This is a genomic window from Anaeromyxobacter oryzisoli (assembly GCF_022690765.1).
GTDB lineage: Bacteria > Myxococcota > Myxococcia > Myxococcales > Anaeromyxobacteraceae > Anaeromyxobacter > Anaeromyxobacter oryzisoli.
In genome coordinates, this window is record NZ_JALCZA010000037.1 from 1 (window position 1) to 46,748 (window position 46,748).

Annotated in this window: 35 protein-coding genes; 22 read left to right on the forward strand and 13 right to left on the reverse strand. The window is 74.2% G+C overall.

Translation table 11 applies throughout. The features are described 5' to 3' along the window. From MNZ27_RS12965 to gspN, 11 genes are all read left to right on the forward strand, one after another. The coding region (locus MNZ27_RS12965; RefSeq protein WP_277957902.1) for a secretin N-terminal domain-containing protein at nt 1-1,534 on the forward strand (1,534 nt) is incomplete at its 5' end. Between the two features lie 39 nt (nt 1,535-1,573). After that, a complete protein-coding gene (gspE, locus tag MNZ27_RS12970) occupies nt 1,574-3,373 on the forward strand; it encodes a type II secretion system ATPase GspE (RefSeq protein ID WP_242394499.1) in 1,800 nt (599 codons plus the stop codon). Between the two features lie 209 nt (nt 3,374-3,582). Continuing rightward, nucleotides 3,583-4,812 carry a type II secretion system inner membrane protein GspF gene (gene gspF, locus MNZ27_RS12975; RefSeq protein WP_242394500.1) on the forward strand — a complete coding sequence of 410 codons (1,230 nt, stop codon included), beginning with the start codon at nt 3,583-3,585 and terminating at the stop codon, nt 4,810-4,812. A gap of 2 nt (nt 4,813-4,814) precedes the next feature. Continuing rightward, nucleotides 4,815-5,240 (forward strand): type II secretion system major pseudopilin GspG, encoded by a 426-nt coding sequence (gspG, locus tag MNZ27_RS12980; protein ID WP_242394501.1) that lies wholly within the window; start codon nt 4,815-4,817, stop codon nt 5,238-5,240. 11 nt (nt 5,241-5,251) lie between these two features. Beyond that, the gene (locus MNZ27_RS12985; RefSeq protein ID WP_242394532.1) at nt 5,252-5,872 is read left to right on the forward strand and encodes a prepilin-type N-terminal cleavage/methylation domain-containing protein; all 621 of its coding nucleotides are present in this window, start codon (nt 5,252-5,254) and stop codon (nt 5,870-5,872) included. Further along, nucleotides 5,869-6,498, forward strand: coding sequence for a type IV pilus modification PilV family protein (locus tag MNZ27_RS12990; protein ID WP_242394502.1), 630 nt, complete (start codon nt 5,869-5,871; stop codon nt 6,496-6,498). The genes MNZ27_RS12985 and MNZ27_RS12990 overlap by 4 nt, the downstream gene beginning before the upstream one ends. Next, on the forward strand, nt 6,495-7,160 hold the full coding sequence (locus tag MNZ27_RS12995) for a type II secretion system protein GspJ (RefSeq protein WP_242394503.1): 666 nt from the start codon (nt 6,495-6,497) through the stop codon (nt 7,158-7,160). The genes MNZ27_RS12990 and MNZ27_RS12995 overlap by 4 nt, the downstream gene beginning before the upstream one ends. Beyond that, a complete protein-coding gene (locus MNZ27_RS13000) occupies nt 7,160-8,557 on the forward strand; it encodes a type II secretion system protein GspK (RefSeq protein ID WP_242394504.1) in 1,398 nt (465 codons plus the stop codon). Before MNZ27_RS12995 ends, MNZ27_RS13000 begins: the two co-directional genes overlap by 1 nt. 3 nt (nt 8,558-8,560) lie before the next feature. Continuing rightward, the gene (pilM, locus tag MNZ27_RS13005; RefSeq protein WP_242394505.1) at nt 8,561-10,201 is read left to right on the forward strand and encodes a pilus assembly protein PilM; all 1,641 of its coding nucleotides are present in this window, start codon (nt 8,561-8,563) and stop codon (nt 10,199-10,201) included. Further along, nucleotides 10,201-10,779 (forward strand): type II secretion system protein GspM, encoded by a 579-nt coding sequence (gspM, locus tag MNZ27_RS13010; RefSeq protein ID WP_242394506.1) that lies wholly within the window; start codon nt 10,201-10,203, stop codon nt 10,777-10,779. The genes pilM and gspM overlap by 1 nt, the downstream gene beginning before the upstream one ends. 3 nt (nt 10,780-10,782) lie before the next feature. Next, nucleotides 10,783-11,709, forward strand: a complete 927-nt coding sequence (gene gspN, locus MNZ27_RS13015; RefSeq protein WP_242394508.1) for a type II secretion system protein GspN — start codon at nt 10,783-10,785, stop codon at nt 11,707-11,709. A gap of 495 nt (nt 11,710-12,204) precedes the next feature. Here the strand turns inward: gspN and MNZ27_RS13020 are convergent, their stop codons facing one another. Together MNZ27_RS13020 and MNZ27_RS13025 are read right to left on the reverse strand one after the other, a co-directional pair. Then, nucleotides 12,205-13,383, reverse strand: coding sequence for an HNH endonuclease (locus MNZ27_RS13020; RefSeq protein ID WP_242394509.1), 1,179 nt, complete (start codon nt 13,381-13,383; stop codon nt 12,205-12,207). Between the two features lie 605 nt (nt 13,384-13,988). Further along, a complete protein-coding gene (locus MNZ27_RS13025) occupies nt 13,989-16,460 on the reverse strand; it encodes a methyl-accepting chemotaxis protein (protein ID WP_242394510.1) in 2,472 nt (823 codons plus the stop codon). A 197-nt stretch (nt 16,461-16,657) separates the two neighbouring features. Between MNZ27_RS13025 and smc the strand changes: the two genes are divergently transcribed. From smc to MNZ27_RS13045, 4 genes are all read left to right on the forward strand, one after another. After that, complete coding sequence (gene smc / locus MNZ27_RS13030) at nt 16,658-20,284, forward strand: chromosome segregation protein SMC (protein ID WP_242394511.1); 3,627 nt, start codon at nt 16,658-16,660, stop codon at nt 20,282-20,284. Between the two features lie 99 nt (nt 20,285-20,383). Then, the gene (gene ftsY / locus MNZ27_RS13035; protein ID WP_242394512.1) at nt 20,384-21,889 is read left to right on the forward strand and encodes a signal recognition particle-docking protein FtsY; all 1,506 of its coding nucleotides are present in this window, start codon (nt 20,384-20,386) and stop codon (nt 21,887-21,889) included. Continuing rightward, nucleotides 21,886-22,590: an HAD family hydrolase gene (locus MNZ27_RS13040; RefSeq protein WP_242394513.1), complete on the forward strand. Its 705-nt coding sequence runs from the start codon at nt 21,886-21,888 to the stop codon at nt 22,588-22,590. The genes ftsY and MNZ27_RS13040 overlap by 4 nt, the downstream gene beginning before the upstream one ends. A gap of 348 nt (nt 22,591-22,938) precedes the next feature. Continuing rightward, the gene (locus tag MNZ27_RS13045; protein WP_242394514.1) at nt 22,939-23,472 is read left to right on the forward strand and encodes a GNAT family N-acetyltransferase; all 534 of its coding nucleotides are present in this window, start codon (nt 22,939-22,941) and stop codon (nt 23,470-23,472) included. 103 nt (nt 23,473-23,575) lie between these two features. Here MNZ27_RS13045 and MNZ27_RS13050 read toward each other — a convergent pair whose 3' ends face one another. The 8 genes from MNZ27_RS13050 to MNZ27_RS13085 form a co-directional block, all read right to left on the reverse strand. Next, nucleotides 23,576-25,084, reverse strand: a complete 1,509-nt coding sequence (locus MNZ27_RS13050; RefSeq protein WP_242394515.1) for a cellulose synthase family protein — start codon at nt 25,082-25,084, stop codon at nt 23,576-23,578. A gap of 347 nt (nt 25,085-25,431) precedes the next feature. Then, nucleotides 25,432-26,736, reverse strand: coding sequence for a S41 family peptidase (locus MNZ27_RS13055; RefSeq protein ID WP_242394516.1), 1,305 nt, complete (start codon nt 26,734-26,736; stop codon nt 25,432-25,434). A 123-nt stretch (nt 26,737-26,859) separates the two neighbouring features. Next, nucleotides 26,860-27,963, reverse strand: coding sequence for a murein hydrolase activator EnvC family protein (locus tag MNZ27_RS13060; protein WP_242394517.1), 1,104 nt, complete (start codon nt 27,961-27,963; stop codon nt 26,860-26,862). 9 nt (nt 27,964-27,972) lie between these two features. Next, nucleotides 27,973-28,863: a cell division protein FtsX gene (locus tag MNZ27_RS13065; RefSeq protein WP_242394518.1), complete on the reverse strand. Its 891-nt coding sequence runs from the start codon at nt 28,861-28,863 to the stop codon at nt 27,973-27,975. Further along, entirely contained in the window at nt 28,860-29,552 is a 693-nt protein-coding gene (gene ftsE / locus MNZ27_RS13070; RefSeq protein WP_242394519.1) for a cell division ATP-binding protein FtsE, read from the reverse strand. The genes MNZ27_RS13065 and ftsE overlap by 4 nt, the downstream gene beginning before the upstream one ends. Nucleotides 29,553-29,856: 304 nt before the next feature. Next, nucleotides 29,857-30,408 carry a hypothetical protein gene (locus MNZ27_RS13075; RefSeq protein WP_242394520.1) on the reverse strand — a complete coding sequence of 184 codons (552 nt, stop codon included), beginning with the start codon at nt 30,406-30,408 and terminating at the stop codon, nt 29,857-29,859. Between the two features lie 176 nt (nt 30,409-30,584). Continuing rightward, nucleotides 30,585-31,364 carry a glutamate racemase gene (gene murI / locus MNZ27_RS13080; protein WP_242394521.1) on the reverse strand — a complete coding sequence of 260 codons (780 nt, stop codon included), beginning with the start codon at nt 31,362-31,364 and terminating at the stop codon, nt 30,585-30,587. Between the two features lie 113 nt (nt 31,365-31,477). Next, the gene (locus tag MNZ27_RS13085; RefSeq protein WP_242394522.1) at nt 31,478-32,209 is read right to left on the reverse strand and encodes a hypothetical protein; all 732 of its coding nucleotides are present in this window, start codon (nt 32,207-32,209) and stop codon (nt 31,478-31,480) included. 319 nt (nt 32,210-32,528) lie between these two features. On the opposite strand from MNZ27_RS13085, the gene MNZ27_RS13090 reads away from it, so the two are divergent. Genes MNZ27_RS13090 through MNZ27_RS13120 form a run of 7 tightly spaced genes read left to right on the forward strand, consistent with a single transcriptional unit; the run spans nt 32,529 to nt 38,199 of the window. After that, a complete protein-coding gene (locus tag MNZ27_RS13090; RefSeq protein ID WP_242394523.1) occupies nt 32,529-33,281 on the forward strand; it encodes a MotA/TolQ/ExbB proton channel family protein in 753 nt (250 codons plus the stop codon). Between the two features lie 17 nt (nt 33,282-33,298). After that, entirely contained in the window at nt 33,299-33,757 is a 459-nt protein-coding gene (gene tolR, locus MNZ27_RS13095; RefSeq protein ID WP_242394533.1) for a protein TolR, read from the forward strand. Continuing rightward, complete coding sequence (locus MNZ27_RS13100; RefSeq protein WP_242394524.1) at nt 33,754-34,590, forward strand: energy transducer TonB; 837 nt, start codon at nt 33,754-33,756, stop codon at nt 34,588-34,590. The genes tolR and MNZ27_RS13100 overlap by 4 nt, the downstream gene beginning before the upstream one ends. Before the next feature lie 18 nt (nt 34,591-34,608). Continuing rightward, nucleotides 34,609-35,907 carry a protein TolB gene (locus MNZ27_RS13105; RefSeq protein WP_242394525.1) on the forward strand — a complete coding sequence of 433 codons (1,299 nt, stop codon included), beginning with the start codon at nt 34,609-34,611 and terminating at the stop codon, nt 35,905-35,907. A 49-nt stretch (nt 35,908-35,956) separates the two neighbouring features. Further along, on the forward strand, nt 35,957-36,877 hold the full coding sequence (locus MNZ27_RS13110) for a Ppx/GppA phosphatase family protein (protein ID WP_242394526.1): 921 nt from the start codon (nt 35,957-35,959) through the stop codon (nt 36,875-36,877). Further along, the gene (locus MNZ27_RS13115; RefSeq protein WP_242394527.1) at nt 36,877-37,524 is read left to right on the forward strand and encodes a class I SAM-dependent methyltransferase; all 648 of its coding nucleotides are present in this window, start codon (nt 36,877-36,879) and stop codon (nt 37,522-37,524) included. The genes MNZ27_RS13110 and MNZ27_RS13115 overlap by 1 nt, the downstream gene beginning before the upstream one ends. A gap of 15 nt (nt 37,525-37,539) precedes the next feature. Then, the gene (locus MNZ27_RS13120; protein WP_242394528.1) at nt 37,540-38,199 is read left to right on the forward strand and encodes an MtnX-like HAD-IB family phosphatase; all 660 of its coding nucleotides are present in this window, start codon (nt 37,540-37,542) and stop codon (nt 38,197-38,199) included. A 365-nt stretch (nt 38,200-38,564) separates the two neighbouring features. Here MNZ27_RS13120 and MNZ27_RS13125 read toward each other — a convergent pair whose 3' ends face one another. The 3 genes from MNZ27_RS13125 to MNZ27_RS13135 all read right to left on the reverse strand — a co-directional run bounded on the left by MNZ27_RS13125 (nt 38,565) and on the right by MNZ27_RS13135 (nt 46,574). Further along, nucleotides 38,565-41,612, reverse strand: a complete 3,048-nt coding sequence (locus MNZ27_RS13125) for an outer membrane protein assembly factor (protein ID WP_242394529.1) — start codon at nt 41,610-41,612, stop codon at nt 38,565-38,567. Nucleotides 41,613-41,629: 17 nt separating this feature from the next. Further along, nucleotides 41,630-45,541 carry a translocation/assembly module TamB domain-containing protein gene (locus MNZ27_RS13130; RefSeq protein ID WP_242394530.1) on the reverse strand — a complete coding sequence of 1,304 codons (3,912 nt, stop codon included), beginning with the start codon at nt 45,539-45,541 and terminating at the stop codon, nt 41,630-41,632. Between the two features lie 112 nt (nt 45,542-45,653). Beyond that, the gene (locus tag MNZ27_RS13135; RefSeq protein ID WP_242394531.1) at nt 45,654-46,574 is read right to left on the reverse strand and encodes an ExeA family protein; all 921 of its coding nucleotides are present in this window, start codon (nt 46,572-46,574) and stop codon (nt 45,654-45,656) included. Nucleotides 46,575-46,748 lie beyond the last annotated feature (174 nt).

Below are 46,748 nucleotides of genomic sequence, written 5' to 3' on the forward strand. Positions count from 1 at the left end.
CCCCGGCGCCCCCGGGGTCCCCGCCGGGGTGACGCCGGCCACCCTGCGGGCGCCGGCCGCGCCCGGCGCCGCGGCGCCGGCGGCCCCGGGCGCCGAGGGCGCGACGGCGGAGCTCTTCGCCGGCGAGGTGAAGATCACCGCCGACAAGACCCAGAACGCGCTGCTCATCCAGGCGAGCGGGTCGGACTTCGCCGCGATCCAGCGGCTCATCGAGAAGCTCGATCGCCCGAGGCGGCAGGTCTTCGTCGAGGCGGTCATCATGGAGGTCAACCTCAAGGACGACACGCACATCGGCGTGGGCGCCCACACCGCGGTCACCGCCAAGTACAAGGGGGACACCGGCGTCGTCCCGATCGCCTCCGAGCCGGGCACCGTCTCGTCCCTGAACTTGCAGAACGCGGTGGCCCTCGGCGGGTTCCTCACCGGGTTCGAGGGGCCGGTCTCGGCGGAGCTCAAGGACCTCGGCCTGAACATCCCGTCCATCGGCGTGCTCGTCCAGGCGCTCCAGACCAACTCGGACGTGAACGTCCTCTCGACGCCGCACATCGTCGCCACCGACAACGAGGACTCCGAGATCAGCGTCGGCCAGAACGTGCCGTTCCAGTCCGGCTACTTCCCGCAGGGGCTCTCGAACCTGCTCTCCGGCACGACCGGCGCCACGACGGCGGGCCTGCTCGGCACGACCACGGGCATCTCCTCGCTCGCCGCGAGCATCCAGCGGCAGAACGTGGAGCTGAAGCTCAAGATCAAGCCGCAGATCAACGAGGGCGGAAACGTCCGCCTCACCATCGAGGAGCAGACCGAGGAGATCGCGTCGCAGGACCCGACCCTCGGCCCGACGACCTCGAAGCGCAGCATCAAGACGCAGATCGTGGCGAAGGACCAGAGCACGATCGTGCTCGGCGGCATGTACCAGGAGCGGAACGTCAAGACCGTCAAGAAGATCCCGTTCCTGGGGAGCCTGCCGCTGATCGGCTGGCTCTTCCGCGACACCACGGACAGCAAGCAGAAGACCAACATCCTGCTCTTCCTCACCCCGTACATCATCCGCGACCAGTCGGACTACCGGCGCATCTACGAGAAGAAGCGCAAGGAGCACCAGCAGTTCCTGGAGCAGTTCTACGGCCGGAAGGCGGGGTTCGAGGTGGAGGTGGACTTCACCCGCAAGGCGGGCCCGATCTCGCTCCTGCACCGCGGGGTGCTCGAGGAGTCGAGCAGGCTCGAGAACGGCGGGGCCGGCCTGCCCGAGGAGCACCTGGCCACGCCCCCGGCCGCGCCGGCTCCCGGCGAGGCGCCGCCGCCGACCCCGGCACCGCCCCCGACGCAGCCCCCTCAGGGCGCCGCGCCGCCGACGGAGGAGGGGACCCCCGTGGATCGGCTCGAGGTCCAGCCGGAGCTGCCCGAGCCGGGCGCGCCGCCCCCCGCGCCGGAGTCTGCCACGCCGCCGGGCCGGCCCGCGCCCGCGCAGCCGGCGCCCGCCCAGCCGGGCCAGGCGCCTGCTGCGCCCGTCCAGCCGGGGCCGTCACAGCCGTAAGGGATGACCCGGCGCGTCCGGACCGTTCCTGGAGATCCCATGTCGACGAACGAGGCACCCGAGATCCTCTCCCTCACCACCGCGGCGGCGCCCGAGCGCTCGAGCGCGCCCGCCGCCCTGTGCGGCCGCCGGCTCGGCGAGATCCTCGTCGAGACCGCAGGCCTCGCGCCGGAGAAGCTCGAGGAGGCGCTCGCGCTCCAGCAGGGCGAGCAGGCGGGGGTCCGGATCGGCGAGATCCTCGTGCGGATCAAGGCCGCGTCGGAGGAGGACGTCCTCCGCGCCCTCGCGCTCCAGCTCGACCTCCCGTTCGTGGAGCGGATCGACCTCGACTCCGTGCCGGCGGAGCTGGCGGCGAAGGTGCCGATCCACTTCGCGCGCCAGGCCCGGGTCCTGCCGCTGGGCGCGCAGGGGGACCTCGTCCGCGTCGCCGTGGTGGATCCCCTCGACACCGCCGCCCAGGACTCGCTCTCGATGCTCCTCGGCGCGCCGGTCGCGCCGGAGGTGACGCCCACCGAGGTGGTCGTCGACGCGATCAACGCCGTGTACGACCGCGCCGCCGACGAGCACGAGAAGCTCATGGAGGACCTCGAGACCGAGGACCTCGAGAGCGTCGCCCACGAGCTGCAGGAGCCGGCCGATCTCCTCGACGCCGACGACGAGGCGCCGATCATCCGGTTGGTGAACTCGCTCATGTTCCGCGCCGTGAAGGAGCGGGCGAGCGACATCCACATCAACCCGGAGGAGAAGGACATCTCGGTCCGCTACCGGATCGACGGCGTGCTCCGGGAGATCATCCGCCCCCCGAAGCGGTTCCAGGCCTCCATCGCGAGCCGCATCAAGATCATGGGCGGCCTCAACATCGCCGAGAAGCGCCTCCCGCAGGACGGGCGCATCCGCATCAAGATCGCCGGCAAGGACGTGGACATCCGCCTCTCGACCGTGCCCACCGCCCACGGCGAGCGGATCGTGATGCGCCTGCTCGACAAGTCCAGCGTGGTGCTCGACCTCGGCCAGCTCGGCTTCGAGACGTGGCAGCGGAAGATCATGGACGGGCTCATCACCCGGTCCCACGGCATCGTCCTCGTCAGCGGCCCGACCGGCTCCGGCAAGACCACCACGCTCTACGGCGCCCTCGCCCAGATCAACTCCCCGGACCTGAACATCCTCACCATCGAGGATCCGGTGGAGATCCCGCTCAAGGGCGTGGGCCAGGTCCAGGTGAACCCGAAGATCGAACTCACCTTCGCGAACGGCCTCCGGTCGTTCCTCCGCCAGGACCCGGACGTCATCATGGTCGGCGAGATCCGCGACCTCGAGACCGCGGACATCGCGATCCAGGCCTCGCTCACCGGCCACCTGGTGCTCTCCACCGTCCACACCAACGACGCGGCCGGCGCCATCACCCGCCTCGTGGACATGGGCGTGCAGCCGTTCCTCGTCGCGTCCTCGCTCGTCGGCGTCCTCGCGCAGCGGCTCGTGCGCGTGCTCTGCCCGGAGTGCAAGCGCCCCTACGTCCCGACCGCCGAGGAGCGCGCGACGATCGGGCTCACCGACGCGATCCTCGCGAAGGCGGGGAGCCCGGAGCACCTCTACAAGGCGGTGGGGTGCGCGGCGTGCAACCACACCGGCTACCAGGGCCGGACCGGCATCTACGAGCTCATGCTCGTGGACGACGACGTCCGCCCGCTCATCCTCAAGTCGGTGGACGCCACCACCATCAAGCGCGCCGCGGTGGACCGCGGGATGGTCACGCTCATGGAGCATGGTGCGTACAAGGTCGCGCGCGGGCTCACCACCGCGCCCGAGGTCCTGTCCGTGACGGCAGAGGATATAAGATGATGCGGGGGCTGCCCCCCCGCCCCGCCGACCCTGAGCTGGTCGAAGGGTCGTCGGGGCCCCACCCCTGCTGCGCGGGGCCCGTGACCGCTCGCGCCCCGCTTCGCGGGGTCCGCTCGCGGTCCCCGCGCGGAGGGGCTACGCCCCTCCCCCCGCCTGCGGCGGGGTCCCTCCACCCTGCGTGCGGGATTCTCTCCGCACTGGATCGGTAATTGCCCGTCTTCGAGTACAAGGCGCTCGCCGAGAGCGGGAAGGCGGTCACCGGGCTCCGCGAGGCGGACTCCCCGAAGACCCTGCGCGCCACGCTGCGCCGCGAGGGCATCTACCTCACCGAGGTCCTCGGCGAGAAGGAGCAGCGCGCCCAGGCGTCGCGCGACGTGAACGTGAAGCGCCTGCTCCTCGGCCGCGTCTCGGCCCAGGAGCTCGCGATCGCGACCCGCCAGCTCGCCGTGCTCGTCGGGGCCGGGATCCCGCTCGTGGAGGCGCTCACCGCGCTCGTCGATCAGGTCGAGCACGAGCGGCTGAAGCGGGTCCTCGGGGACGTGAAGCAGCGGGTCAACGAGGGCTCGACGCTCGCCGACGCGCTCGGCGTGCACCCGAAGATCTTCGGCGACCTGTACGTCAACATGATCCGCGCCGGCGAGACCTCCGGCGCCCTCGAGATCGTGCTGGTGCGCCTCGCCGAGTTCACCGAGAGCCAGGCGCGCCTCCGCTCGAAGATCGCCGGGACCATGGCCTACCCGATCGCGATGATGGTGATCGGGACCGTGATCATGGGGATCCTCTTCACGGTGGTGGTCCCGAAGATCACCCGCATCTTCGAGACCTCCAACATCGCGCTGCCCTGGTACACGCGGGTCCTCATCGCGCTGTCGGGCTTCGCCGCGAGCTACTGGTGGGCGATCCTCCTCCTCCTCGGCGGGGCGGTGTACGGCTTCGTCCGCTGGAAGCGGTCGCCCGACGGGCGCGCGCGCTGGGACCGGATCGTCCTGAAGGCGCCGGTGTTCGGGCGGCTCGTGCGCCAGGTCGCCATCGGCCGCTTCGCGCGGACGCTCTCGACGCTGCTCAAGAGCGGCGTCCCGCTCCTCACCGCGATGGACATCGTGAAGAACATCCTCGGGAACTCGCGCCTCGCCGAGGTGATCGAGCAGGCGCGCGCCGCCATCCGCGAGGGCGAGTCGATCGCCGCGCCGCTCAAGCGCTCGGGCGAGTTCCCGCCGCTCGTGCACCACATGATCGCCGTGGGCGAGCGCTCCGGCGCGCTCGAGGAGATGCTCTCGAACGTCGCCAACGCCTACGAGGGCCAGGTGGAGACCACCATCGGCGCCCTCACGTCCCTCCTCGAGCCGCTCATGATCGTGATGATGGGCGGCGTGGTGGGCTTCATCGTCTTCTCCGTCCTGATGCCGATCCTCCAGATCAACAACCTCGCAGGAGGCTAACCGTGAGCAACCACCGCACTCTGCGCCGCGCCGCCGCGCGCGGCATGACCCTCATCGAGATCATGGTCGTGCTCGTGATCATCGGCCTCGTCATGGCCGTGGTCGCCGTCAACGTCGTCGAGCGCCAGAAGAAGGCCGAGATCATGAAGGCCAAGGCCGACGTCCAGAACATCGCGAGCCAGGGCGTGGACGCCTACCGCTCGATGAAGGGGCGCTACCCGACCACCGAGGAGGGCCTCCGGATCCTCGTCCAGGAGGGCTTCCTCAAGCCGAACCAGGCCGACGGCACGCTGAAGGACCCGTGGGGCAAGGAGTACATCTACCTGTACCCCGGCGCGGTCCACTCGGACTCCTACGACGTGAAGAGCTTCGGCCCCGACGGCCAGGCCGGCGGCGACGGCGACAACGCCGACATCGTGAACTACTAGAGAGGCCTCGTCTGCAGCCCGTCGCCAGCCAGCGCGCCGCGGGGTTCACCCTCGTCGAGCTCCTCATCGTGATGTCGATCGTCGCGCTGCTCGCGGCGCTCGCCGTCCCGGCGGTGGAGAGCATCACCGGCGCGAACGCGCGGAAGGCGGCGGGCGAGCTCGCGGGCTCCATGCGCGCCCTCTTCGACACCGCCGCCCTGCGGCACGCGACGTGCCGGATGGCGCTCGACCTCGAGAAGCGCGCGTACTGGGCGGAGTGCGCGCCGGGGCGAGCCGGCGTCTCCGCCCGCCCGGACCGCGAGGCCGACGACCGGACGCTCCAGGAGCGCTTCCCCGACGAGAAGGACGCGGACGTGCGCCGGCTCCTCGCGAAGACGGCGTTCGGCCAGTTCAAGGACCGGCTGGTCCAGCGGCGCGAGCTGCCCGGGAGCGCCGGCTTCGGCCCGGTGCACGTCGAGGGCCGCCGCGACGCCGTCGAGCAGGGCACCGCCTACGTGTACTTCTTCGCCGGCGGGCAGGCCCAGCGCGCGTACGTGCCGATCGTGGACGGGAGGCACCTCTACACCATCGTGCTCGAGCCGTTCACCGGGCGCGCGCGCGTGGTCGCCGGGAAGGTGGAGGTGCGGGATTGACGACGATCCGCGGTACCTCGGCCTCGGCCGCCGGGCGCCCCGCGCGCCGCGGGCGCGCGGGGTTCACGCTGCTCGAGGTGATGGTCGCGCTCGCGATCCTCTCCATGGGCCTCCTCGCCGTCTCGGACCTGGTCTCCGGCGCGCTGCGCAACCAGACGCGGGCGGCCCGCCTCGACACCGCGACCCTCCTCGCGCGCTCGAAGCTCGCCGAGGCGGAGGAGGAGTTCGAGCGGAAAGGCTTCAGCGACTTCGACCAGGAGGACGAGGGCACGTTCGAGCGGGAGGGCCACCCCGAGGTGCGCTGGAAGCTGCGCGCGGTGAAGCCGCAAGTGGAGCTCGGCCCGGAGAAGATCCTCCAGATCCTCGGCGGCGGGACGGACCTCGCCACGCTGCTCGGGCACCGGGGCGGGGGCGACGGGGCGGGGGGCTCGCAGCCCGAGACGTTCGATCCGCGCGCGGCTGGGATGACCGCGGCGCTGAACCAGCAGCTCACCGTCCTCGGCGAGCAGATCAAGAAGGGCGTGCGCGAGGTGCGGCTCACGGTGTCCTGGCCGGACGGCAAGAAGGACGGTTCGTTCACGGTGGTGACCCACCTCGTGGTCCTGACCCCGACGGAGGGCACGTGACCGCGCGCCGCCCCGCCGCCGCGCGCGGCTTCTCGCTCGTCGAGGTGATGGTCGCCGTGGCGATCACGGCCTTCATCGGCGGGCTCACCGCGGGCACCTTCCGCCAGGTGGACCGGGCGGGGGAGATCTCCCGCGAGCAGGGAGATCGCTACGCCGCGGCGCGGCTCGCGCTCTCGCGCCTCGCGCGCGAGACGGAGATGGCGATCCTCTCGGATCACTACGACCACGACCGCCTGCGCGAGCGCCCGACCTTCTTCAAGGGGCGGGAGGACGCGCTCCTCTTCACCTCGATGGCGCACCAGCGGCTCGTGCGCGACGCGAAGGAGTCCGACCAGTCGGTGATCGAGTACACGGTGGAGCCGGACCCGGACCACGCCGGCGAGCAGGCCCTCTTCCGCCGCGAGAAGGTGCACGTGGACGAGGAGCCGGACCGCGGCGGACGCAAGGACCTGGTCGCCGACCACGTCCAGGCGTTCGGGATCCAGTACTGGGACGAGAAGCGGAAGGACTGGTCGCGGGAGTGGTCCACGCGCTCGGTGGACCACGCCAACGACCTCCCCTCGCGCGTCCGGTTCGAGCTCGAGCTGAAGCTCGCCGACGGGCGGACGGAGCGGTTCGTCACGGAGGCGCGGATCGCGATCACGCGACCGCTGGACTTCTGATGCGCGCGACGGAGCGGACGTCCACGGGGAGGCGGGGCTCGCGCCGGAGCGCGCGCGGCGCGGCCCTGCTCCTCGTGATGGTCGCCATCGCGATCCTCACCGCGCTCGCCGCCGACGTCGCCTACGACAACCAGGTCCGGCTCCGGATCGCCGCGAACGGCCGCGACGCCCTCCGCGCGGAGGCCCTCGCCCGCAGCGCGGTGAACCTCTCGCGCCTCGTCCTCGCGTTCCAGGCGCAGATCGATCAGTCCGCCCAGGCGATGTGCAGCGCGACCGCCAGCCTGACGGCCACCGGCCAGACCGCCACCGCCGCCGGACAGACCGCCACCGGACAGACCGCGACGGGCCAGACCGCCACCGACCAGGCCGCGACGTCCCAGGCCGCCGCCTGCCCGCGCGTGCAGATCTGGAGCGTCATCCCGGTGAGCTCCGGGCTCGTCCAGGCGCTCTTCGGAGGCGGCGCGAGCCCGGGCCACGCGGCGGCGCCGGAGGGCGGGGCGCGCGCGGCGGCCGCGTTCGGCGACTTCCAGGGCGCCTTCGAGGCCCGGATCGAGGACGAGGGCGCGAAGGTGAACCTCCAGTTCGACTCGATGCTCGCCCAGACCGGCACCCTCCCGCTCCAGGTCGAGTCGTACCTGCGGCTCGTCTGCGATCCGCGCTGGGACCCCCTGTTCGAGCGGGAGGACGCGAACGGGCAGCGCACCACGCGCCAGGAGCTCGCGGCGTACCTGCGCGACTGGGCGGACGAGGACAAGACCTCCTCGGCGCTCGCGGCGAGCTTCCCCGGGGGAGGCGCCTGCAACTTCGTCCTGGCGGCGAACCCGTTCGAGCAGGGCTTCGGGGACGAGGGCGCCGCGTACGACCGGGGCTCCGACCCCTACCGCCCGAAGAACGCCCGCCTCGACTCGGTGGACGAGCTGTACCTCGTGGCGGGCGTCTCCGACGCGTTCATGGCCGCCTTCGGCGACGCCGTGACCGTGTACCAGCCCGCCGACGCGGGGCTCAACGTGAACTCGTCGCGGCCGGAGGACGAGCTCCGGATCGCCCGGCTCATGGCCGACCCGGCCGCGGCCGCGCTCGTGTCGGATCCCGCCTTCCCCGACCGGCTGCACAAGGCCCTCATGGACGTGCGGATGGGTGGGTTCCTCACCCTCTCCCCGAGCCAGTTCGCCGCCGTCGTGACGGGGCTCGGGGTGCCGGTCCGGGCGGAGTACGCGACCGGCTCGACGAAGAACCTCACCGACCGCTCCTTCGCCTACCGGATCCGGGCGACGGGTGCGGTCGGCGACGTGGAGGAGAAGATCGACGCCGTGGTGACCTTCGATCCCCAGAAGAACGCCGACCCGCAGGCCGGGAAGCCGCTCCCCGGTCGGCTCATCCACTGGCGCGAGGAGTAGGCGATGGCCCAGCACATCCTCGGCGTCGATCTCGGCGCCCGCGCGGTGAAGGCCGTGCTCGTCGAGGGCACCTACCACGGCTTCGTGGTGCTCGACGCCGCGAGCGCGGAGGTCCCCCCCGCTCCACCCGACGGCGAGGGCGCGGGGCTCCTCGCCCGCCAGGGGGCCGCCCTCGAGGGGCTCCTCGCGGCGCGCGGGTGGCGCGTGGACGCCGCGTACGCGTCGCTCCCCGGCGCGAGCGCCGCGTTCCACGTGGTCACCCTCCCCTTCACCGACCCGCACCGCCTCGAGCAGACCGTGGGGTTCGAGGTGGAGGGGCAGATCCCCTTCGAGCTCGACGCGGTCGCGTGGGACTGGCAGCCGCTCCGCGTGCAGGAGGGGAAGACCGAGCTCCTCGTCGGCGTCGTCCGCAAGGAGGAGCTCGCGGCGCTGCTCGGCGCGCTCGCGCCCGCCGGCCTCGACCCGCGCGCCGTCGTCCCGGCCGGCGTCGCCTACTCGGCCCTGCTCGCGCCCGGCGTGACGGCCGACGCGCCGGGGTCCACCCCGGACGGCGCGGTCGCGCCGGCGGAGATCGTGGTGGACGTCGGCGCGGAGCGGAGCAGCGTCTGCGTCGCGCGGGCAGGCGTCTGCGAGGCGGCGCGCACGTTCGCGCCCGGCGCGGGGCACCTCGTGCGCACCCTCGCCGGCGAGCTCGGCGTCCCCGAGGACGCCGCCGCCTCGATCGTCGTCGCCCGCGCGACGGGCGCCGATCTCGCCGAGGGGCCGCTCGAGGAGACGGGCCGCGCCGACGACGCGCTCCGGCGCGCCCTCGCCCCGCTCGTCCGGGAGGTCCGCGCGACCCTCCGCGCCTGGCGCGCGCGCGTCGGCCCGCGGCCGGCGGTCCGGCTCGTCCTCGCGGGCGAGGTGGCGCGCCTGCCGCTCCTCGCCGAGGCGCTCGCCGCCGAGGTGGACGGCCCGGTGGTGCCGCTCGCGCTCGCCGGCGCCGCCGGCGCGCGGCTCGGCCCCGCCGACGCGCCCCGCTACGGCCTCGCCCTCGCGCTCGCCCTGCGCGGTCACCAAGGGCCGCGCGCGGCCCGCATGAACCTGCGCCGGGGCGCGCTCGCGTACACCCGCGACTTCGAGCACCTGAAGGGGAAGGTCGCGCGCCTCGGGGCCTACGCGGCGCTGGTGATGGTCCTCGCCGTGGCGAGCGCCGGCGTGAAGGGGTTCGCGCTGTCGCGGCAGGAGGCGGCCCTCGATCGCGCGCTGTGCGACGCCGAGCAGCAGATCATCGGCCGCTGCTACGAGGACTTCGCGCAGGCGCAGTCGGTCCTCCGGGGCCGGAGCGGCGCCGGCGGGGCGCTGCCCAAGGTCTCGGCGGTCGAGCTCTTCGGCGAGCTCTCCGAGCGCGTCCCGCTCGCCATCCCGCTCCGGCTCGACCGGATCGAGATCACCCGGGACAAGCTCCACGTCGAGGGCACCACCGACGCCGCCGAGAACGTGGACCGGATCGTGGGCGCGCTCAAGGGCTCGCGCTGCTTCGGCGACGCGCGCTCCGGCAGCGCGCGCAAGCGGGCGACCGACGGGAAGTTCGAGTTCTCCGTGGACGCGGGGCTCACCTGCCTCGAGTCCGGGGCGCGGGACGCCGCGGGAGGGAGGGGCTGATGGAGGCGCTCCGGAAGCTGCGCGCCGCGCTCGCGGCGTGGGTCGCGAAGCTCGAGGTCTGGATCACGGCGCTCGCGCCGCGCGAGCGCGTGCTCGTCACGGTCGCGGGGCTCGCCGTCGTCCTCTTCGCGATCTGGCTCGTGTCGTTCCGCATCGCCGACGGGATCTCCGCGCGCGAGGCGCGGATCGAGGAGAAGACCCGGGTGATCGCCCAGGTCGGCAAGCTCGCCGAGGGCTATCGGCGCCGCCAGGCGGAGCGCCAGGCGATCGAGGCGCGCCTCAAGGGACCGCCGGTGCAGCTCCTGAGCCACATCTCGCAGACGGGCGCGTCCCTCGGCGTCGAGATCACCGATCTCCGGCCGTCGAGCGCGTCGGGCGAGCTCGAGGGGCTGCACGAGGAGGCGGTGGAGGTGAACGTGGCCCGGATCGACCTCGGGCGGCTCGCCCGCCTCATGCAGGCGCTGGAGCGCGGCCCGGGCGTCGTGAAGATCCGGCGCCTCCGGGTCACCACCCGCTCCGACGACCCGGCGCTCGTGGACGCGACCCTCTTCGTCTCCACCTACCAGCTCAAGGCGTGACTCGTGATCCTCGCGAGATTGAAGAAGCTCGACTGGACCGTCTGGAAGCCGCGCCTGCTGTACGGGGGGTTCGCGGTGGTCGCGTTCGCGCTGTCCCTCCGCTGGACCTTCCCGGGCGAGGCCGTGAAGGAGCGGATCATCATGGAGGCGGGCGCGCGCGGCTGGCAGGTGGACATGGGCGACGTCGGCTCGGGCGGGCTGCTCGGCGTCCGCGCCGAGGACGTCCGCCTCGAGGACGGCTCCGGCCTGAAGATCCACCTCGACGCGCTCTCCGCCCGGCTCGAGCTCCTCCCGCTCCTCGTCGGCAAGCAGGTCCTCGCCTTCGACGCCCGGCTGTTCCAGGGGTCGATCGTGGGCACGGCGGACCTCTCCGGCGACGCGCGCGCGCTCGTCGCGACGGTGGACGGCATCGACCTCGCCCAGGCGCCGCCCCTCAAGGCGGCGACCGGCGTCGACCTCGCCGGCAAGCTCGGCGGCACCGTGGACCTCGTCGTCCCCCCCGGCCCGCCCCCGGCGTCCGGCCGGATCGACCTCGCCGTCGCCAGCGCCGGCCTCGCCGGCGGCAAGCTCCCCCTGCCCGGCATGACCACCGGCATCCCCCTGCAGAAGGTCGGGCTCGGCACGATCACGATCCGGGTGAAGATCGACGGCGGCAAGGCGACGGCCGAGAAGCTCGAGGCGAAGGGGGGCGACGCCGAGCTCTCCGCCGACGGCCTCGGCCTCCAGCTCGCGGGCCAGCCGCGGCTCGAGTTCGCGCCCCTCTTCGGCAGGGCGAAGATCCGGCTCCAGCCGGCGTTCTGGTCGCGGAGCGGGATGGCCCAGTACAAGACCCTCGCCGAGATGGCGAAGGGCCCGGACGGCGCCTACGCGCTGCAGGTCTTCGGCAGCCTCGGCCACCCGCGGATCACCGTCACCCCGACGGTGCGCTAAACGAGGGTTCGCGATTCGCGAACACCTTCGGTGTCGCGCCTCGCGCCCTCGTTTAGCCAGGTTATACGGGGGCTGCGCCGACCGCAGGTGGGGAGGGGCAGCGCGCGCCAGCGCGCGTGGGCCCCGCGTAGCCAGGGGTGGGGCCCCGGCGAGCTTCGCTCGACGGGGCGGGGGCGCAGCCCTGATCATTCATCACATCGTCCCCAGCCCCGCGTCCGCTTCGCGAGGCGTTTCGTGCTAGGGGCCGCAAGTACGAGCGTGCCTGCACGGCAAGCGTGCGCTGGCTCGGGAAGGAGGTGGAGGCCGGGGCGCCATCCACGGGCGGGGACCGGAGTGACGAGATCGGCCCCGAAGAAGCCCGTGCTTCACCGGCATGCTGAGGCGCTCGCCGCGGCTCTCGGCCGCCCGGCGCCGGGCGGCGGGAGCGCTGGTGCAGGTCCGGTGGCCGCTCGTCGGCCCCGTCGGCGTCGCCCGAGAGCCGGGCCGGCCATCCGCTCACCCCGAGCGCTTCTTCTTCGCTGCGCACCGCGGCGCCGTTCCCGTTCGTGCGACAGGTGCGGAGTCGAAGAGCTCACCGTTCGACCGTCGCTTGAACCGGTCCATCAAGGCGTCCCCGAAGATGTGCCGAGCTGCGAGCTGGTTATGAAAGAAACAGAGAAGGTGAATGTTCTCGACCGTGGGCGGGCCGCCCAGGGCCTCGGCTTCGCGGTGATCGAACTCGAGCAAGTAGGTCGAGCCGCAGATGCCGCCAGAATCGAGAGGGTACTGGCAGCGTCCGCCGTCGCGGAGCCAGACCTGGCGCTTCACCTCGGCGGAGAGGTGCTCCGGCTTCGAGGGGCGGCGCTCCGCGAGCGGCTTCTGCACGAGCCCCTTCCGCTTGGCGCTTCGGGCGAGGAGGAGGTCGAGGCCGACCTCGAGGATCTCCTCGGTGCTGGCGCCGAAATGCGAATGGGAGAGCGCATCCCGCGCGGCGTCGAGCTTCGCGATGAAGCGGCGGGAGACGTTGAAGTGAAGTCGCCGGAGGTCGGCGCTGAGCGGCTCGATCGATTCGTGGCGAGCTTGGCGGGAAGATGGGGCGTGCGCCGCAGTGCGCGGAGAGTTGGCATCGACAGGGTTTTCTGGAAAACCTCGCGCCTCGCTCGACTCGAAGGGCGCCGCCGTGATGATGTGCGGAGCCGCGACCGAGAGCGCCGCGCCCGGGCTCGCCGCCGCCGCGATCTCGAGGAGCGGAACGGCCTCCTCCGTGGCCGGGGCGCGCACCGCCGTCACGACCTCGCGACGCGGCGCCTTCTCGACCGGCTTGATCTCGGCCGCAACCTCCGCCGCCTCGTGCTTCGAGCGGTGGAAGAACCGCGGCAGCACCTCCGCCCGGTTCTCGGGCGAGATCACCTTCGCGAGCTCCGCGATGCTCGAGATGCAAAGTCTCCCGTCGCGCAACGGCTCGATGACTTCGGGGAACCGCTGCACCAGCTCGGCCGCGGTCTTCCGGTAGAACGCGGCCCCCTTCGAGAGCCCGAGCTCGCGATGGAGGAACCAGAACAGGCTCGAGTAGCCGAGCTCGACCCAGAGCCGTCGGCGATCGAAGTCGGCGAGCGCGACCAGAAAATCGGCCATGCAGTCGTGCTCGCGGCGGAGGAGCTCGGAGAGGCGGGCGGAGAGATCGCGTGCGTGCATGAACGGATGGTCTCACGCGATCTCGTGCCCTCCCCAGACGCACGCATTCGGCGCCAGGCGCGAACAACGAAAGCCCGCCCTCGCGCCTCGGCTTCGCGCGGACTCCCGGCGCATGGGGCTCGTGCGGCGCTGCGAGAGAGGCCTTCTCGGACGAGCCGGGCACGCGAAGCCTCACCCACCGGAAAACGCGTCAACTGCCGAATGGTGAAATCGGGGTTCCCGCGAAAGGGCTGCGGCCCAACGCTCAACGTGAAGCCATCGGCCGCCTCGCGAACCGGCGGTAGCGCGACAGCCGACTCGGGCCATGGTGCCGGCAGAAGATAGTAGCGCTATCGGTGAAACGCGGGCTTCTTCGGGGCCGATCTTGCGCAGACGATTCCCACGCACTGCGGCGCTCCGGCCTTTTCATCTTCCCGAGCCCAGACCGCTCGTCATTCAGGGCCGTTCGCCTGCAAGGTCCCTCCTCGACCGGGCCTGCTCTCCGCACGAGATGTGTTGAATCCTGGGACCTGCGGTGGGGCCCCTCCCCGTGCTCGTCCTCGAATCATCATCGGCCGTTTGGCCGCCGGCCCTGCGCTCCGTCTTCGGCGCGCGGCTCGTCGCCATCACACCGTGAAGCGCCCGACGCGCTCCGCGAGGGCCTTCGCGCGCGCGCCGAGCCGGTCGGCCACCCCCGAGAGCCCCTCGACCGCCGCGTCGTGGTCGCCCGCGGCCTCGGAGAGCGCGTGGAGGGCGTCGCGGACCCGCCGCGTCGCCGCGTTGTAGCTCTCCACCGCCCGGTTGATCTCGGCGACCATCCCCTCGAGGCGCGAGAGGCTCTCGAGCTGACGCCTGCCGATCCCGGACTGCTCCTCGAGGGCGCGCGTCACGTGGTCCGCCATCGCGCCGACGCTCCGGGACATCGCGTTCACCCCGGCGACGCTCCGCCCGACGAGCGCCACCGCCTGGGCGGCCACGCGGGCGCCGCCGGTGACCGACTCGACGAGCTGCGAGATCTCGCTGGACGACTGGGCGTGCGCGTCCACCGCGGCGCGGATCGACGCCGCCGTCTCCCGCGCCCGCGTGGTGGAGCGCTGGATCCCGGCGAGGGCCTCCAGGGAGTTCCGGGCCAGGCGCACGCCCTCGACCGCGAGCGCGTCGCCGCGATCGATGAGCGCCGCGGACCCCTCGACGTCCTCGCGCACGGCGCGGATGATGTCGCCGATCGAGGTGGTCGAGCGCGCGATCTGGGCGGCGAGCTCGTGGATCTGATCGGCGACGACCGCGAAGGCCTTCCCGCGCTCGCCCGCCTGGGCCGCGATGATCGAGGCGTTCAGGGAGAGCAGGTTCGTCCGGCCCGCCACCTCGGAGATGAAGTCCACCACCTGGTCGATGTCGTCGGACCGGCGGCCGAGCGCGGCGATGCGTCGGTGCGCGTCCGCCACCGCCCCGCGCAGCGCCTCGATGCCGTGCACCGTCTCCTCCACGACCCCGCCCGCGCCCTCGGCGAGCTCCGCGACGCTCGCGGCGGTCGCCTCGCTCTCCCCCGCCGCCCGCTCCAGGGCGGTCACCGACGACCGCACCGCCGCGAGGCTCCCGCCGGCGTGGCCGGCGAGCCCCTCGAGCTCGGCGAGGGTCTTCGCCGCCTCGTGCCCGGCGAGCCCGAGCTGCTCGACGTCGCCGCCGGCGGAGGACACCGCCCGCTCGAGCTCGGCGCCCTTGCGGCGCGCCTCCTCCAGCGCGCTCGCGAGCTCGGTCACCGCGGCGCCGGTGTCGGACACGTACTCGGAGAGGCCGCCGACCCGGCGCGAGACGAGCGCGACGACGCCGTCCATCGCCTCGACCGCCGCCTGGACCGCGACCACGCCCGAGTGCTGCTCGAGCGCGCCGCGCCGCACGCGATCGCCGATCGCCGACGTCTCGCGGGCGCCGAGCGAGACGCCCTCGCTCGCGCCCTTCACGTCGATGACGAGCCCCTGCAGCCCGTCGGCCATGCGGCGGAAGTCGGCGGCGAGCTGGCCCATCTCGTCCCGCGACAGCGTGGGCGGGCTGGCGGTGAGATCGCCCGAGGCGATCCGGTCGGCGGCGCGGCCGAGCGTCCGGAACGGGAGCGTGATGGCGCGGGCGGCCACCCAGGCGAGCAGCGCGGCGGCGGCGTACACGACCACGACGGTCCCGAGGAGCCCGCCCCAGAACGCGCGGCGCCGCGACCAGAGCGGCGCCTCCGCGAGCCAGGACACCACCAGCCCGCCGGCCTGCGTCCGCCGTGACACGAGCCACCCGCCGTCGACGCGGCGCTCGCCCTCGCCCGCCGCCCGGTCGAACGGGAACTGGCCGGGACCGAACCGCGTCACGACGGCGCCCGAGCGGCCGAGGAGCGCCGTCGGCGCAGAGGTGACGAGCCAGACGTGCTCGGCGATCTCGGGGTCGGCGCGGGTCCCCAGGGCCGCGACGGCGCTCGCCTGCGCGCGCTGCGCGTTGAGGACGTACTCCTCGTCCATGTCGGCGCGGAATCGGACGTAGCCGGTCGCGGCGAAGAGCAGGACGCCGATGGTGTTGAGGCCGAAGCCGAGGACGAGGATCTTGCCCCGGACCGTCCCCTGGAAGGCGACGTCGGCCTCGCCGCCGACGCGCTCGCAGGCGCTGGCCGCCGCGGCGGCGGCGCGGGAGTAGGCGAGCATGGCGGCGAGCAGCGTGCTCGCGACGCCGACCGCCGCGCCCGACGCGACGAGATCCACCGACAGGCCGTCGGCGCGCAGCACGGCGACCGCCGCGATCGTCGTGGCCCCGCCGACGGCGAACAGCGCCGCGGCCGTGACGGGCGCGAGCCGGTGCCCGGCCGCCGCGGCGCGCGCGGCCTCGCCGGGCTCGAGGGCGGCGACGCTCGCGAGCGCCCGCCGGAGCGGCCGCGAGGCGACCCAGATGGCGCCCGCCACGGCGAGGACCTCGACCAGGGTCGCGAGCGGGAGCGCGAGCGCCAGGGCCTGGGCCTGCTCCGGCGAGAGCGGGAAGACCGCCACGGCCGCGTACCAGACGATCGAGGAACCGGCCACGACCGTGAGCGCGACGTCGCGGAGCAGCGACCAGATGAGGCGCATGGAGATCCGAGTGTAGCGCGCCGCCCTCTCCGGGGCGCCTCCCAGGGAGGCGGTACGCCGGCCTGTCGCAATGTCGCGAATCCCCATGGGAAATCGTGGAGATCGGCGCCAGGCGACGTGTCAAGAAACCGGAAAATGCCCCATTGATCAAGGGGTTCGCCTTGAACTCGCCCATGGGGTCGTGATATCGCGTCGGGATGCGCATCCGCCGCCTCGACATCGTCGGGTTCAAGTCCTTCATGGACAAGACGGTCATCGCCTTCGACGAGGGCGTGACGGGCGTGGTCGGCCCGAACGGCTGCGGCAAGTCCAACGTCGCCGACTCGATCCGCTGGGTCCTCGGCGAGCAGTCCGCGCGCCACCTGCGCGGCCGCTCGATGGAGGACGTGATCTTCAACGGGTCGGAGTCGAAGCCGCCGCTCTCGATGGCGGAGGTGATGCTCACCTTCACCAACGACCGCCCGAGCGAGCTACCGCCCGCCTACCAGGGCTTCGGCGAGATCACCGTGGGCCGCCGGCTCTTCCGCTCGGGAGAGTCCGAGTACCTCGTGAACGGGGTGCAGGCGCGGCTCATGGACGTGAACGACATCTTCTTCGGCTCGGGCGTGGGCCGGACCGCCTACTCGATCATCGAGCAGGGCCGCATCGGCCAGATCGTCTCCGCGCGCCCCGAGGACCGCCGCGCGATCATCGAGGAGGCGGCCGGGATCACCAAGTACAAGCGGCGCCGGGAGGCCGCCGAGCGGAAGCTCGAGGCGACCCAGGCGAACCTCCTGCGCGTCGCCGACATCGTGCAGGAGCTCGGCAAGCAGCTCGAGTCGCTGAACCGCCAGGCCCGCAAGGCCGAGAAGTACAAGGCGCTCCGCGGGAAGATCCGGGAGCTCGAGCTCCGGACCGCCGCCGCCCGCTACCTCGAGCTGACCGCCCTGCGGCGGGCCGCCGAGGAGCGGCACGCCGCGCTCAAGGCGGAGGACACGGAGCTGTCCGCCCGCCTCGCCGAGCTCGACGCCCGGCTCGAGGCCGACCGCGCCCGCGCCGAGGAGAGCGAGCAGCGGCTCGGCGAGCTCGGGGAGAAGGAGCACGGGCTCGAGAGCCAGGCGCGGGTCTCCGAGGTGTCGGTGGACGCGGCGGCGCGCGAGCTCGAGCAGATCGCCGAGCGGACCAAGGCGCAGGCCGCGGAGGTCGAGGGGCTGAAGGGCCAGGCCGAGGCCCTCGCCCGGGAGCGCGAGACGCTGCTCAAGCAGCGCGACGACCTCCAGTCGCTGGTCTCGACGGACGAGGGCCGGCTCGGGGAGGCGGAGACCGCGCTCCGCGACGCCGGGCGCGAGCAGGGCGAGCTCCAGGCCGAGGCCGACCGCGCCCGCGCGGCCGCCGCGGCCGCCGCCTCGGAGGCGACCTCGCACAAGAGCCAGCTCGCCCACGTCGAGCGGCAGCGGCAGGATCTCAAGACCCGGATCGAGCGCAACCGCGCCGAGGCCGACGAGCTGGCCCGGCGCGCCGGCGAGCTCGACAGCGCGCGCGCGCGCCACGTGGAGTCCCTCGGCCAGACGCGGCAGCTCAAGCTCCACCTCGACGAGCAGCGCGGCGCCCAGGAGGAGCTGCTCGAGCGGACCCGCGCCGAGTTCATCCAGAACGAGGCGAAGCTCATCACGCTCCGCGAGGAGCTCGCCGAGAAGCGCTCGCGCCTCCAGAGCCTCCTCGAGATCGTCCGGAACTACGAGGGCTACGGCCGCGGCGTGCGCAGCCTCATGACGCGCGCCGGCCAGGGCGAGGGGCACGACCACGGCATCTTCGGCCTGGTCGCCGACGTGGTCTCCGCGCCGGCGGACTACGAGAACGCCGTCGAGGCGGTCCTCGGCGAGCGGCTCCAGTACGTCATCGTCGAGAGCCACTCGCAAGGGGTCGAGGCGATCGACTACCTCAAGACCGCCGCCGAGGGGCGCGCCTCGCTCATCCCGATGGGCCGCCTGCGGGACGCCAACGGCGCCGAGATCGGCCCCGACGGCGGCGTCTCGGCCGGCACCGAGCCGGAGCGCGCCCACCCCGGCATCGTCGCGCGCTGCCTCGACGTGGTCCAGGTGGACCCGTCGTACGAGAAGGTGGCCCGCTTCCTCCTCGGCGACGCGCTCATCGTCCGGGACCTCCCCTCCGCCCTGGAGATCTGGCAGCAGAGCGGCCACCCGCGGACCTACGTCACGCTCGACGGCGAGGTGCTCGACCCCTACGGCGTCGTCACCGGCGGCCCCCTCGAGGGCGAGGGGCACGGCGCCCTGCAGCGGCGGCGCGAGGTCCAGGAGCTCGAGGAGACCGTCCGCGGGTTCGAGGCCGAGTTCTCCCTCGCCCAGGAGCGGCACCGCACCCTCCAGGCGCGCCTGCTCCAGCTCGAGGCGGCGCTCAAGAACCTCGACAAGGACGGCCGCGAGAAGGAGCTCGCGCTCCTCGACCAGGAGAAGGACCTCGCCCGCGTCGGCGAGGAGCTCGTGCGCGTCGCCGATCGCACCGCCGCCCTCGAGGTGGAGCGCACGAACCTCGAGGGGAGCGTCGCCGCCCTCGGGCGCGAGGAGGAGGAGCACCGGGTCGCCGGGGCGACGGCGGAGGCGGAGCAGGCGAGGTGCGAGGAGCGCGCCCGCGACGCGGTGGCCCGCCTCGAGCTCACGAAGGTGCGGGGCGACGTCCTCACCGCCGAGCTCATGAACCTCAAGGTGAAGGTGGCGGCGGACGCGGAGCGGCGCGAGGGCATCGGCGCGGCGCTCAAGCGGATCGACGACGCGCGCCGCGAGGTGGACGAGCGCCGCGGCCGGCTGTTCGCGGCGCTGTCCGAGGCGAACGCGCGGGCCGCCGAGCTGCGCGGCCGGGTCGAGGGGACCCGGATCGACCTGGGCCGGCTCAACGAGGACCTCGCCGCGGTCCGCGCCGAGCTCTCGAGCGCGCGGGAGGCGCACGAGAAGCTCGTCGAGGGCACCCGGGCGCGCGAGGCGGAGGTCCGCGACCTGCGGGCGCGCGGCGAGGGCGTCCGCGAGACCTCGAGCGAGGCCGCCCTGACCGCCCGCGAGCAAGCGCTCGAGCTCGCCCACCTCGAGGACCAGACGCGCGAGCGGTGCCAGGCGGAGCTCCGCTGGGAGGTGTCGCGGTTCCACCTCGAGCGGCCGCCGGGCGAAGAGGAGCGGCAGGAGCTCGAGGAGCTGAAGGCGCAGGCGGAGCGGATGGGCGCCATCAACCTCACCGCGATCGAGGAGTACGACGACCTCAAGCAGCGCCACGAGTTCCTCGGCGCGCAGCGGGGCGACCTCGAGCGCTCGGTCGCCGATCTCCAGAGCGCGATCGTGAAGATCAACCGCGCCAGCCGGGACCGGTTCCAGGAGACCTTCGACCGCGTGAACGAGAAGTTCCAGGCGGTGTTCCCGCGCCTCTTCAACGGCGGCCGCGCCGGCCTCGTCCTCACCACCCCCGAGGGCGGGGGCGAGCACGGCGTCGAGATCTTCGCGCAGCCGCCCGGCAAGAAGCTGCAGAGCGTGAACCTGCTCTCCGGCGGCGAGAAGGCGCTCACCGCGGTGTCGCTCATCTTCGCCATCTTCCTCATCAAGCCCACGCCGTTCTGCCTGCTCGACGAGGTGGACGCCCCGCTCGACGACGCGAACGTCGGCCGCTACAACGACATGGTGAAGGAGATGAGCAAGAACTCCCAGTTCATCGTCATCACCCACAACAAGCGGACGATGGAGATGGTGGACACGCTGTACGGGGTGACGATGCAGGAGCCGGGCGTCTCGCGGCTCGTCTCCGTCCGCCTCTCCGAGCGGACGCGCGAGGTCGCCGCGGCGTAGCGTCCCGGCGGCGTCGCCGCCCGCCTTCCGTTGACTTGCCCGCGCCGGGAGCCCTATATCCTCGGGCTCCCAGCGCTTTTTCGTGCTCCGGAGCGTCCCGTGATCCCGCTCGCCCTCACCGCGAACGACGCCGTCGCCCTGGGCGTCGTCCTCGTCCTCCTGCTGCTCGTCGTCGCCGCCGCCATCCGGCTCGCGCGCAAGCGGCGCGCCCCGCCGGCCCCGCCCGTCCCCCGCGCGCGGGAGGAGGGGCTGCCGGCGGCGCCCCCGGCGCAGGACCTCGCCCGAGGGGCCACCGAGGAGGACGCGGCCGAGGCCCTCCGCGAGCAGCGGCGGCGCCGGCCGCCCGTCGCGGGCGCCGCGCCGGGGCCCCCCCCCCCCCCCCCCCCCCCCCCCCGCCCGGGGGGGGCCCCCCCCCCGGCGGGGGAGGGGGGGGGGGCGGGGGGGGCCCCCGCCCCCGTCCCCCCCGTCTCCCCCGAGGAGGCCCGCGCCGCGCGCGAGGCGGAGGAGGCGCGCCGGAAGGAGGAGTACCGCCGGAAGAAGGAGGCGGACCGGCTCGAGCGGGAGCGGCGCGCCCGCGAGCGCGCGGAGGCCGAGGAGCGCGCCCGCGAGGAGGCCGCGCGCGCGGCCCGCGAGGCGGAGGAGGCCCGGCGCCGCGCCGAGGAGGAGGAGCGGCGGAAGGCGCAGGCCGAGGCGGGCCGGACGCTCGCCGCCGGCCTCGAGAAGACCCGCGGCGGCTTCATGGCGCGGATCAACGCGCTCTTCTCCGGCGGGAAGGTGGTGGACGACGCGGTCCTCGCCGACCTCGAGGAGGTGCTCTTCACCGCCGACATCGGCGTGAAGACCGCCACGCGGCTCATCGACTCGGCGCGGGAGAAGGTCCGCAGGAAGGAGCTCTCCGACCCCGAGAAGCTCCGGCGGGCGCTGCGCGAGGAGATCGCGCGCATCCTCGCCCTCGAGGGCGGCGCCGGCGCGCCGCCGACGGTGGGTGACGCCCGGCCCTGGGTGATCATGGTCGTCGGCGTGAACGGCTCCGGGAAGACCACCACCGTCGGGAAGCTCGCCTCGAAGCTCCAGGCGGCCGGCCACCGGGTGCTGCTCGGCGCCGGCGACACCTTCCGCGCCGCGGCCGGCGAGCAGCTCGAGGTCTGGGCCGAGCGCGTCGGCGCCCCCATCGTCCGCGGCAAGGAGGGGGGCGATCCCGCGGCCGTCTGCTTCGAGGCCGTCCAGAAGGGCGCGCAGGACGGCGTGGACGTCGTGCTGTGCGACACCGCCGGCCGCCTGCACACGAAGACGCCGCTCATGGAGGAGCTCAAGAAGGTGAAGCGGGTGATCGGGAAGGCCGTCGCCGGCGCGCCGCACGAGGTCCTCCTCGTGCTCGACGCCACCAACGGCCAGAACGCCATCGCCCAGGCCCGGCAGTTCAACGAGGCGCTCGGCGTGACGAGCATCGCCCTCACCAAGCTCGACGGCACCGCGAAGGGCGGCGTCGTCATCGGGATCTGCGACGAGCTGCGGATCCCGGTGCGCTACGTGGGCGTGGGCGAGAGCGTCGCCGACCTGAAGCCGTTCGACCCCCACGAGTTCGTCGAGGCGCTCTTCGAGTGACCCCTCCTCCCTTCCAGGCGTACCTGCTCGACGTGGACGGGACGCTCGTCTCCTGCGGCGGCGCGGGCCGCCGCTCGCTCGAGCGCTCCCTCGCCCACCACTGCGGCCCGATCGACGGCGCCCTCGCGCCCCTGCGGCTCGACGGGATGACCGATCGGCGCATCGTGCGCGAGGCGCTCGGCCTCCTCCGGCAGCCGTTCAGCGAGGAGCGCTGCGACGCGGTCCTCGCCCGCTACCTGCTGCACCTCGAGGAGGAGATCGCCGCGCCCGGGTACGAGGTCCTCCCGGGCGTCGTGGACGCGCTCGAGAAGCTGCGCGCCCGCGGCGCGCTCTACGGGCTCTGCACCGGGAACGTGGTGGACGGCGCGCGCGTGAAGCTCGCCCGCGGCGGGCTCGACCGCTACTTCGAGTGGGGCCCGGCGGCGCCCGGCGGCTTCGCCGCCGACGGGGAGGCCCGCGAGCAGATCGTCCTCGCCGCCGTCCGCCGCGCCTCGACGCGCCTCGGCCGGCCCATCGACCCCGGCGAGGCCCTCGTCGTCGGCGACACGCCGCGGGACGTCGAGGCCGCCCACCTCGCCGGCTGCCCGGTCCTCGGCGTCGCCACCGGCCGATACGACGCGGCCGCGCTTCGCGCCGCCGGCGCCGACTTCGTGGCCCCCGCGCTCGCGCACCCGGACGCGCGCCGGCTGCTGGGAGCGTAGGCCTCGGGGAAGGGCCCTGCCCGTACCCGTAACCGAAGCCGTACCCGTACCCCTACCCGTCACCGTGCCCGTGGCCGATCCCCGTGCCCGGGTCCCGCCTCCCGTGTCCCCTGGCCCGTGATCCGACGAGCATCGGACCGTCGGACCACGGGAACCGGGCCACGGGCCACGGGATCCGGTTCACGGTTGACGGAGAAGCCGGTGACGGTGACGGGCACGGTCCACGGGACCCCCGACCCGACCCCGAGCCGACCCTCCGACCCTCCACCTGGATCCCGCCCTCGCCTTGACCCGCCGCGGCGCGCGGGGCTATGGCAACCGTCCCACTCCCACCACCGGAGGCAGCCGATGACGATCTCGCGCGAGAGGCAGGGGCCCGGCACCGGGCAGACCCTCCCGTCGCTCGACGGGCCGCGCCTCCGCGCGGTGGCCGCGGACCGCCGTCACGTCCAGCAGATCCAGTCGTGCTTCTCCGGCGCGCCGGACTACTTCGCGCGGACCGAGGGCGGCCCCGCCGGCGGCGACGCCGCGGAGCGGCTCGTCTCCGAGGCGGAGGCCGACGACACGCGCCGGGTCTTCGCGCTCGTCCCGCACACCGGCGGCGCCGCGGTGGGCGTCCTCGACCTCTACCTGCACCACCCCGAGCCCGGCACCGCCCACATCGGCCTGCTGCTGTTCCGCGAGGCGTGCCAGGGGCTCGGGTACGGCAAGGAGACCGTCGCCGCCCTCGAGCACGCGCTCGCCCGGACCGGGTTCTCCGTCCTGCGCCTCTCCGTCGGCGACGAGAACCCCGGGGCGCGCGCGTTCTGGGAGCGCCTCGGCTTCGCCGAGGTGGGGCGGCTGGAGCGGTCGGTGTCGGTGTTCGAGAAGCGGCTGGAGTGAGGCTGGACCCGATGACGAGGTCCGAGCCCTGAAAGCGACACGGGGCCATCGGACCGCTGCGGTCCGAGGCCCCGTCGCTCGCGATCTCGCCGGGCGCGAGCCGCTACTCGGTCGTCGTCGGCGCCGGCGACAGGATGCGGGCCCAGCGGACCACGCGCCCGCGGAGCCCCTCGTAGACGCTCGCGAGGCCGACGTAGCCGAAGCCGACCTGGAAGAGCACGAGGAACGGGAGCGAGTAGTAGACCTCGCGCTGGATGAGGTAGACCACGCCGTAGGTCATGTACGCGGCGAGGCCGAGCTCGACGATCGGCTGGAAGGTGACCGCCGCCTTGTAGCGCTTCTTCGTGACCGACTCGCCCGCGCCCTTCACGCCGTGCTTCGGCGTGCGCGTGAAGCCGGTCTCGTACCCCATCAGCGCCTCGACCACGGCGCGCGCCTGGTTCACGGAGAGGCCGATCCCGAGGGCCATGACCAGGGGCAGGTACTTGATCTGCTCCCAGAGGCTCTTCCCCTGCTCGCGCTGGCTCGCGGCGTAGAACGCCACCACGCTGAAGGTCGCCGCGGCGAAGAACGGGATGTCGAGGAAGAGCACCTCGTACCAACCGTGCGAGACCCGCACCACGACCGTGATCGGGAGCAGGATCGCGAGCGGGATCATGAGCAGGTAGGCGAGGTTCGCGGCGAGGTGCATCACCGCCTCGTGCTTCACCTCGCGCGGGACGTCGGACCGGAGGATGCGCGGCAGGAGCTTCAGCGCGGTCTGGATCGAGCCCTTCGCCCAGCGGTGCTGCTGGCTCTTGAACGCGTTCATCTCCACCGGCACCTCGGCGGGGGTGACGATGTCCGGCAGGTACACGAACCGCCACCCGGCGAGCTGCGCGCGATACGAGAGGTCGAGGTCCTCGGTGAGCGTGTCGTGCTGCCACCCGCCGCCCGCCTCGATGGCGGTGCGCCGCCAGATGCCGGCGGTGCCGTTGAAGTTGAAGAAGCGGCCGGAGCGGTTGCGGGCGGTGTGCTCGATGACGAAGTGGCCGTCGAGCAGGATGGCCTGGGCCTGGGTCAGGAGCGAGTAGCCGCGGTTCAGGTGGCCCCAGCGCGCCTGGACCATGCCGATGCCCGCGTCGGTGAAGAAGTGCACCGTCCGCTGCAGGTAGTCCGCGGGCGGGATGAAGTCCGCGTCGAAGACGGCGACGAACTCCCCCGTGGCGGTCTTGAGCCCGTTCTCGAGCGCGCCCGCCTTGAAGCCCTTCCGATCGGTCCGGTGGATGTAGGCGATGTCGAGCCCGGTGGCGCGGTGCCGATCGACGCACGCGCGGGCGATGCCCTGGGTCTCGTCCGTCGAGTCGTCGAGCACCTGGATCTGGAGGCGGTCGCGCGGATAGTCGATCTTCGCGACCGTGTCGATGAGCCGCTCCGTCACGTAGAGCTCGTTGAAGATCGGGAGCTGGATCGTGACCCGCGGCAGCGCCTCGAAGCGGCCCTTCGGCGTCGGCAGCCGGTACTTGTGCCGGTAGTACAGGTACGCCATCGCGTAGCGATGGGCGCCGAAGACGGAGAGGACCGCGAGCAGCAGGGCGTAGGCGATGACGACGGAAAGCTCGAGAGGACTCATCTTGTCTGTGTGCGCGCTCGGCGCGCCTCCGGAGAGGGCCCGGCATCGCAAGCCGCGGGCCAGGGCCTCACCCCTCCGAGGCCGTTCGAAATCGCGCGGAATGTAACAGTCCGGTCCGGGATGTCAATCCGGCAAACCCTGCGCCGCCCCTGGGGAAACTGGCCACGTGCGCGAATCGAGCAGCGACCGCCGCGGCCGCAGCGAACACGCAACGATTGCACGGGACGCAAGCAGCGTTCGCCCGGACCACGACACGCGCGCCAGGGTGATCTCGAAGGTGCGAGGAAGTCCGCGGGGTCGCGCCCTCGGCGCGACTCCGGAGGAGGTGACCGGCTACAGGTGACCGGCTACTCCCCCTTCGCGGTGATGCCGCGCACCCGGGGCTCCGCCGACCCGCGGAGGATGTCGGCGGCCCGGAGCGAGTCGAGCGCGGTCCTGAGCTGCCAGTCGGCGGTCGGCGCCGGCGGGGCGGACGCCGGGACGACGCCGTTGCGCAGGTGCCCCTTGAGATCGCGCTCGGCGACGATCCCGTCCTCGGGGCGCGCCGCCGGCGCGACGTCGGGGACCACCACGTCCGGCGTGATCCCGAGCTCCTGGATCGAGCGCTTGCGCGGCGTGAAGTAGCGCGCGACCGTGAGCTTCAGCCCCGAACCGTCGGCGAGCTCCACGATGGTCTGGACCGAGCCCTTGCCGAAGGTCTGCGTCCCCATGATGACCGCGCGGCCGTTGTCCTGCAGCGCGCCGGCGACGATCTCGCTCGCGCTCGCGGTGCCGCGGTTCACGAGGACGATGACCGGGTACGGCGGCTCGGTCCCCTTCTCGTGCGCGCGCCACACCTCCACGTTGCGCCGGCCGCGCCCCTCGGTCGTCACGATGGTCCCGCCGGCGAGGAACAGGTCGGACACGGCGACCGCCTCGTCCACCAGGCCGCCCGGGTCGTTCCGCAGGTCGAGGACGAGCCCGCGGAGCTCCCCCTTCAACGCGGTGCGCCCGTCCGCGAGCGCCTTCTCGAGGCTGCGGGCGGTCCGCTCCTGGAACGTCCTGATGCGCGCGTAGAGGTAGCGCCGGTCGGGATCGAGGACGCGGGACTCGACGCTCTGCACGCGGATCCGGTCGCGCACGAGCGTGAGCTTCTGGGGCGACGCGAAGCCATCCCGCATGATCTCCAGGGCGCAGCGGGTCCCGGCGGCGCCCTTGAGGCGCCGGATCACCTCGTCGAGCGCGAGGTCCTTCGTCGGGGTGCCGTCCACCGAGACCACGCGGTCGCCCGATCGGATCCCGGCGCGCTCGCCCGGCGAGTCGGCGATGGGCGACACGACGGTCACCTCGCCGCCCGTCCGCGTCAGGTCGAGCCCGAGCCCGTCGAACTCGCCGCTGGTCTCCTCGCGGAGCTGCGCGTAGACCTCGGGGCGCATGAACTGAGAGTGCGGATCGAGCCGCCCCACCATGCCCTCGACGGCGCCGTACACGAGGTCCTTCTCGGAGACCTCCTCGACGTACGCGTTCTCGATCTGCGAGAGGACGTCGGCGAACACGTCGAGGGGCCGGTACGCGGGCGCCCCGCTCCGCTGCGCCGCGGAGGCGGCGTGATCGGCGACGAGCCCGGCGAAGAAGGCGAGGGCGAGCGCGGCGGCGACGGCGATCCGCTTCATGGCGGCGATTGTAGCGCGGGAGCGCGGCGGGCCCAGCCGCGGCGGCGGACGCCCCACCGGAGCGCGGGCGGCGCCGCCCGGCAGGACCGCGCGGGTGGCGCCACGCGGCTCATGCGCGCCACGTCATCGCCCGAGCCAGGGCGCCGGGTCCACCGGGCGGCCGCGCTCCCGGAGCTCGAAGTACAGGTACGGCCCCTTGAGCGACCCCGAGTCCCCGACGGTGCCGAGGACCGCGCCGGCCTCCACGGCCTCCCCCGTCGCGGTCTGCATCGTCGCGAGGTGCGCCACCAGCGTGTGGTACCCCTCGCCGTGATCGACGATGACGAGGTTGCCGTACCCCTTGAACCACCCGGCGTACACGACCTTGCCCGGGGCCACCGCCCGGACGGGCGTGTCCGCGGGGGCGGCGATGTCGAGGCCGTGCTGCACCGTCACGGTGTTGAACTTCGGGTTCACGATCTTCCCGAACCCGACCGCGACGGTGCCGCGCGCCGGGAGGAGGAGCTTCCCGCGCCGGGCGGCGAACCCGCCCGGGCCGCCGCCCGCCTGGGGCGGGGGCAGCGCGGAGACCAGCTCGGCGAGCCTCCGGGACTGCTCGGCGGCCTCCGCGGCCGCGCGCTCGTGGACCCCCCGCGCGCTCCGGAGGGCCGCGAGCAGGGCCTCCCGCTCGTCCCGCCGCGCCGCGGCCTGCTCCCGGCGCTCGCCGACCTCGTCGGCGAGGGCGGCGAGGCGCGCCGCCTCCTGCTGGCGGGCGGCCCGGGCGCGCTCCCGCTCCCGCGCCGCGGCCTGCGCCTCCGCCAGGAGGGCGAGATCGCGCGAGAGGATGCGGTCCATCAGGTAGCGGCGCTGCACGAGCTCGGCGAGCGACCGGCTCGCGAGGAGGACCCGCAGCTCGCCGGTGCGCCCGAGCCGCGCCCGCGCCTGGAGCCGCGGGCGGAGCGCCGCGAGGCGGGCCTGCAGCCGCGCCTGCGCCGCGGCCTCCTCTCCGCGCGCCCGCTCGAGCCCGGCCGCCGCGTCGGCCTGCTCCGCCTCGACCCGCCGCCACTCCGCGACCGCGTCGGCGAGGGCGCGCTCCGAGTCGGCGACGGTGTCGAGCACCGACCGCTCCTGCTGCGCGAGGAGCCGCGCCGCGGCCTCCTCCGCCCGGTGGCGCGCCTGCAGCGCGTCGAGCTGCGCCCGCGTACCGGGCGCGGCCAGGGCGAGGGCGAGGACGGCGGGGGCGAGCACGCGTCGCGCCTAGCTGGTGGAGATCCGCCGGAGGGTGCGCGCCACCGAGAGCGCGCTCCCGAGCAGGCCGACGAGGGCGCCGCCCGCGACGAGGGCGAGGAGGAGCGACGGCGGCAGCGCGTCCCGGACCGTGAGCAGGCGCCCGAGCCCCGCCGCGTGGAGCCGCGGCGACACCGCGGCGTACGCCGCGAGGAGCCCGCCCGCCGCGAGGCCGCCGCCGAGCAGCCCCTGCGCGAGCCCCTCGATGAGGAACGGCGCGGCCACGAACGCGTCCGTCGCCCCCACGAGCTTCATGATCTCGATCTCGTCGCGGCGCGCGAACACCGCCAGGCGGAGGGTGTTCGAGACGAGGACCGCCGTGGCGAGCGCGAGCGCCGCGAACAGGACCGCGGAGGTGGTCCGCGCGCGCCGGACGAACCGCTCGAGCGGCCCCAGCAAGGCCTCCCCGTAGTCCACGTCGGCGGCCCCGGGCACGCTCCGGAGCCGCGCCGCGAGGGCCCTGGCCTCGGCGAGGGAGATCCCGGGCGCCGCCACCTGCACCTCGTCCGACAGCGCGCCCGGCCCGACCCCCTCGAGCACCCGGGCCTCGTCGCCGAGCTCCACGGCGAGGTCGCGGAGCGCCTCGGCGCTGGTGACCGCACGGACCTCCCGGCCCGGCGCCGCCGCGGCGGCCGCCGCCCGCGCCGCCGCGAGGTCCGCGCCGGGCGCGAGGTAGATCGAGATCCGGACCTCGCCGGCCCAGGCGGCGAGGAGCCGCTCCGCCCCGCCGAGCGCGGCCGCGAAGAGGCCGGTGGCGAAGACCGCGACGAAGATCGTCGCCGTGCCGATCAGCGTCACGTACGGCCCGCGGATCATCGCGTCCATCGCGCGGCGCGTGAAGTAGAGCGGGCGGAACGTCATGGCGTCCCCCTCGCCGCCCGGCGGATCGAGGCGCCGTCCGAGACGAGCCGCCCGTGCTCCAGGACCAGGACGCGCCGCTTGTAGCGCTCGAGGATGGAGCGATCGTGCGTGGCGACGACGACGGTGGTGCCGCGGGCGCTCGCGGAGGCGAGCAGCTCCATCACCTCGAGGGTGCGCTCCGGGTCGAGGTTGCCGGTGGGCTCGTCGGCGAGGAGCAGGGCCGGAGCCGCGGCGAGGGCGCGGACCACCGCGACCCGCTGCTGCTCGCCGCCGGACAGCGAGGGCGGGAGCTTGTCGCCGCGGTGCTCGAGCCCGACCGAGCGGAGGAGCGCGCGCACGCGGCGGCGGATCTCCTTCGGCGGCAGCGCCTGCACCTCGAGGGGCAGCGCCACGTTCTCCGCCACCGTGCGCCGCGGGAGGAGCTTGAAGTCCTGGAACACCACCCCGATGTTGCGGCGCAGGTAGGGGACGGCGCGGGCGGGCAGCTTCGCGACGTTCTTGCCGAAGAGGAGGAGCTGGCCGCTCGTCGGCGCCTCGTCGCAGAAGACGAGCTTGAGGAGGGTGGACTTTCCGGCGCCGGACGGGCCGGTCAGGAACACGAACTCGCCCTTCTCGACGTTCAGCGACACGTCGTCGAGCGCGGGCCCGTCGCCCGGGTATTCTTTCGAGACGTGGAAGAGCTGAATCATGTCGTAGCGAGGGCTGGCGTGCCGCTCGGCCCCCCGTGGTCCGTGCCCGTCACCGTCACCGGCCTCTCCGTGACCCGTGAGCCCGTTCGCGTGGCCCGTGGCCCGATCCCGTGATCCGACGGAGACACGGGCCACGGGCCACGGGATGCGGGACGCGGGAAGCGGGCACGGATACGGGGAACGGTCACGGTCACGGGCACGGTCTGGGCCCGCGGCCGGGTTCCCCCACCCTGACTCTGGGCCGCGCCCTCGCCCCGCCGCCGGAGTCGCAGGGGTTCCACCCGTTCCGCGCGGTGGTGACCGCTCACTTCCGGTCGCCGAGGTCCTCGGCGAGGTACGAGAGGATCACCTCGTCGAGGCTCTTCTCGCTGATGAGGTCCTCGCCGAACAGCGTCTCCGCGCCATCGTTGCGGAGCGCCGGCGCGGGCTGCTGGCGGGCGGCGAGCACCTCGGGCGGCAGCGACTTCGGGGGATCGCGCGGCGCGGGCATCTGCACGCCCGCCTGGAGCTGGACGCGCCGCCCGTCGGCGTGGATCTGCCCCGGCTGGAAGGCCTGCGCCTGCTGCGAGTACACGGCGTCGATGTCGTCGTAGACGCCGTTGATGAGGTTCCGCAGCATCTCCTTGTGCTGCTCCTCCATCAGCTCGCGCACGACCTGGGCGAGGTTCTCGGCGCCGGCGATGTCCGCGTACGACGTCTTCTTCGACGCGAGGATGTTCCCGCCTACGAAGAGGTGCGTGATGATGTGGGGGTTGTCCAGGCCCGAGTCCTCGGTCTGGATGTGGTACATCTTCCCCTTGTGCTTGATGTTGTGGTTGAAACCCACAGCCATCTGCTTCTTGGGATCGCCCGCCATCGGCCCGAACTGTACCCCGCGCCCCCGCCGGCCAGCAAGCGCACCACCCGCCGAAATCCCCTCTCGGTCCGCTGATCTCGCGCGGCTCGACCGCGGTCGCGCGCGCCTCCGCGCAGCGCTCCGGCGCGGGATCCGGTCCACCGCGGCGTGACGTCGCGCCGCGGCGTCCGCCCCGATCAGACGTCCACGTGCTCGGCGGCGGTGACGGCCCGGCCGAGGAACCGGCTCGCGACGGCGAGGAACTTCTCCGGGAGGTCGGTGACGAGGAACTCGGCGCGGCCGGCGTGGCCGGGATCCTCACCGAGCCGCGCCCGGACCTCGGCGGCGATCGCCTCGGCGCTGTCCACCAGCACGACGCCCGGCACCTCGCGGGCGATGGCGGACTTGAGGAGCGGGTAGTGGGTGCAGCCGAGGACGAGGGTGTCCACCCCCTCGTCGCGCACCGGCGCGAGGTAGCGGTGGACCACCCCGCGCACGACCTCGTCCTCCGGATCCGTCCAGCCCTCCTCCGCGAGCGGGACGAAGAGCGGGCACGCGTGGGCGACCACCTCCGCCCCCTCCCGCGCGCGACGGATCGCCGCCTGGTAGGCGCCGGAGGAGACCGTGCCCTGGGTGCCGATCACGCCGATGCGCCCCGTGCGCGAGGCGCGGACCGCGACGCGGGCGCCCGGCTCCACCACGCCGAGCACCGGCACGGAGAGCTCGTCCCGGAGCGCCGGGAGGGCGACCGCCGAGGCGGTGTTGCAGGCGACGACGAGGAAGTCGATGCCGCGGCGGGCGAGGACGCGGGCGTTCCGGAGCGCGTACTGGGTCACCGTCTCCGCGGACTTGTTGCCGTAGGGCACCCGGGCGGTGTCGCCGAGGTAGAGCGTGTCGGCGGAGGGGAGCGCGTCGAGGATGGCGCGGTGGACGGTGAGCCCACCCACGCCCGAGTCGAAGATGCCGATGCGTGACACGGCGCGGAGTCTACCCTGGTCGGTGCCCGCGCGCCCGGAGGGCCGGTCGGTGGGCGAAAGAGGGGGCGCGGGCCCGGCGGCCCACGCCCCCTGGATATGGAACGACCGCAGCGCTACTTCGTGACGGCGGGCGAGAGCGCCTTCGCCGCCGGGCGCGGGCTCGGCGTGGCGGTCGCGCTCGCCGGACAGAACGTCTGGCTGTCGGGGATGACGATCCCGAGCGTGGAGGGCGTCCCGGCGCCCACCGTGAACGAGGTCGCCGCGCAGTACGACGCGTAGACGACGGTGCCCGTGCTATCGAGCTCCTCGATCCGCCGCAGGACGTAGGGGCCCGTGGGCAGGGCGAAGGAGATCACGTCGCCGCACAAGGACTGGTAATCGGCGACGAGCCCGGTGGTCTGATCGAGGATCGAGTACACGATCTGGGAGCTGGGCGCGGAGCAGGAGCCGTTGTTCTGGAACGAGTACGCGAGGGTGAAGACACCCTCCGCCGGCTGCGCGTCGACGAGCTGCTCGCCACAGACGCTGGCGTCCACGGCGAGCTCGTCCCGGACCACGATCGTGCCGTTGGCGTCGAGCCCCTCGACGGTGAACTGCTGCGTCCCGCCCGGCACGCCGACGACCGACATCCCGCCGTCGCTGCACGGGACCGTCTTGACGGGTTGGTTGTTCATGTAGACGGCGACGGAGGTCACGCCGGCGCCCGAGCAGGACGCGGCGTTGCCGTTCGCGAGCAGGAAGCTCGACCACGAGATCGAGACGGTGTGGTCGCATTCGGTGGTGGTGACGCACCCCATCCCGAGGACGGAGGCGAAGGCAGCGAGGAGCAGGGCGAGGCGTCTCATGTCGAAGTTCCTCCAGCGAAGTCGGTGGCCCGTCGGGGCCAGTCCATCCAGATCGAGCAACGCACGTGCCACGGGGGCTGGACGGCCGAAGGCCCGGCATTATGCATGAAGGCCGGCCGGCCGGTGCCGGCGCGGCACGGACCGTGTCTCCCGCCGTTCACACTCGGAGGTGCGAGCATGTGCGCGCGAGCGGGCGGGAGAGAAATGGGCGCGCCGGACGTTTTCTTCGGGAACCCCAGCTCCCCCGCGAGAATGAGGCCGGGTGCGAACCGCACCCACCTCCTGGTCTCGTGCTACTAGAGGTGCCCCCGACCCCGCCATGACGACCGCCTCAGCGCTCCTCCCCTTCCTCGCCGCTCGCCCGGTGCTCGCCGCCGCCTCGGACGGCGACGGCCTCGACTACCTCGAGATGGCCCGCCACTCCGGGCCGATCGGCCTCGCCGTCCTCCTGCTGCTGCTCTGCGCGTCGGCGGTGTGCTGGGCCATCATCGTGAAGAAGTGGCTCCAGATCCGGCGGGCGCAGGACGAGTCGGTGAAGTTCCTCGAGACCTTCTGGCAGTCGAAGCGGCTCGACGCGATCTACCAGGCGGCCGAGTCCCTCTCCGGCTCGCCGCTGTCGCACGTGTTCCGCGCCGGGTACGTCGAGCTCTCGAAGGTGACGGCCGGGAAGCGGGAGAACGGCGAGCGCGGCCTGGCCGAGGAGATGGGCGGGATCGAGAACGTCGAGCGCGCCCTCAAGCGGGCCGCGGCCTCCGAGGTGACCGCGCTCGAGCGCCAGGTGCCGTTCCTCGGCACCACCGCGAGCGCGGCCCCCTTCGTCGGCCTCTTCGGCACGGTGTGGGGCATCATGAGCGCGTTCCACGACATCTACCGGATGGGGAACGCGAACCTCGCCACGGTGGCGCGGCCGATCTCCGAGGCCCTCATCGCCACCGCGGTGGGCCTGTTCGCCGCGATCCCGGCGGTCGTCGCCTACAACTTCTTCATCTCCAAGATCCGGGTGCTCGACAGCGAGATGACGAACTTCTCGAGCGACTTCCTCAACATCGTCCGCCGCCACTTCTTCAGCTAGGAGGCCCGGCCGTGGCGATGTCCAGCGGCGGCGGTGGCCGCCAGACCCTCACCGAGATCAACGTCACGCCCCTCGTGGACGTGATGCTGGTGCTGCTCATCATCTTCATGGTCGCCGCGCCCCTCATCCAGCAGGGCGTCGAGGTGAACCTGCCCGACGCGCGGGCGAAGGCCGTGGACGCGGAGGAGCAGAAGCTCGTCCTCTCCATCAAGCGCGACCGGACGCTCTGGCTCGGCTCGACCGAGGACGCGGCCGAGATCCCGTACGACCGCCTCGAGGACAAGCTCCGCGCGAACCCCCGCGCCCAGAAGGATCACGAGCTTTACCTCATGGCGGACAAGGGGCTCCCGTACGGGTTCGTGGTGGACGTGATGGCGACGGTGCAGCGCGCGGGCATCGTGAACGTCGGGATGATCACGAACCCCGCGCCGGAGCACGTCCGGGCGGCGCCGGAGAAGGAGGCGCGGCGCCGATGAGCATCCCGGTGGCCACCGCGCTCGGCCGCCGCGACCGGATCTGGCCGGCGATCCTCGCCTCGGCGGCGGTGCACGGCGCGGTGCTGGCCTGGGCCCTCACCGCCGCGTCGCGCCCGGAGATCGAGCTCCAGCAGCGGCCCATCGTGGCGAAGCTGGTGCGGCTCGGGCAGAAGCGGCCGGATCAGCTCCTCCCGCGGAAGTCCGCGCCGGAGCCGCCGCCCGCGCCCGCCCCCGTGGCCGCCGCGCCGACCCCGCCGGCACCGGCCCCCGCCCCCGCCGCCCCGGCCCCCCACCCCAACCCGACCGCGAAGCCGGCACCGATCGCGACGCGCCCGCCGATCCCTGCCCACGCCCCGACCCCCGCCCGTGCCCCGTCCCCCGCCCCGGCGCCCCGCGCGGCGCCCGCCCGCACCCCGAGCGCGACCGCGGGGAGCGGCGCGTCGGTCTCGTCGATCCTCGCCGGCGCGCGCCACGCCCAGGCGCAGGAGCAGTGGGGCTCCCCGGACGGCGATCCGGCCGGCGACTCCGACTCCGCCGAGGAGGGCGATCGCTACCTCGCCCAGGTCCGGCGCATCCTCCAGGCGAACTACCGCGTCCCGGCGACGATCTCGGAGCGGGACCAGCTCCACCTCCAGGGGAGCATCGTCCTCTACATCGAGCCCGACGGACGCATCTCCCGCTGGCGCCTCGACCGCCCCAGCGGGAACGGCGCCTTCGACGCCGCGCTGGAGCGGACGCTCGGCGAGACCCGCCGGTTGCCTCCTCCGCCCGACGCCTTCCGGCAGCAGTACCGCTCCGGCGGCGTCCAGGTGATCTTCAAGATCCTCGGCTGACCTTCGGAGCTTCCTCACATGTCCCTGCGCGCCCACGCCATCGCCGTGCTCCTCCTCGCCGCGCCCGCCGCGGCGCAGGAGCGGCCCACCATCGTCGTCGGCTCCCCCGAGTTCCGTCCCCTCCCCCTCGCCGTCGTGGAGTTCGGCGGCGACGCGGAGGCCCGCCGCGCCGCCGCGGAGGCCACCGCGCTGGTCCGCGCCGACCTGACGCTCTCGGGCCTGTTCGACGTCCTCGATCCCAAGGGCTTCCTCGCGGATCCGACGGAGGGCTACGCCCCCACCGCCATCAAGTTCGCGCGGTGGGCCGACGTGGGCGCCGACGGGCTGGTGAAGGCCCGCCTCGCGCGCACCGCGACCGACCTCGCCGGCGAGCTGCACCTGTACGACGTCCGGGGCGGGCGCGAGGTGCTCGCGAAGACGATCCACGTCGCGGCGTCCGAGCCCCGCCGGCTGGCGCACCGGATCGCCGACGAGATCGTCCGGTACTACACGCACGAGCCGGGCGTCTTCGCCACGCAGATCGCCGCCGTGCGCAAGCGCCCCGGCGCGTACGAGCTGGTCCTGCTCGACGTGGACGGCGGCTCCCCGCGCGTGCTCCTCTCCGAGCGGAGGGCGCTCATGGCCCCGACGTGGCGCCCCGACGGCAGGGAGCTCCTCGTCACGAGCTACCGCACCGGGCGCCCCGAGATCTGGGCGTACCGGCTGGCGGACCGGTCCTTCCGACAGCTCGGCGGGATCCCCAACTCGATGGGCGGCGTCTACTCGCCGGACGGGAGCCGGATCGCCTTCTCCGTCACGAAGGACGGGAACACGCACCTGTGGGTGATGAACGCGGACGGCGGCGGCGCGCGGCAGCTCACCCACGAGCGGTGCATCGACGTGACCCCGACCTGGTCCCCGGACGGCCGCCAGATCGCGTTCTCCTCGGACCGCGCCGGCAGCTCGCAGCTCTACGTGATCGGCGCCGACGGCGGCAACCTCAGGCGGCTCACCTTCCAGGGCAACTACAACCAGACGCCGCAGTGGAGCCCGCGGGGCGACCAGATCGCCTTCACCGCCCGCGACGAGCGGCTGGTGTTCGACGTCTTCGCCATCTCGCCCGCGACCGGGACGATCACGCGCCTCACGCAGGACCAGGGGCGCACCAACGAGGAGCCGTCCTGGGCGCCGAACGGGCGCCTCCTCGTGTTCCGGACCGACCGGGGCGGGATCTGGCAGCTCGTGGTGTCCGACGCGCACGGCGACCGCCAGACGGTGATCGCGGGCGCGCGCGGGACCGAGCTCGCCGGCGCGGCGTGGGGCCCGGCGCAGGAGTAGATCCTCTTGGCCGCCGGGCCCGCGCGGGCGCCGGCATGGAGACCTCAGGTTGACCGAGCGCTACGCCGCGATCGACGTCGGCACGAACACCGTCCTCCTCCTCGTCGCCGAGCGGCGCGGCGCGACGCTCGCGCCGGTGCTCGAGCGCGCGGAGATCACCCGGCTGGGCCGCGGCGTGGACGCCGCCGGCCGCCTCGATCCCGCCGCGCTCCGCGACACCGTCCGCGTGATCGCCGAGTACGCCGCCGCCGCCCGCGGCCTCGGCGCCCGCGTCCTCGCCTGCGTCGCCACGAGCGCCGCGCGGGACGCCGCGAACGGGGCCGAGTTCTTCGCGGCGGTCCGGGAGCAGGCCGGGCTCTCGGCGGAGATCATCTCCGGGGACGAGGAGGCGCGGCTCGTCTACGCGAGCGCGGTCCGGGACTTCGGTGCGGGGGGACCGCTCGCGGTCCTCGACGTCGGCGGCGGCTCGACCGAGTTCATCGTCGGCGAGGGGCCCGCCCCGCGCGCACGGACCAGCCTCCAGGTCGGCGCCGTGCGCCTCACCGAGCGGCACGTCACCACGGACCCGATCGCCCCGGCGGAGTGGCGCCGGCTGCGGGCCGCCGCCCGCGAGGCGCTCGCGCCCGTCGCCGGCCTCGCCGCGCGCGACGGCGCGACGCTCTTCGGCGTCGCGGGGACGGTCACCACGCTGTGCGCCGTCTCCCTGGCGCTCCCGGTCTACGAGGCGGGGCAGGTGCACGGCCGGGTGATGACCCGCGCCGAGGTGGAGGCGCTCCTCGAGCGGCTCGCCGCGCTGCCGGTCGCCGCCCGCGCGGCGCTGCCCGGGATGGAGCCGAAGCGGGCCGACGTGATCCTGGCCGGCGGCGCGATCGTCGCGGAGGCGATGGACCTCGCCGGCTTCGACCGGCTCACGGTCTCGGACCGCGGCGTGCGCTGGGGGCTGCTCTACGACCGCCTCCCTCCGGTGTGATGAGCTCCCGGATCGCCCGCGCCTACGCGACCTTCGCCTTCGGGCCGGGCGCGGCGATCTACGCGTTCCTCGTCGATCACGACGCCTGGCGGCGCGACGTCCGGGCGATGGCCCGGCTCGTCTCCGGCCAGCGCGTCCTCGACCTGGGCATCGGCCCGGGCGCGAGCGCCCTCGCGCTGGCGGCAGCCGATCCGGCCCGGCGGCCCATCGGGCTCGACCGCTCCCGCCAGATGCTCCGGCGCGCCGCCGCGGCGGCGGCCGCCGCCCGCGTCCGGCTCCCGCTCGTCCGCGCGGACGCGGGGGCCCTCCCGCTCCGGCCCGGCGCCCTCGATGGCGCGACCGGCCACAGCGTCCTCTACCTGCTCCCGGATCCCGCGGCCGCGCTCGTGGAGCTGCGCGCCGCGCTCCGCCCCGGCGGCCGGGTCGCTTTCCTCGAGCCCCGGGCCGGGCCGCTCCCGGCGCGCGCCCTCCGCGGCGGCGTCCGCGTCGCCGCGGCGATGCTCCTCTGGCGCGGGATGTCCCGCCTCCACCGCCGCTTCACCGAGGCCGGGCTCGCCGCGCTCCTCGACGCGGCGGGGTTCCGGGCGGCCCGGGCCTGGCCCGTGCTCCGGGGGTTCGGCGTGATGGCGACGGCGGAGCGCCCGTAGTACACCTCGCCCTCCATGCTCTCGCCCACCCCCTGGGCCGTCGTCTGCGACTTCGACGGGACCGCGCTCACCGAGGACCTCGGCGACCAGGTCGCCTACCGCTTCGCGGGCGTGGACCACTACCGGGCCGCGGCCGCCCGGTACCAGGTGGGCGAGCTCGACTTCGGGCGGCTGCTCGTCGAGATCTTCGGCGGCATCCGCGCGACGCGCGAGGAGATCGCGGCGTTCGCCCTCGACCGGTTCGCCTGGCGCCCCGGGTTCGAGGCGTTCGTCGCGGCGTCGCGCGACGCCGGCCGGCGGTTCCTCGTCGTCTCCTCGGGGCTCGACGTCTACATCGAGCCGGTGCTCGACCGGCTCGCGCCCGAGCTCCGCACCCACGTCGAGCTGCGCGCGAACCGCGCGCGCTGTGCGCCCGACGGGCTCACGGTGGCGTTCCACGGCGAGGACTGCGGGTCCTGCGGCTTCTGCAAGGGGCACGTCGTCCGCGAGCTGCAGGCCGCCGGCAGCCGGGTGGTGCTCTGCGGCGACGGGACCGGGGACCGGCACGCCGCCGACGCCGCCGATCGCGTCTTCGCGCGCAAGGGCTCGTCCCTCGTCCGGTACTGCGCCGAGCGCGGGATCCCGCACGACGTCTTCGAGACGTTCCACCAGGTGATGGAGCGGTTCCGGGGGTAGGCGAAGCCCCGTGGCCGTGCCCGTGACCGCACCCGTGCCCGTCTCCCGCATCCCCCTTGGCCCGTGTCTCCGTCGGGGCACGGGATCGGGCCCACGGGAGTCGGGAACGGGGTCACGGGCAGGGATGACGGGTTCGCGTGCGGGTTCGGGTTCGGGGCGAGCGCGTCTGCGTATCCCGCGAATCCGTACCCGCACCCCGTACCCCGTGTCCCCTGGCCCGTGTCTCCGTCGGATCACGGCGATCGGGCCACGGGGCCACGGGAGCCGGTCCACGGGTCACGCAAGTCCGGTGACGGTGACGGAACACGGTTCACGGGTTCGCGTTCGGGTCCGGGGCGAGCGCTTCTGCGCAACGCCCTCGCCCGTCAGAACAGCCCGATCGAAAAGTGCGGCGCGAAGACCCGCTCGTTGATGGCCCGATCCGGCGTGACGTTGAACCCGAAGTCCAGCGCCGCCGGGCCGACCGGCGTCACGAACCGGAGCCCCACGCCGACGTTCGTGCGTAGCGAGAGCGGCTCGAACGCGTTCGGGTCGAGCCACAGGTTGCCGACGTCCACGAAGAAGCCGGCCTCCACCGACGGCGTGAGCGACAGGCGCACCTCGCTCTTCACGAGCAGGAACGCCTCGCCGCCCTCCGAGATCGCCCGCTGCCCCGCCGCGATCTCGCGCCCCTGCGCGGTGCAGCCGACGCCGGTCACGGACGTCGCGCAGGCCCGGCCCGCCGCGGCCAGATCGCCCCGGACGTCCTCCGGGATCATCTCCTCCTCCGCGTAGCCGCGCATCGTGGAGGCGCCGCCCAGGAAGAACCGGCGCGGGATGATCGTCCGCGACGCGGAGTCGAGGGGGAACACCCGACCGCCCCGGAGCGAGAGCGCGACCACGCTCGCCTTGCCGACGGGCAGGTAGCCCGAGAGCGTCCCCGACAGCTTCAGCATGTTCGTGTGGATGTCCGAGCCGGGGAGCAGCCCGAGGGCGACCCGATCGATGCCGCTGCCGAGCGAGTGCCCGTACTCGAGGGCGCCGGCCGCGAACCATCCCCGGTGCGGGTGCGCGGCGTTGTCGCGGAAGTCGACGGTGAAGGACGGGCGGAGGACCTGGAGCGTGGTCACGCCCTCGTCGAACCGGAGCCGCTCGATGTCCGCCTGCGTGAGCTGCCCGACGAACGGGGTCCGCCTGATGTCGTCCACCTCGAGCTCGTACTGGAGCGAGGCCCCGATCCGCGAGGTGAGGCCGACGTCGAGGCCCGCGACCGCGCTGCGGCGGCGGAGGTCGTAGGCCCGCCGGTGCAGGACCTCGCCGATGGCGTCCGCGCGCGCGCTCGCCTGGAACGGCAGGAGGTCGAGCCGCGCCCAGCGCAGCCCGACGTCGCCGCGCCCCTCGATCCGCTCGCCGAAGTCCTTGCCCGAGACGTCCGGCCCGAACCCGCCGACGTCCACGAGGTAGTTCACCTTCCCCCGGGCGGCGAACTCGATCGCGCGGCCGAGCACGTTCGGCCGGGTGTACTCCAGATCGGCGCGCGGCCCGTTCGCGATGGAGTAGCCGATCCCCTGCGTGAGGGTCGCGTACGGCCCCTCCGCGAGCTCCACCTCGAGATCCTTCACGGGCTGCGGAGACTCCGGATCCTGGAGCTTCAGGTTCACCGAGCGGAAGACCCCGAGCCGGAGCAGGGACGCGTTGCTCTTCGCGATCGCCTCCGGGTCGTAGACCTGCCCCTCGCCGATCGCGAGCGCGCCGCGGATCACCTCGGGACGCGTGCGCTTGTTGCCGGCGAGGAGGATCTGCCCGATCCGGACCTGCGGCCCCTCCTCGACCACGAAGCGGACCGCCGCCACGTGGCGCTCGCGGTCCAGGTCCTCGCGCGCCTCGACGCGGGCATAGAAGTAGCCGCGCGACAGGTACAGGCGGAGGATCGCGACCCGCGTCGCCTCCACCCGATCGAACGCGAGCGGCTCGCCCGGCGCGAGGCGCGCCTCGTGCGCCAGCTCCGGGAGCGACACCGCCGCGTTCCCCTCGAACGAGATCGACTCGACCCGGGTGAGCGGCCCCTCGCGGAACCGCACCGTCACGTCGGCGACGCGGCGCCGGTCGTCCAGCGTCACCCCGCCGCCGAGGTACACCGCCTCGAGCCAGCCGTCCGCCCGGTAGCCGTCCACGACCCGCTCGGCGGCCCGGTCCCAGGAGTCCTCCTCCCACCGGGCCGCCGCGCCGAGCGCCGGCGGCGGGGTCGGCGGCGGGGTGACGCCGGGGACGGACGCGAGCAGCGCGCGCGCCGCGTCGTCCTCGCCGCCGGAGGGCTCGGGCTCCTCGCCCTCGAGGTACGCGACCAGCCGCTGCCGGACCGTCGCCGCGTCCCACTGCGAGGTGCCCTCGATCGCCACCGGCCCGAGCCGGTACGGGAGCCCCTCCGCGACGTGGAAGATCACCGCGAGGTCGTCCCCGCGCTGCTGCTCCTCCGCCTCGACGCGGGCCCCGGCGAACCCGCGCGACCGGTAGAAGGTTCGCAGCCGCTCCGCCGCGGCGTCGATGGCCGGGGCGTCCAGCGGCTGGTCCTCCTCGACCCCGAGGCGGCGCTGCAGCGCGATCGCGGGGAACCGCTCGTTGCCGCGGAAGACGAGCGTGACGCGGGGCCCGACCACGACGGGGAGCTCCACGTCGGCCAGGCCTCCCTCCAGCGTGACGGCCGGCGCGCCGACGCGGGCGCGCCGGTAGCCGGCGCGGTACAGGTCCGACCGGAGCGTCCGGACGTCCTCGGCGAGCACGTCCTGATCCAGGATCGCGCCCGGCCGCGTCCGCAGCCGGCCGGCGAGGGCGGCGGCCGGGTCGCCGGCGCTCCCGGCGCGGAGCGTCCGCACGCGGGTCGGCGCGCCGGCGCGGATCTCCACCGTCACGCTGACGAGCGCGTCGCCCTGCACCTCCGTCTCGATCGCCGCGTCGCGGTAACCGCGCTTCGCGAGGAGCGCCCGCGCGCGGTCCACCGCGTCCTGCAGCGCGGCCTCGTCGAACGGATCGCCCACCTCGAGGCGGAGCGCCTGGCGGACGGCGTCCTCGTTCGGCAGGCCGCCGACCTTCCGCAGCGCGATCCGCTCGATGCGCCGGACCGGCAGCGCCTCCACCGCGAGCCGGACCCACGCGCCCGCGCCACCCTGCGGCGGCGCCGCGGGGAGCTCGCGGATGACGACGCTCCGGTACCGGCCGGTCAGGTACAGTCGCTGCACGGTGAGCCGCAGCGCGCGGATCGAGAGCGGCTCCCCCACCGCGACGGCGACGAGGGCCGCGGCCGCCTCGCGGGGCTCGCCGTCGGGCAGCCGGAGCTCGATCCCGGCGACCCGCGGCGGGGTGTCCCCGGCCCGCGCCGACCCGGCGGCGAGCGCGAGCGCGAGCGCGACGCCCCGCGCCCACCGCCCGGTCCCCACGCGTGGAGCTCCGCGGGTCACCGGTCGGTCCATTCCCAGCGCAGCTTCAGATCGACGCCGTGATCGCCCGTGGCCACGTCGGGGTTGTCGTCCTCCCATTGGTACTGCACGGCGGTGTGCCGCCCGAGGCGCACCTCGGCCTGCGCCGTGCGGCCGCGGGCGGCCCCGAGCGGCGCCTGGAAGCGGAGCCGGAGCCGATCGCGGAGCAGCCACGACTCGAACTCCGCCCGCGGCTCGACCTGGCCGGTCTCCTCGGAGTACGCGCTCGTGATCCGCATGGAGAGATCGCGGATGGGCCCGCCCCGCGGCAGGAACCGCTTCACCTGCTCGTCCAGGCCGGACGCGGAGAAGAGCGCCTGCGCCGCGGCGGCGGTGGCGACCCCGCTCACCCCGGTGCCGGCCACCGCGTCCCGCCGCGTGAACCCGAGCGACAGGAGCGTGACGATGTCCGGCTGGGGCAGCGGCGGGACGCTCGTGAGGATCACGTCGGGGCGGGAGAGCGAGCCGGACACGGCGAGGAGCACCTCGTAGTCCCGCACCTGCGACTGACCGTGCACGTCGAGGGCGATCTCGATCTTGTGCCGGTCGGTGAACTCGAGCACCGCGTGCGTGAGGTTGAACTCGTTCCCCCGGAAGGCGAGGCGGCTCCCCTCCCCCATGGCGAGGCTGCCGACCACGCCGGGCGACGCCAGCGTCCCGGTGACGGTGAGCGCGCCGGCGAGCGGGCCGCGGACGAGGTCGTTCTCCACCCGCGCGTCCCCGTCCACCGCGAGCTGCACGTCGAGCTGGAGCCACTCGCCGGACTTGTCGTAGGGGCGCGGCGGGGGCGGCGGGCGGCGCCGGAGCTCGAGGAGGCTGCCCTCGAGATCCACGTCGGCCGTGTAGCGCGCGCGCACCACGTGCAGCAGCCCAGAGAGCACCGCCGCCTCGGGCGTGCCCGCCACCTGCGCGTGGCCGCGGAGCGTCACCGGGAGGTAGGCGGGCACCGCCACCGGCACGTCGGCGAGCTCCGCCTCGACCCGCACGCGCGACGGGACGAGCCGCGCGAGCTCCACCTCGCCCCCGAGCCGCACCGTCCCGCCGTTCACGTCCGCGGTGAGGCCGTCGAAGAGCACCCGGTTCTGCGAGAAGGCGAGGTCCCCCTTCACGCCCGAGAAGGCCACCGCCGCGCCGCGGAGCTGGAACCCGCCGTCGGAGATCCGGCCGGCGCCCACCAGCGCCGGCTCGTCGAGCGTCCCGCCCACGTGCGCCTCGAGCGCGAGCTGCCCGTGCGCGTGGCGCAGGGTGGGGACGAGCGCGCCGAGGAGCCGGAGGTCCACGCCGCCCTCCGCGGCCACGTCGAGCTGCCCCGCCGGGCCGTACGCCCCCGACACCCGGAGCTCCGTGTTCACCCCGCGCAGCGTGAGCGGCGCGAGCGCGAGCCGGCCGCCGGCGTAGGAGAGGACCGCCGGCGCCGCCGCCTCGACCTTCAGATCGGCGTAGGACGCCTGGAGCCGGTCGAGGGTGATCGTCGCGCGGTCCCGGGCGGGATCGTCGAGCGCGCCCTGGGCGGTCGCGGTCCCGTGGAGCTGCGCGCGCAGCCCGGCCGGCGCCCCGGGGACGAGGCGCGCCGCGTCCTCGAGCGCGACGGCGGCCCGCGCCGTGAACGGCCGCGCGCCGTCGAGCTGGACCTCGGCGGAGGCGTCGACCCCCTCCGCGCTCGCCGTGAGCACCAGCCGTCGCTCCACGAGCGTCCCGCCCGCCTGCACCGTCCCGAGGCGCACGCCGCCCAGCGAGACGCCGTCGCCGTTCGCCGCGAACCGGACCTTCGGGTGCTCGTACGAGCCCTCGAGCGTGGCCTTCCCGCTCGCCGACCCCTCCCACCTCCCCGGGAGCTGCAGCTCCGCGATCGGCACGCCGGCGAAGGCGGCGTCGAGCCTCCACGGGAACGGCGGCGCGACGCCCCAGCGCCCCTCCACGCGCGCCACGCCGGTGCCGCGCCGCAGCTCCGCCCGATCGAGCCGGATCGTCTCGCCGGCGAGGATCTTCCCCGTGGCGCGGCCGGACTCCCACCGCCGCCCGAGCAGCGCGCCCGCGCCGAGCCGCGCGTCGAAGTCTGCGTCCAGCGCGCCGGCGGGGCCCGTCCCGCTGCCGACCAGCTCGACGTCGCCGTCCACCACCTCGCGCAGGCTCCGGGTGCGCGGCAGCCAGTCGCGGACCGCGTCGAGGAGGTCGCGGACCCGCCCCCGCGCCTCGAGGCGCGAGGACACCACGCGCGGCTGGGCGCTCGACAGATCGACGACCGCGTCGGCGCGGTACCGCGTCGCGCCGAGCGTCCCCTCCGCGCCGTGGAAGCCGAGGAGGAACGCGTCGTAGTCGAACGGGGTGGCGACGCTCCCGAGGTCGATGTCGAGGAAGCGGAAGCCGTCGGCGCGCGCGCGCCCGACGATGCGCGGGTTCCCGTACGGCGCCGCGCCGACGGAGACCTCGATCGTGCCGAGCCCGCCCAGCGGGGCGTTCGCCACGCGACCGAGCGCGGAGAAGTCCACCTCGCCCCGGCAGCTCACCGAGAACCCGCGCTCGGTCTTGAAGTGCACGGCCCCGTCCGCCTCGAGCGTGCCGCGCCCCACCGCGAGGCGGGCGCGGTCGAAGAAGATCCCGTCGCCGGTGACCCGCACGCCGGTGTCGAGCCGTCCCTTCGAGAACGCGATCACGCCGGGATCGCCCGCCCCCACCGACCAGGACCGGGTGAGCGCCTTGAACCCGTGGAGGTCTCCGGCAAAGGAGCCGGCGAGCTCCGGCGGCGAGAGGGTCCCCGCGATCCGCCCCTTCCCGTGGAGCTTGACCGTGACCCACGGCCCCCGCACGCCGAGCCGGTCGAGCACCTCGGCGAGGTCCACCCCGGCCGCGTCCACCTCCGCGTCCACGGGCACGCCGGGCGCGAGCTTCACCACGCCGCGGGCCACGGCGCTGCCGCCCTGGGCCGCCACCGCGAGCCGCTCGACCGCGATCGCGCCGGGCTCGAGCCGCAGCTTCGCCTCGGCGTCGCCGAGGATCCAGCGGCCGACGCGGACGGCCCGGGTGCGGACGGTCCCGGACAGCGCGGGGGACGCGGGGGCGCCGGCGATGCGCGCCTCGAGGGACGCCGAGCCCTCGACGGCGGACGCGACCCCGCCGAGCGCGAGGAGCGCCTTCACCGGCCCCTCCGCGCGGGCGGTGACGTCGAGCCGCGGCGCGCAGAGGTCCTTCACCCGGCCGCGCACCGAGAGCCGCGCGCCGCCGACCTCCGCGGCGGCCGAGGCGATCTCGAGGCTGGAGAGGTCCAGCGCCAGCTCCGCGTCGGCCTCGAGCCGCGCCGCCGCGAAGCGCCGACCGCCCGCGGTGACCCGGATGGGCCCGGTCTCGACCGCGAAGCGCGTGCGCCGCGCGGGGGACGCGAGGGCGCGGAGCGTCCGCGCGGGACGGCGCGAGCGGATCCCGAGCCGCTCGACCTCGATCCGGCGCCCGCCCGGCAAGGTCAGGTCGAGCGCGCCGTCCTCCACGTCCACGCGGTGGATCTCGAAGCGCCCCAGGAACGGGGGCGGGCACGCCGCGTCGCCGCCGCCCCTCACCGAGAGGGCGAGCCGCGGCCGGACCAGCGACACGCGCTCCAGGTGGAGCTGGCGCCCCAGGGCCTGCACCGGCGCGAGCCGCGCCGAGAGCGCGTCCGCGGTGAAGACCGGCGCGTCGGGCGGGCCGAGGACGACCCGCTCCGCCTCGACCGCGAACCGAAGGGGATCCACGCGACAGGAGGCGAACGAGAGCGCCAGGCCGGTGGCCGCCTCGACGCGCGAGGCCGCCATGCCGCAGATCCGCTCCCCCGCCCAGCGCGTGCGCAGGACCGCCAGCGTCGCGACGACCAGGGCTGCGACGAGCGCGAGGAGCGCGAGGGCGATGGTCCGCTTCTTCAAGGTGATCGGGGCTCCGCTCTTCGATTCTCTCGCGCGCGCGGCGCGGCGCCAAGCTCGCGGCCGGTTCGCCCGCGGTGTGGGATGGACGCGTCAGGTGGCGACGGGCTCGGGCCTACTTCGCGCCGAGCGACTCGAGGTAGCGGTCGATCTCGGCGAGGTCGAGCCGCGCCGGCGCGGCCGATCCGCCCGCGCCCGGAGCCGGCGCGCTCGCCCCGCTCGAGGGCTCGATCGCCAGGTCGCGAGCCACCCGATCGACCAGACGCTCGTCGAGGTCCCGGGCGCGCGCGACGAAACCCTCGAAGAGCGCGTTGTCGCAGAGGGTGTTGATGAGGCGCGGCGTGCCACGGGTGTGCGCGTGGACGCGCGCGACGGCGCCGGGGGTGAAGGGCACGCGCGGAGCCCCGGCGAGCCGCAGCCGGTGGCGCACGTACGCCTCGGTGGCCTCCGCGCTGAGCGGCTCGAGCCGGTACTTGAGCGCGACCCGCTGCGCGAGGGGCGGATCGAGCCGCAGGTTGTCCTCGATCTCGGGCAGGCCGAAGAAGACGAAGGAGAGGAGCTTCCGCTCCGGGACCTCGAGGTTCAGCAGGCCGCGGAACTCCTCCATGATCTCCCGCGACGAGAGCATCTGCGCCTCGTCGATGAGGATGACCGCCTTCTTGCCCGACTCGTAGATCCGGACCAGCCGCTGGTACACCTGCGCGAGGAGCGCGAGCTTCTCGTCGGCGGGGCTCTCGACGCCGAGCTGGAGCGCGATGCGCTTCAGGAGCCAGCTCGCGGTGATCCCCGAGTGGACGATGACGAGGAGCGCAGCCTCGTACTCCTCCTCCGGGAGGCTGTCGAGCATCCGGCGCGCGAGGGTGGTCTTCCCCGCGCCGATGTCCCCCACCAGCACAGCGAGCCCCTTCATCGAGGAGACCGCGTGATTGAGGCGCATGAGCGCCTGCGCGTGCTGCGCGGACGAGTAGTAGAAGCGCGACACCGGCGCGTTCGAGAAGGGCTCCTGGGCCAGCTCGTAGAATTCGAGGTAGTTCACGCGCGTCCTGGGATCCTAGAGGTAGCCGATGTTCTTCTTCGGCCCGGGCGCCTGGGGCCCGGGCTGGGCCGGGCGCGGGGCGGGTTTCGCGGCGGGCGACGCCGCGGCGGAACCAGGGCGGCCCGCCGATCGCGCCGTGCCGGGGCCGGTCCGCGCCGCCGGGCCTGCCGCGCC

Excerpts from the sequence above, each read along its gene's own strand:
- MNZ27_RS13025 (WP_242394510.1), bottom strand. The coding sequence starts at position 16,460 with ATGCGCCTCATCTGGTCGCTGCTCCGCGACGTCGCGCTCACGGTCGTG.
- MNZ27_RS13055 (WP_242394516.1), bottom strand. The coding sequence starts at position 26,736 with ATGAAGCGGATCGCCGTCGCCGCCGCGCTCGCCCTCGCCTTCTTCGCC.
- MNZ27_RS13085 (WP_242394522.1), bottom strand. The coding sequence starts at position 32,209 with ATGAGACGCCTCGCCCTGCTCCTCGCTGCCTTCGCCTCCGTCCTCGGG.
- smc (WP_242394511.1), top strand. The coding sequence starts at position 16,658 with ATGCGCATCCGCCGCCTCGACATCGTCGGGTTCAAGTCCTTCATGGAC.
- MNZ27_RS13100 (WP_242394524.1), top strand. The coding sequence starts at position 33,754 with ATGAGCATCCCGGTGGCCACCGCGCTCGGCCGCCGCGACCGGATCTGG.
- MNZ27_RS13065 (WP_242394518.1), bottom strand. The coding sequence starts at position 28,863 with ATGACGTTCCGCCCGCTCTACTTCACGCGCCGCGCGATGGACGCGATG.
- MNZ27_RS13000 (WP_242394504.1), top strand. The coding sequence starts at position 7,160 with ATGCGCGCGACGGAGCGGACGTCCACGGGGAGGCGGGGCTCGCGCCGG.
- MNZ27_RS13075 (WP_242394520.1), bottom strand. The coding sequence starts at position 30,408 with ATGGCGGGCGATCCCAAGAAGCAGATGGCTGTGGGTTTCAACCACAAC.
- MNZ27_RS13050 (WP_242394515.1), bottom strand. The coding sequence starts at position 25,084 with ATGAGTCCTCTCGAGCTTTCCGTCGTCATCGCCTACGCCCTGCTGCTC.
- gspM (WP_242394506.1), top strand. The coding sequence starts at position 10,201 with ATGGAGGCGCTCCGGAAGCTGCGCGCCGCGCTCGCGGCGTGGGTCGCG.
- MNZ27_RS13090 (WP_242394523.1), top strand. The coding sequence starts at position 32,529 with ATGACGACCGCCTCAGCGCTCCTCCCCTTCCTCGCCGCTCGCCCGGTG.
- ftsE (WP_242394519.1), bottom strand. The coding sequence starts at position 29,552 with ATGATTCAGCTCTTCCACGTCTCGAAAGAATACCCGGGCGACGGGCCC.
- pilM (WP_242394505.1), top strand. The coding sequence starts at position 8,561 with ATGGCCCAGCACATCCTCGGCGTCGATCTCGGCGCCCGCGCGGTGAAG.
- tolR (WP_242394533.1), top strand. The coding sequence starts at position 33,299 with ATGTCCAGCGGCGGCGGTGGCCGCCAGACCCTCACCGAGATCAACGTC.
- MNZ27_RS13045 (WP_242394514.1), top strand. The coding sequence starts at position 22,939 with ATGACGATCTCGCGCGAGAGGCAGGGGCCCGGCACCGGGCAGACCCTC.
- MNZ27_RS13105 (WP_242394525.1), top strand. The coding sequence starts at position 34,609 with ATGTCCCTGCGCGCCCACGCCATCGCCGTGCTCCTCCTCGCCGCGCCC.
- MNZ27_RS13020 (WP_242394509.1), bottom strand. The coding sequence starts at position 13,383 with ATGCACGCACGCGATCTCTCCGCCCGCCTCTCCGAGCTCCTCCGCCGC.
- gspE (WP_242394499.1), top strand. The coding sequence starts at position 1,574 with ATGTCGACGAACGAGGCACCCGAGATCCTCTCCCTCACCACCGCGGCG.
- MNZ27_RS13115 (WP_242394527.1), top strand. The coding sequence starts at position 36,877 with ATGAGCTCCCGGATCGCCCGCGCCTACGCGACCTTCGCCTTCGGGCCG.
- MNZ27_RS13120 (WP_242394528.1), top strand. The coding sequence starts at position 37,540 with ATGCTCTCGCCCACCCCCTGGGCCGTCGTCTGCGACTTCGACGGGACC.